The organism is Nostoc sp. DedQUE09, from assembly GCF_034530915.1.
In the GTDB taxonomy this organism is placed as follows: Bacteria; Cyanobacteriota; Cyanobacteriia; order Cyanobacteriales; family Nostocaceae; genus Nostoc.
In genome coordinates this window covers 1-57671 of the sequence record NZ_JAVRCE010000001.1, presented here as the reverse complement: position 1 = coordinate 57671, position 57671 = coordinate 1, and the positions used below count along the sequence as shown (strand labels likewise).

Genomic DNA, 57671 nt, shown 5'->3' with positions numbered 1-57671 from the left:
TTTACGCCAAGGTTGGGATTATCCGCCACTGGTACAAGTTCTCCAAGGTAACATTACTGAAAGGGGGGCTTGGGAAGAAGACGTACCAGATTATGCTGATGATTTGGCATTAATTCGCCTGAAAATTCTCGAACGTCAAGAACGTTATCAAGAATACCTGTATTTAGCAGAAGCGGAAGGGCAAACTCAGCAATATCTGACAATGTTGGGGCGTTTAGGCAGGGTGGAAGAAGCAATTGATGCTGCTCAAACCCAGATGAACTCAATGGAAGAAGCCTTTGCTTTAGCGAAAACACTTAGCGTTCAGGGGGCATTACAGCAAGCATTAGATATAGCCCAGAGTGGATTAAATTTATCAGGTAATTGTCAGTACAAATTGGGAATTTGGACAAGTGATTTAGCTGTTGAGTTGGGTAATAGTGAAGCTGCTTTATTAGCAATTAAGGCGGCTTTTGAAATAAAGCCCTCCTTTGTGGATTACCAAAAGATGGCAGAATTGGCTGGGGCAAACTGGGAAAGTGTCAAAACAGACCTGCTGAGAATTGTCCGTACTTGTAGTGGTTGGGGAACAGAATCAGCCAAGGTAGATATATTCTTGTATGAGGGGCTAATTGATGATGCAATTGCGATCGCTGGTGAACTAAGTTCCGATCGTTCAGAGTTAATTCACCGAGTTATGGATGCTGCTATCCCTCATAATCCTGGTTGGGTGATTGCTAATGCTCGTCGCCGTGCCGAAAAGATTATGGATGCAGGTAAAGCCGAATACTATTATTACGCGGTTGAATGGTTGAAAAAGGCGCGTAATGCCTATTTGGAATCTGGGAAGAAAGCTGAGTGGTTAAGCTATCGGGAAAACTTGATGCAAACTCACGCTCGTAAACGTAAATTGATGGGAATGTTTCAGCAAAGTGGTATGGAGTGAAAAAGGCAGCAAGTAGTTCAATGAGCGGTGTAGGCTTATCTTTCAGAGACGTACAAGGGAAAGACCTACACTGAGTGCAGCATACTAAATCAGAAATTTGGTATCGATTTAAACTGTAAAAAAAGCACGGAGATACTACGCGTAGCTTGCTTCCACGTAGTGGTAGGGAAGCCTTTGACTACATAAATTTTTTTCCCTACCAAGGATTTCGGGCAACGCATAATTAATTTAATTTCACCAGATATCTGATTGATACTTTTAAATCTGCAATCACCAGATGATTTAGCTTTTAAATTGAGATTTGCTCAAGATATTAACTTTAGCGACAAAACATGAAGTAAGATTCACTTCTGAAGCAGTCCCCGTATAATCCCATAGTTACTGACAAGAATAGTCCAGTGCGATGATTGATAAATACCCTCAGAATCTTATACTGTCCTGCTTACCGCTGAGTATGCTTCTATTACTTAGCAGTACATCTTTAAGCCCACTGAAAGCTCAGGCTGTTGATACTACACAATTACCAACTAGTGATTTCACCCTATCACAACAAAATCCACCACCACCACCACCACCACCACAGGATATCCAACCACCTACACCTTCACCACTTCCCTCACCTGAAGTGCCACAGCCACTCCCCCCACCAGCAGAACTACTTCCACCCTCTGCCCCAACTCCCACACCTGATGCACCACTCCCTGGCAACTTTCCTCAAACTATTGTTGTTGAACGCTTTGAAGTTGTTGGTAGCACAGTTTTCAGTGCTGAAGAGTTAGCCAAAGCCACTGCTGAATTTACCAAACGCCCGATCTCACTGACTGAATTGTTTCAAGCACGTTCCAAAATCACTGATTTATATGTCAAAAATGGTTATATTACTTCTGGTGCTTTGATTCCACCCCAAAGAATCCAACCCCAATCCCGTGTTGTCAAAATTCAGGTGGTCGAAGGTAAATTAGAAGATATTCAGGTAACTGGGACTCGGCGGCTGAATCCGAATTATGTCCGCAGCCGACTAGCAATAGCCACATCACCGCCTCTCAATCGCCAGCGTCTATTAGAAGCACTGCAACTTTTGCAACTTAATCCTTTGATTCAAAACGTGACTGCTGAACTCTCAGCAGGATCGCGGACGGGTACGAGTCTATTAGAAGTTAAAATCAGTGAGGCAAAAACCTTTAGTGGGCAAATAGTTCTTGATAATGGGCGATCGCCTAGTGTTGGCAGTTTTCGACGCGGATTACGATTGAATGAAGCCAACTTACTCGGATTGGGAGATGGTCTGAGTGTAGGCTACACCAATACCGATGGTAGCAACTCCTTTGACGCTAGTTACACATTGCCTCTTAATCCCCGTAACGGAACGCTTACCTTGAACTATGGCACTACGTCGAGCAATGTCATTGAGCCTCCTTTCGACATCCTAGATATCGAATCGGCTTCTCGTTACTACGAGTTGACATTCCGTCAGCCAATAATCCAAACTCCTACACAAGAATTCGCTCTGGGGTTAACAGCTTCCCGACGCGAAAGTGATATCTCGTCGAGACTACAGAGAGAAGGGGTTCCCGCCTCTGATCTTTCACCTGGTGCTGATGAACAGGGACGCACCAGGGTATCTGCATTGCGATTTTTTCAAGAATGGACGAGTCGTAATAGTCGTGAAGTCGTTGCCCTACGCTCTCAATTCAGTTTGGGCATAGATGTGTTGAATGCCACAGTTAATCAAAATGCTCCCGATAGCCGTTTTTTTGCTTGGCAAGGGCAAGCACAATGGGCACGGCTTTTAGCTCCTGAAAGCTTATTGTTATTACGTTTAAATACGCAACTAGCATCTACAAAACTTCTGCCTATAGAGCAATTTGGCTTAGGTGGGCAGGATAGCATTCGCGGCTACCGTCAAGATTACCTGCTGACAGATAATGGCGCTTTTGTTTCTGCGGAAATTCAAGTACCGATTCTGCGCTTACCGCAGATAGATAGCATATTACAAGTTGTCCCATTTGTGGATTTTGGGGTTGGCTGGAATACTTCTGGTGAAGACAATCCCGATCGCAATACTTTAGCTGCTGTTGGTCTGGGGTTGCGTTGGGCACAGGGCGATCACTTCACCGTTCGTCTTGACTGGGGTATTCCTTTGGTATCTGTTAACAACTCAAATGAGAGAACATTACAAGAAAACGGTCTGTATTTTAGTTTACTCTATAATCCTTTTTAAGCGCTGTTCATCTCCACCCTAGCAAGAGTTGAGGGTGGGGATAGACAATAGTCAATGATAAAAATATGAAGATGATCTAAGTTTTTATAAAAAAGACCCTGGGTTATGATTCCAGGGTGCATACACGTTTTTCAGGCATTAATAGGTTCAATAATAACTCTGTAAAATAGTTATTTCTACTATCTATAGAATGATACAAAAGTAGTTCTAGTTATTTTGTTCTCTCAATACATCTGCCATTAGGAGTATACAAATATTGGCAGAGGAAAGTTATCCGGCAATATTATGATTGGATTAACCTTCAAATGCTACTGTAATTAATCCATATAATTTAAGCTAATTTAATTTTTGTTGAGCGCATAAAAACACATCAAAAATTAAATATAATAGACCTTTTGCAAAAATATATTTTTGCACTCTTAGGGAAAAGAAAAAAGGTTAAAGGGAAAGGATTTTGAGTTTCTTTACCCTTTTCCCCTGCCCCTTATCCCCAGAGGGGGCCCCACCTTCCCCTTTACCCCGACAAATGCCAAGAAGTCTAATCTATAGGCAAATATCCACAAAATAATCTCTGGTAAAGAAAAATAGCTTAAGTGTTTTTAGGTAGTTGCACAGTAAACAAACTACCTTTACCTAGCTCAGAAGTAACCTTGATAGTTCCTGCGTGCCCTTCTACAATGCGATGGGATAGATGTAATCCTAAGCCACTACCTGAGCGTTTATTTCTGCCTTGGCGAAATCGCTCGAAAATTGTTGCCTGATCTTCTGGTGCAATCCCATATCCTGTATCTTGTACCTCAATTATTACCGAATCTGGATCTTCTGAATTAGATGATGTTTCATAAATACGGATTGTTATGCCTCCCGTATCTGTAAATTTAATGGCATTTGCAATCAGGTTGTTTAATACTCGCCGTAACTCTAAACGATCGCCCATGATAATACCAGCGTTTTGACTCAGTGGATCTAATTCACGGGTATCAACTTCCAGAGTCAAGCCTTTTTCACTAGTTAGAGGACTTAGTTCGCTGACTACTTCTTGAGATATCTCACATAAATTGCATTCCTCCCAATTCAACGTTTTTTTACCCGCCTCGAAGCGATAGACTTCTAACAGCGTGTTCACCATTTCCATCAAATTTTGGTTACTACGAATCATCACTGCGATCGCCTGTTTCATTTCCGGCGAAATTTTGCAGAATGTTTCCATTTCAAACAAATTCAACATGCGATCAGAAGCTACTAGGGGAGTTCGCAAATCATGAGTCAGACGGGAAACAAAATCTTCCCGTTGGCGGGCCATTTTTTGTTGTTCGTCCAGACTGTGCTTGAGACGTAATAGCGATCGCACTCTTGCCAGTAGTTCATCAGTATCAAATGGTTTACGAATAAAATCGTCAGCACCAGCATCCAAACCTTCGACAACGCTGGATTGATGAAAGGCAGTAATCAACAAAATGGGAATATAAGAGATTGCGGGGTTATTCCGAATTCGACGTGTGACTTCATAGCCATCTATCCCTGGCATCATTACATCTAACAGAATCAGATCAGGTGGAGATTGCTCAATTTGCCGCAAAGCTTTTATTCCATCTGAAGCTAAATCAATTTTATATCCTTCACTTTCTAAAATTGCTTGAACCAAAATGAGATTATCTTGAGTGTCGTCAACTGCTAAGATACGATAAATTTTATTATTTTCAACTACAGACATGATTGATTTATATTTATATATTTTATCAGTTTTTGTGGAAGTAATTTTTAAATTTAGGATATTCTATAAGGTGCCTTCCTGGCTTGAGAAGATGACTGATGAGGATTTTTTCCAGGGCAAAAAAAATCGTCGTTATCTAATGAAGCCTGTGAAGCTGGAGCATTGCCTGCTACAGTCGGTAATGTAATTTGACGTGGCAATTCAATTTTAAACCTTGAACCAACCCCCAATTTACTCTCAAGAAATATTTTACCGCCCATCATTCGCACTAGCGAATCTATAATTGCCAAACCCAGACCCGTACCTGGATATTTGCGAGTGATAGTTTGATCGACTTGCCGAAATGCTTCAAAAATATGCTTAAAATCTTTGGACGCTATGCCAATACCTGTATCTTGAACAATAATTACTACTCGATTTGCAGGTAGTTCCTTAACCTCAACCCAAATTTCACCAGACTCTGTGAATTTAATGGCGTTGGAAAGCAGGTTAATCAAAATTTGTTTGACACGAACTGGATCGTTAAATACCAAAGGATTTTGCAAATCGGTTTGTACTAACAATGAAAGATTTTTAGCATCAGCGAGGGAACGCATTTCACTGACAACGAGATTGATTACCTTGGATATATCGAATCTTTCTGCTTTTAAATCTAATCCTCCTCCCTCCAGCTTAGAAAAGTCGAGAACTTCATTCAGCAGCATCAGCAAATGCTTCCCATTATTCAAAATACGCTCAACCATATCTGCTTGCTGGTGCGTTAGTTGACCAAACTTAGGACGCAGCAGGATTTGCGAAAAACCAATAATCGCATTCATTGGTGTTCTAAGTTCATGGGAAATAGTGGCCAAAAAAAGTGATTTTAGACGTGATGCCTCCAATAGCTTGAAGTTTTGCATTTGAATCTGTTGCTGTTGTCTCTCCAATTCTTGGTTCTTACAAATGAGTTGTTCATGACTTTCTCTAAGTTGCTGGTTTGCCAAATCGGCCTGCATTTCCGCTCGATAAATCCGAATCGCACTCCGTAAAACCTGCAACAAAGTTTCTGGGGAGATTCTAGATTTAGAGACATAGTCTGTAGCCCCAGCTTTCAATAATTGGAGAGGAATTTGTTCATCTCCTTGACTAGTTAGGACTACTAAAGGAACTTTAATTTTTGAAGAACGTAGCTGTTGAATCAAGGTTAGTGCATCCCGATCTGGTAAGTGATAGTCGAGGAAAACACAATCGTAAGCAGTAATGCTTAAGACAGAGAGCGCATGATTACCATCACCTACTTCAGACAATTCTATCTGAACACCTGCTTTAGTCAGGGCAGAACGGATTGCTATCCTGTCTACTTGATCGTCGTCTACAACCAAAATTTTCAGCGTCTCTTCCATCGGTTTTAATTTTCGCCGCCAAACATAGGTTGATGTATAATGTTTCTATTTTCAGATTATCCAACTAAAGAATATAAAATTTTCGGACATCTAAAACCTGTAATTTGATTGATTAAGATATTTTGCATAATATCCACTTTAATACCTGCTAAACATTCATTACATCAACTTCCCTATCCTCCATTAGTAGTATGTTAATCACTCTTTCGGACGTTTCCTTGGGTTGAATTCAGTCTGTTATATCTTCAATCTGGTTAATTGACCAGATGGTAACTAAACTCCTAGCAAATAACCAATGTCCTGCAAAAAATCAGTAATTAACAAGCAGACACAGATGATACAAAGTAAAATAAAATACTTTACCAAGCTTAAAACCAATTGTAAATGAGTCAGCAAGCCACCGTCGTCAGTCATTGGTGAGAGTTGCATACTATTAGCGTGTACCATAAGCTTGAATAGTTTTAGCTATCAAGTTAGTTAGAGCAGATAAATAAAAAAGTACTATCTATACCTATTTATGGATCTGAAATAATCCTAGCTCCTAAAATTTCGACAATTTTCTTAGCGATCGCCACATCTGTGTTAGTATTTATCCAGGTATATTGAACTTATAGATGTTCGCAAAATTACCAAGTTTTCATGCTGAAGAAAGGCTCCCGACAAAAGTTAGGCAAAAATTCAAAACCTAAAAGGGGAGAGATTGGCACAGAGGGATTGTATTATATCGTGTGAAGAGTCAGACAAACAAGTTCGCCACCCAGAACTACGAATTACTTTGCTGTTGGTGATTCCACCAAATTTTAACGCTACCTGATTCCCTTCTATGAGGATCTCTATTGGCTCTATCAATCGGATGAATCCAAAGGTTTGATTAAAAATCGCTCGAAACCATCGTTCGCTTTTTCGTAAAGCAACTTTCACCTGCTGTAATTTTTTCATTTTCGTAAGCCTTTTTTAAACTTTGATCCAAAATAATATTAATTAACAAATGGAACATGGCAACTCAAAGCTGAATTATCGGCAAGGAGGAGCAATTTGGCATTCGTTTCAATATTTCATACTTTTTGTGTAAGTATCTATATATCTCAAGCTAGATTTGTCCTCTATCTAAATATGAAAATATTGGATACTTGTTATTTCTATCGGTGGATGCAGACAGGTTCAAATATCATCTATCTTAAGTTTGGGAAAATAAGAGATAGTAGTTACATATAAGGCAATACTTTGAAAGATGCAAACAGCGCAAGAGTGAGTGTAGCGATGAATGAAATTAGTATTATTTTAATTGAAGATCACGACTTAACGCGAATGGGGCTACGAGCAGCATTACAGTCCCATAGTGCATTGAAAGTAATTGGGGAAGCAGCAAATGCTACCCAAGGGTTAAAACTTTTAGAAACGGCAAAGCCAGATGTAGCGGTAGTAGATATCGGCTTGCCTGACATGGATGGCATCGAACTCACTCGTAAATTCAAACGCTCCCAGGCTGAAAATGGGCAATCTACTACGAAGATTCTCATCTTGACAATGGATCATACAGAGGATGCTGTACTTGCAGCCTTCGCAGCTGGCGCTGATTCTTATTATATGAAAGAAACGAGCATCAGTAAATTAACTGAGGCAATTCAAGCAACTCACGGCGGTAACTCTTGGATCGATCCGGCAATTGCCAACGTGGTATTGCGGAAGATGCGCCAAGGTATTCCTGGAGAAAGTCAAGGTTCTGACAAGCCGAAGACTGTAAAAATTGAGGCGTTGGCATCAGAATACGAGCAAGTTTTGGAAACATACCCTCTGACTCAACGGGAACTGGAAATCCTAGAGTTGATTGTAGCTGGATGTAGCAATGGGCAAATTGCCGAGAAACTCTACATTACAGTTGGTACTGTAAAAACACATGTTCGTAATATTCTAAATAAACTATGTGCTGATGACCGTACCCAAGCTGCTGTGAGGGCCTTACGTTCGGGGCTGGTGGCCTAAAGGATCAGGGACAAGGGAGATGAGGGGACAAGGGGACAAGGAGAATAACCTACCACAATGCCCCATACCCACTGCCCCATTATCCAAATTTTTCTCGCAAGCAATTAGCAATACGTAGTGCTGCTCCCGGTTTGCCCATGCGTCGCTCACCATTTTCAGCAATAATTTGCAAATTATCAGGGTTTTTGAATAGGGATTGTACAACCTTCGCTACTTCTGCTGGTTGATCGATTAAAATCAAAGACGATCCGAGAAGACGACTTTGAGATTCAGCAAAGCTAAGGTTGTATTGTGGCCCATTACCGGGAATTGCGATCGCAGGTTTGCCCAAACCGATAAACTGTTCTGTGGCTGTACCTGCCATTGCGATCGCTAAATCTCCCAAATGCAAGCAATCATTATAGGCTTGTTGTGTTAATAGCAGATAAGCATTTCTCTGTTTAAATGTCAAGACATTTGGATCGCGAAGTTTAATAGGAGATGCTGATTCAGCGCGCCAGCCCTGGGATTGTACACTTTGGGATAAAATATTAGAGTCTAAACCAGGAGCGATCGCACCTAAAAACACTACTTTGTTAGAACTATAAAAAATTGAATCTCGCTGTTGAAAACTTGCCATCAATGCAGATACGGCAATCATAATTGTTTCCCAGTTGCTGTATGCTTCTGGCGGACGAGAACCAGGAAGAAGAGTTACTACAAAAGGTCGAACTGTCTCTTGCTGGTGGATATTCTGACTATAAAATTGTTGGCGTGAAAACGTCGGTTCTAGACCATCCATCATGGGATTACCCAAATAGAAAGCTGGAATTGGCCATTGTTTTAATGTTTCCATTGTCAGCGCATCTCTAAGGAACACAGCCTTACAACGGCGACGAGTCATTAACCAACGTTCCCAAGGATGGTAAACTGAACCAGAAAAGTTTTCCCAACCTGCGTCTTTAGATTTTCGTGGTAATAATCCAGCTTCATCTCGTACATGATATTCAGATTTTGCCGTACCGACAAAAGCATAATTAGCGCCACTGAATGTTGCAAATAACAGTGGCAAAATATCTCCCACTGCTAAAATCGCTCTTTTATTACCTAATTTTTTTTGAGAACTTACCCAACGGCGGATAGCTTTAATTTGGCTGAGGGTAAGTTGCAATAAACCACCGCGTACATCCCGCGTCAATTGGCGGCCATCCATATAAATAAAGCCGCCAGAAGGCATATTCAGCACTGAACCGATAAAGGGGATATCCAACTGTTCATAAGCACGTCCTTCACCCACCAAAGGTAAAGCAAATATCTCTGGTGGGTTTGGTTGTTGTTGGAGTTCTTGCAAAATCCGAACTGCAATCACATCTTCCCCATGACCATTACTTAATACAAGTAACCGCAAAGGAGAAGTTGCAGATTGGGAGTTAGAAGCTAGCGATGACCGAGATAAATTACTCATAAGAAACAAAATATCAAAATTAACTGTCTGTTTGGGTAAGAGGTATAAATAGGGAAATCGATCAAGAAGCTGGAAGTTAGTATTATCCCTATTCGCTAGCGTCTCTACAACTAACTCCCAGTTAATTAGGTTAAATATTATGCGAGTTTCTACTACTGCTATTTTTACTTTAGCTACTTTAGCTGCTGGGAATGTTACTGGGCAAGCAACGGCTGCACCTGCTAAAACCGTTACTCCAACTGCAAAAGCTGGTAACTTGGTAGTACCGATAATTGAAGACACTCCCGCACGGGTAGAGACAATTGCTTCCCCAGAAACAATAGTTGCACAACAATTTTCCCAAAATCCTGTCACCGTGCAAACAGGTGCAAACAAAAATTCCCCAATAGTCTTAAAATCAGCAGACAAGGGAAATTCATCAGTAACACTTCCTGCCACTCCCTCTTTTTCCCTTTCATCCCCCAAAACTCCCGCTACTGAAAGCAATTTAGTCGTCACAGCTACAGATGTACAGGTGGTGGGAGCCAATCAAGAATTACAGCAAATCATTCGCCAGGTAATTAAAACCCAAGCTGGTGGAGAAACCAGTCAAAGCCAGCTACAAAAAGATGTAACTGCAATTTTAAATACAGGTTTATTTAGTACTGTCAATGTGAATAGCTTTAGCACACAGGCTGGATTGAATGTAGTATACCAAGTCCAACCGGTGATAGTGCGATCGCTGCAACTATCTGGTGCTAAAGTACTTACCTATCAAGTTGCCCAACAACGTTTGCAATCTCAGATTGGAACCACCATTAGTCCCAGTGGACTGCAACAAGCAGTAGCACAAATTAACAAGTGGTACGCCGACAATGGTTATAACTTAGCACGCGTGTTATCAATTAAACCCAGTTCTCAAGGCATTCTCACTGTAAATGTCGCTGAAGGCTTGGTAAGTGATATCAAATTTCGCTTTGTCAACGATGAAGGTAAAACCGTTGATAGCAAGGGTAATCCCGTCGGAGGACGCACCAAAGCAAATTTCTTACAACAACAACTCAAGTTGAAACCCGGCCAAATTTTCCAAGAAAATGTCGTTAAACAAGACATCCAACAACTATATCGTACTGGTTTATTTGAAACTGTGAATGTTGCCTTAGAAGGGGATGCGACAAAACTTGATTTAGTCTACCAACTCAAAGAAACTGGGGCACGTGGTGTTAACTTGGGTGGTAGTTACAATGCCGATCAGGGATTGGTAGGTACAATCAGCTATCAAGATCAGAATGTCGGTGGTGTTAATGATACTTTAGGTGTGAATGTTGGTGTAAGTAGCCGAGACTTGCAGTTTAATACCAAATTTACCAGTCCTTATCGGATAACTAACCCCGATCGCTTCGGCTACACTGTAAATGGTTTTCGTAGTCAGGAACTTTCAGAAACCTTTGATGACAAGATTAAGTTAGCTAACGGCGACAAAGTGCGAGAAGGTCAAATTGGCGGTGGTGTCAGCTTGCAGCGACCAATTGACGACTGGAATACCTCATTAGGATTAAATTATACCCGAACTAGTATTCGCGATCGCCAAGGTAATATTACCCCAAGCGACGCTCAAGGTAATCCCCTCTCTGCGAGTGGCACTGGTGTTGACGACTTAACTACCGTATCCTTCACCGCCACCAAAGACCAACGGGATAATCCCCTCAATCCAACTCAAGGTTCCGTTTTGAGTCTGAGTACAGAACAATCTGTCCCCATTGGTCAAGGTAATATTTCCCTGAATCGCCTCAAAGCCAATTACAGCCAATATTTACCAGTACAGTTATTTAACAGCAAACAGCCACAAGTCTTTGCGGTGAATGTGCAAGCTGGTACCGTCCTTGGAAATTTACCGCCCTACGAAAGCTTTAACTTGGGTGGTTCCAACTCAGTACGCGGTTACGATTCTGGAGAAGTTGGCAGTGGACGCAGTTATGTATTAGCTTCGGCAGAATACCGTTTTCCCGTTTTACCAATCGTAGGCGGTGTATTGTTTGCCGACTTCGCCTCAGATTTAGGTTCTGGTGATACTGTATTAGGAGATCCGGCAGGTGTACGAGATAAACCAGGTTATGGTTTTGGTTATGGGGCGGGAGTGCGAGTAAATTCACCACTAGGTTTAATTCGGGCTGACTATGGCATTAACGACCAGGGAGAAAGCAAAGTGCATCTGGGAATTGGGCAGCGATTTTAATTTGAGTTCAGGCGTTGCTGAAAAAGTCATATCTAAAAACTAAATATGCGTTATCCAGAACCCTTGTAGAGACACTAGCAGTGCCAATACGGTTCGGATAAGCATTTTTCACTTTCCTTATGATCTGGGGAATGGGTTTGCGGGTAAAGGGGAAAGGATGTATTCAAAACCTTTCCCCTTTCCCCTTTACCCTTTAACCGAACCGTATTGCTAGCATTGCTACGTCTCTACAAGGTTTTTGGCTCATACAGCAGATTTCAAGTTGGTGAGGTACACAAGCAAGCTAAATCTGTTACCCAGGTATAAAGCGTGTTTTATATCATGTCCGCTTGATTGCTTATTAAACCCGAAGAACCCCACCCCGCCAAAGCTACGCCTTGTCTCCCCTCCCTGCAAGCGGGGAGGGGTTGGGGGTGGGGTGTAATGACTGTGGTTAGCATAACTAATTATGCGGACATGATATTACTCCTGAATTCTGAATTCTGCTGTATATGTATTAGCGATCGCCTTTGAAAACGACTTTTATAAATTGGCCAATTTATTACACAATATTTAATAGTATAGAAATTTCAATAATCAAAGGAAAAAAGCTATTGTCACGTTTTCACGAGACATTAATTTTTTAATAGCGCTAGTCATGCAGAATATAAAAAATATTATAAGTAATAGTATGGAAAAAAGTGTTATAAATGCCAGCCTTTCTACTCAGAACCTAACCTTTCGTCCAGGTGATACTCCTGTATCATTTGAGGTAACTGTCAATAATGATAGCGATCGCTTCGTCAATTTTCAAATAGAAATTACCGCAGCTGGAGAAATACGCAACACAGGATATCGCTGGTATAGACTCGAACCAGAGGTAGCGGCAGCCAAGCCACCGGGCAGTAGTACCATCTTCCAAGTTTTCGTATTCAATACACCCATTCCGGGATTTGTTGGTACTGTCAACCTGATGGTAAATATTTTTTCACCGCAATTAGCACAACAGTCCAGACTTGTGCTGCGCTTGAAAATCGAGCGAGACAATAGACCAACACATTTAAGTGTAGAATTACCTGTACGAGAGTTCCAAGTTTATCCCCGCAATTCTGTCGATATACCAGTACGGGTGCGAAACTTGGGGCAACAACCAATTGAGGTAATGCTACGTTTTACAGGCGTCGATCCATCTTGGCTAGCTGGCAGTGCAGAACGCCGATTACCTTTAGATCCAGGTGGTTTAGCAGAAGCTACATTCCAATGCCAACCTCCTTCTGTAGTGCAAGCGCCCAGTCAAAACTATCCTTTTACTATTGAAGCTGTTAGCAATAATGGTTATCCAACTAATGCTGAAGGCAATATTGAAGTTTTGCCAGTAGGTTTTATAGACTTTACTACCACCGAAAAACACCTGAAAATTCCCAATAAATCGGCATGGTTGCCTGACTGGAAATCTGATACAGCTTCCTTTGAATTACTATTTAAAAATGCTAGCAATCTCAACCAGGAAATTAATGTGCAGGTGCAAGGTAGAGACTGGCGAAAATGTAGTTTTAAAAAGCTTCCTGAAACTGCCAATCTTCATCTAGGAGAGACAAGTAAAGTCATCCTCGATGTTAAAACAAAACGTCCTTGGATTGGAATCGGCAAAACTCTATTATTAGAGGCGAAATCGGAATTATCTGACCAACGTTTAGGGAGTACAGACCCAGCCACGCAGACATTAGAAGTAGAGACTCTGCCAATTATACCTTTATGGTTACAATTGGCTGCGATCGCACTTTTAGCTGCACTCTTAGCATTAATCCTGCAACCAAGAGGTGTAATGCATACCCGTTCTGTCAACTCAGTGCGTTTTAGTGGTATTGGTTTATCTGTGGTCAGTGGTTCAGATGATTGCACCTTAAGACTTTGGAGAATTGGTGCAGATAGTTTAGAGCCTGATGATACAGTAAGGTATGCTGGACAACCTCTTGCTTGCGAGCAACTGCAACAGCCCAAAGGATTGATGGCGATTACTGATGATGCAGTACAAGTCTTACGCTTTATGCCATTACAAAATAATCGTGTTGCTGTTGGTTTAGATAATGGTGTAATTGAACTCAGAGATGTTCCTTCAGGTGTAAAGATTAACCAACTTCAAGACCTTAAAGATCCTAAAGCAAAAGGCGATCGCGTTTTTGACTTAGCTTTTACCTCAAACTCACTTAACTTATTCAGTGGGTATGGCAGTGGTAAAGTGAGACTATGGTCAAGACCAGCGCCTAACAGCGATTTTCTGCCAGAACCGCAAGTTATCGACATTCAAAGTAGATTAAAACTATCACGTTTCCAAGTCCGGGCATTAAATCTCAGCCCAGATGCAAAAACTCTAGTAATTGCTGGAAACTTTAAGCGTTTTATATTGTGGCAGTGGAATCAAACTCAATCTGATAAACAATTCCCAAGTTTATCAGTGCAAAATCTAGAAAAACTAGACCCATTAGTTGGGCCTGAAGACTATATTTGGGGATTAGCTTTTGTTCCTGACTCAACAGGAAGAATCCTTGCAACTTCTGATTCTGCGGGATTTATTACGATTTGGGATTTAAATCAGTGTCAAACTATTAAAAATCCGAATCCGCTAGAAAAAATAAATGAGCTTAATTGTTCACAACTAGACCGTTGGTCAGCATCAAAAACATCTGTGCGGACTCTAGCATTTAGTGACGATGGTAGTCTTTTAGTAAGTGGTGGCGATGATGGACGAGTCTTAGTTTGGTACTTAACTCCCGAACATAAACTCGACAAAACAAAAGCAGCAGAAGGTAAACAAATTTACAAAAGCTATAAAAAAATCAATAGTATCGATTTGAAAACTAATCAAGGAACCATGATTGTGAGTGGTGATGAAGATTTTCAGGTCAAATTACACCGCATCAAATAAGGGAATCAATGACATGCAAGCTAAATTCAATCCACTGCAAGTTATTATCAACCCACCTGGAATTCAATTTGGGATGCCAGGAGATACGATTGAACTCTATATTGTTGTAATTAATCAGGGAAATCAAAGTGCGGTTATTGACTTATATTTTGTTTTTGACGAAGTATTTCAAAATTTAACTGGTTGGTCTAGTTCTCCGAGAGAAAGTTTAGCATTAGCTCCAGGGCAAAATAGTGACGAAGTAAGATTTGAGTTTCAAATCGCCGCAAATGCTCTCGTAGAAACCGCAGGAACCTATGACTATACACTAGTCGTAGATTCTCCTCTACATTATCCTCAAGACACTCCCATAACGTTCCGAAACGAAATAAAGGTTCTGCAAAAAGAACAGACCGCAATTCGGGTGAACGACCCGACATTTTTCATTAGACCTAACACCAACCCCAACAAGCAGCTGATTTTCAATTTTAGTGAGCCTTTGCAAGTCGAGGTGATAGTTGATAATCGCTCTAATCGCGTAGATAGATTCCGCTTGAGTTGCACAGATTTAGACGATGATTGGTTCACAATTAAGTATCCTGCAACTGGATTTGAGGGGCCAGGATTAGTGTCTGACGTGACTGCACTAGAACTCAATCCTGGTACGCAAGGTCAAATATTGTTAAAATTTCACCCACCTGGGGATACTCTTGCGGGAAGCTATTCGCCGACAATCCGCTTGTATTCAGAAAACTCTCCAGATTTAGTACTGCTGGATTTGGTGTATATCCAAATTCCGACAAATTATCGCTTAGATGTAGAATTTAATACCATCTTAGGACAAGTTATCCGTAGTCTTGGTAAGTACGAATTATCACTAGCTAACCAGGGCAATATTGTCCGTGAACTGATATTAAACTTAAAAAGTCGAGACGAAGAAGAACTATATACTTACAAATTTGATCCGACTGAAGTTAGATTATTACCTAATAGAAGTGCTGTGACTAATTTGACCGTAAAACCCAAACCTTGGTGGCGACAACCGTGGTTTGGTGCAGGGCTAGTGGTCAACTTTCAACTCGATATCAAAGACCAACAAAATTTACCTCTACCGAACACACTGCCTCAAGGAACTTTGATATGGAAACCCCGTCCTTGGTGGCAATTTCTTCTGTTAATTTTGGCAATTTTGGGATTATTGGGAGGGATAGGATTTATCATTTGGCGAATTTTAAACCCCGAACCTTTGAGATTAGAAAATTTTAGTGCAAATGACTCTCAAATTACTGAAGGTGATGAGGTAGCTTTAAACTGGGAAATTCATCAATATAAACAGTTAAAAAAGTTAGTTTTGACGGCTAAAGGTTCCCAACCTATTCAGCCTATTACTTATGACTTTAGCAATGACATTCCTGAAACACTGGGTAAAGGAAGTGCTAATGAAATTCCTCCCTGCCAGGTACAAGATAAACAAGAGTTAATTTGTAGCAACGTAAAAACTGGAGTGAAAACAAAAGGTAATTACACTTTTGAGTTACAAGCCTTTTATCGCAATGGTATACAAATATTTTCCCGAAATAACCAATTAGCAACGCAAACTACCCAGGTAGAAATTGCGGAAAAACCAATTGCATCAGTAATTGCTTTTCAGCTAGATAAGCCACAGTATACAAAAGGCGAAAATATTCTTTTTAGTTGGACAATTGCACGTCCATTATTGCTGTCACAACTACAGGTTGTTGGCAATGCAGATGATGGTACATCTTATGGTGAACCAGTTACTTACAAATTTAATCAAGGCAATATTACAGACCCTAAACTAAAAAAACTATGTATACAACAAAATCAACAACTGCAATGTAAAAATCTTCCTTTATTAGCCAATAAAGTGGGAAATTTTGCATTTGAAATTAAAGCTGTTTCTAACAATGGAAGCGACAAAACTAGTTCTAAAAAAACTGAATCCAAAATTCAAATATTACCCAAACCATTTAAGATTGTCTATTTCAAAATCAACGGTAGTGAACAACCAAACTTGGTTCTCGATGAAGGAACATCTGCTATTCTGAGTTGGAGAGTAGAGGGAGAAAATATTCAGGTTAAACTTCTACCATACGGCAATGACGTTCCAGCAATTGGTTCAACGAAGTTTCCAGTCAATCAAGCCTTCCCCGCTCAAATCGGACTGCTAGTCAATGATCTATCTGGTAAGCAACAACCCCAGCAAAGAGGATTTGCAATCACAGTCCTCAAAAAAGTAGAGCCTACTCCTATACCTGGCATTAACCCAATTCCACCTACTCTGCCACCTAGCAATAGCCCATTTAAGGCTCCCTTACCTCAGAGGTAACTTTTTGGGCAATATGAAAAGCAGAGATATATGAAAGTTGCAGACTGCCTCCAAAATCATCTTCTATACAACGCCTCAATCCTAAAAATAAAGATTCTTTAGTTTCTAAATCTAATTTTATGTATGGCGAGTAAGTGTTCAAAAGTGTTAAATATTTATCCACAGTGTAGGTTAAATCTGATATAACTTGTCCTGTTCTCAACTTTTGGAATTGCCCCGAATCAATGGCCATATTTCCTAATTGTCTCAAGATATATTCTTGAGTTTTTTGGTCTTCATATCGGTCAAGAGATGGAGTATGTAGTTGATAGACTTGCGATAAACTTTGGTATATTTCGTAGCTGGGTTGAAGTTCCTTATTCCACAATAAAATTAGGTTGCCATTTTCTTTTAGGGCATTTGCTGCTTTTGGATATCCAACTTCTGGTGATATCCAATGAAAAGAACTCGCTGCTAAAACGGCATCAAATTCAAGTGCCTTGAGTTCCCACTCTTCAAAGGATGTGTTCTGTATCTCTACATTGGTATACGGCTGACAATTCTGTTGAGCTAACCGGAAAAAATCTGGATTGGGTTCTAAGCAGATTATAGAGCAACCCAATTGAGCGATGCCTACTGTTGCAGTTCCAGGGCCACATCCCACTTCCAGAATTTTTGAGTTAGTGGAGAGTTGGGCAAGTTCCACAACTTGGTGAATCAAATCTTGAGGATAACGTGGTCTTGCCTGATTGTAAGCTTCTGCTGCCGGAGAATACCAATGTTTACGCTGTTCGAGGTCTGTACTGGAGTAGCTGATTATTGCTTGTTTTAAGTCTTCCATAATCTATTCAATTCCTGCAAAGAGCATAAAACTTTGTCTGTTGTGGCTTTTGCTAGCTCAATTCCTGGTTTTATGAAAAGTTCGGCGTCTGCGCCCATTTTCAAGCAGAGGTTTTCGCAACGGTACTACCTCAGCTTCACTACTCTCGCGTGCTACCCGAACCAACAACCCAGCAGCTATTAAGCTGGCAATCATAGAATTACCACCATAACTAAACATGGGTAAAGGTAAACCAGTAGTCGGTAGAGAACCTGTAGCAACACCGATGTGGAGCAATGATTGTCCCACCATCAAAGTCGTCACACCGATCGCGACTAATCTATGTACTATATTTTTAGCCTTTAGCGCCACAACTAATCCGAGGGTAGCGAATGTAGCTAAAAGTACCAACAACACCATACTGCCAACAAAGCCAAATTCTTCAGCGAACACTGCAAAAATAAAATCGGTATCTTGAATTGGTAAATAAAATAGCTTTTGTTGAGAAAGCCCATATCCAGCTCCCCAAGTTTTACCAGAACCCACAGCTAGTAGACTTTGCACCAACTGGTAGCCATCTCCTGTAGCATCAGCCCAAGGATTGAGGAATGACATCACCCGCTTACGCTGATACTCTTTAATACTAATACTGAGTAATGCCAACATTACTCCACCAATTGCTGTTCCTCCCAGGTACTTGTAAGATAAGCCTGCTGCTAAAGCAATTAGCCAGATAGTCATGCCGCAAAGTGCCGTTGTACTCAAGTTAGGCTGGGCAAGAATTCCTAAAAGTACCAAACCAAAAACGCCCAACCAAGCGAAGCGAACCCGCCAACTAATTCGTTCCCATTGACCAAAAAGCCGCGCACTTTGCAACACCAAAAAGGGTTTAATTAGTTCTGAAGGTTGAATCGGAATTGGCCCGATCGCAATCCAACGCGCTGCATCAAAAGCCTTTTTTCCCAATCCTGGGATCAGTGTGACAAAAATTAACCCCAAAAACAGCAACAAAAACCAATGGGATAATCCCAAAATTTTCTGCAACGGCGAATTAACAATAATATTGAATCCGATTAAGGAAACTAAGACCCAAAGCAGTTGACGCTTAAAGTAGTACAACCCATCATCATAACGACCATCAGCGACAGGATAAGATGCTGAAAATAGCATCACTAAGCCGACGAACAGCCAAATCAACGTTAACCAGCGCAACAACCGCGCTTCTAATGCCCAGTTGGAGACTGAACTATCAAAAATTGGAATCAGGCGGCGTAGATTCACGATTGGTACAGGTAAAAAGTTAGAAATTAGGAGTTAAAAATAAAACTCATAAATCATAACTTATAACTCATAAGTAGGCTTGACAACCATAAATCTTAGAGTTGTTAACTTCAATAGACCACTAGTTCAATACTTCTGACAAATTGTAACCTTGCTACTTAGTAATAAAGTAACTTTTTATACTAAAAAATCAGAATTTCTCTAGTTAAGAGCGATCGCTCAAAAATTGGCTGAAAGTATTTAATTAATTAAACTAAATCATTTCACGCAATTAAGTGCTTGTTTGTTTATAAATAGAGGAATTTCAATCCAGAACTCAGTTTCTTGCCCAGGTTAGCTCTTCCTCAATATCCTAAATACTCTAATGCTTATACTCAACATTTCTTTTGAAACTGCCCTACTGTATTAATAAGGCTCGATGAGGTTGTGAGTCTTGATAGTTCTTTAAAAGATAGCTATCTACTAAAGGACTATCCAATACGGTTCGGTTAAAGGGGAAAGGGGAAAGGGGAAAGGTTTTGAATACATCCTTTACCCTTTACCCGCAAACCCATTCCCCAGACCACAAGGAAAGTGAAAAATGCTTATCCGAACCGTATTGAAGGACTATCAAGTATGCAGGGGGTCAATCTTGTTAGGTACGGAAGTGGCCAAGAACTAGGTTATCAGTACGAAGTTGCCCTAGATGCTGAGTGGAAGAAGTACTTTAGAAACGTTAACAAGCTTGATTAAGATTACCTTGTTTCTATATGACTTAATTAACAGATTTTTTATCCTATCAATTCTCAACAAAAAAGAGGTCTTTACCGACCTCTTACCAATTCCCTAAAATAATATTCTATTTACAGATTACGACAAGCCAGTATTAGCGCCTTGCTTACCAGTTGCCAGTTCCACCTTGATAATTGTGCCACCCGCTTTTTGAATACGTTGCTGTTCGCGGAACCAGTTTTCATAAGGAACTAGCTTAGTGAAGTAAGTATTTTGCAGTTCGCGTTGGGTACGAACTCGGGTTTGGCTGGGAACTAGAGCAGTAATTTTAAACAAACGGGACATATTTTGAAAATCTCCTTTATACCTTGTGAAAACTTTTTTATTTCAAAATTTTGAGTGCAAATCTTTTAATCATTCAAAGGCTGGAAATCAAACATCAATACTAGACCACCAACACTCATCACTGATAATTTACCAAGATAAGCAATATAACGTTCTAGCACTCACGGTTGATTTCCAGACCTTAATAAAGCCGCACCTAAATTCTTAAGCGCAAACTAGTTCTTAGCTTAAGCCAGAGGAGATATAGTCTAAGTAAACGCCCATTTCCTTACCAGCATCAGAACCTACCAAACTGGCGGTTACTTCTTTGATTGCTTGGATAGCTTGTACGGTAGCACCGACGGGAACGCCCAAGGAGTTGTAGGTTTCCTTCAAACCATTGAGCACACGCTCATCTAGGATGGAAGGATCGCCAGCCAACATGGCATAGGTAGCATAGCGGAGGTAGTAGTCCAAATCGCGGATGCAAGCAGCATAGCGGCGAGTGGTGTACATATTGCCGCCTGGACGGGTGATGTCAGAGTATAGCAAAGATTTTGCTACAGCTTCTTTGACGATCGCAGCAGCGTTAGCGCTGATGGTGCTAGCAGCACGTACTCGCAGTTCGCCAGTGGCGAAGTAGCCTTTTAGCTTTTGTAAAGCAGAAGAGTCTAGGTATTTACCTTGAACGTCTGCGGAGTTAATGACAGCGGTAATTGCGTCTTGAGCCATGTTGTTAATTCCTTATTTCCAACCGTATTGCAATATCAGTAGGTAAACAGCTTCACCCTATCCTAGAAGAGCGCCAACTAAGTAGTCGAAGTAGCCACTAGCTTCACTAGCGTCATCACCAGAGAGCAATGCCGAAGCTCCATTCTTCAGCCCACGGATACCTTCAGCAACACCATCGATAGGAGTTCCCAAGGACTTGTACAGTTCACGGGCACCAATAACACCAATTTCTTCGATGGGGGTGACATCACCAGCAACGATACCGTAGGTAACGAGGCGGAGGTAATAATCTAGGTCGCGCAGACAAGTAGCAGTCAGTTCTTGACCGTAAGCGTTACCACCAGGAGACACAACATCAGGACGCTTTTGGAACAGTTGATCGCCAGCTTGCTTAACGAGCCGTTCGCGATTTTCTGACAAAACTTGAGCAATCCGCACACGGCGCTCACCACTTGCAACAAAGGACTTGATCCGATCTAACTCACCAGGGCTGAGGTAGCGGGCTTCTGCATCAGCATTCACGATAGCTTTCGTGACAATACTCATTAATGGATTCCTCCAATACGAATGAAACCAGGATTTAATTAAACTGGTGCGACTTTGAGTTTGGTTTACTGAGTTTGTTTTTTCGTTCTTTTAGACACAACAGTTTCACAACTGCTACGGCTAAAAAATTACGAGTTTGCTTGAGTCAACATAAGTACACAAGCTTTCAAACTCAGTTACCTTCCGCAAAACATTTTCCGGCATTCTGTTGAGCATTTATGACTGCTCTTAATACTTTGTAATATTGCTTTTCAGAATTTACTGTTTTAACTGCAATCTGAGAGCGGTATTACAAAAGGTTAAGAAGGGGACAGGGGAAAGGTTACAGGGGACAGAGAACAGTAAATAATCTGTACCCTATTCCCTAATTCCCTACTCCCTACTCCTTAATCAACCGCGACACTGCCGAGGTAGTTACCTACTGGCAAAGATGGGAAGCGGTTGTAAGGTACAACATCTTCACCAAAGTAGCGGTTATATTCTGGACTTTCGACTATTGCTTCTACAGCAGCTGACAAACCACTATCGACTAGCAGCTTGTTATATTGGTCAATTTCTTCCTGAGTTGCGGGTGTACGCCCCAACAGATGACGGAAGAGGAACTCAATGACCTTGGCATGAGGATAAGGTGATAAGAAGCGCTGGCGATAGATTTGGGAACTAGCTAGTTCACGCACAAACTCCCGGACGGTAATTTCACCATTTTGAAGTTTGCTATCTAAATCAGTGCGACGGAAATTCTCAGGCACTTCACCACTAAATACATCCAATACTTGACGATAAATGGCGTTGATTGCCTGTTGTTTTTCGTCTTGGTTGGTGTTTTCTGTTAGACGGTAAATGCGCGCATGTTTACGCACACCTATTTCCACGGTTTGTCCACTAGCATCGTTGTAGGAACGGCCCAGTTCAGCAAAGGATGGCTGACCATTTGTTTGTGCTGCGATATCTGCGATCGCCTGTAGCACAAGCGGTGTATCGTTACTAACTCCGACACGGGCTTGTACTGGCTTAAAGCTTGGTACAACCACGTCATCGTTTTGCTTGGTAAGCTGGTTGTAAAGCTTCTCCGTATTCGGGAAGTTTGCCGCAGGTAGGGTCGGGAAGCGACGGTAAGGAACCGTATCTTCACCAAATACTTGGTTATATTCCACACTATCTACCAAAGCACCAATAAAGGCACGAATACCTTGAGTAGCCAAAATCTGGTTATACTTGCGGATTTCTGCTTGGTCTAGTGGCGCACGTCCCAAGAAGTGTTTGGTTCCCAACTCAATCACTTTGGTGTTGGGGTAAGGTGTGTAAAACTCTTTCAGGTAGAGGTTAGAGTAACCCAAACCTTCAATAAATTCCTTCACACTAATTTCGCCATTCCCCAGCTTGCTTTCCCATTTGGTAAATTCGTTTTTGGCGATGTAGGGTGCAATATCCCGCTCAAATATCTGACGATAGGCAGCGCTAATCAAAGTTTTGACTGCAACTTTGTCACTGGTATTGGCCACCAGCTTGAAGATTTTGGTCTGTTCCCGTTGCTTGCTGACACCTTGGTTAATGCGGAACTGAATATCTGGTTCTGACCGCTTTTCTGTCACTGTACCCAGTGTCACAAAGCTTGGTGTTACCTCTTTCTGGACTTTCGCGGCAATATCATCACGAATGCTACCAACACGTAATTGTCGCCCGGCTACACCACCAGGAGTCAGATACCGTTCGTAAGGAATTGTATCTTCACCAAAGGCTTCGCTGTATTCTACGCTGTTAATAATGGCATCAACCACCGCGTAAAAGCCCTGTTTCGAAGCAATATCAAAGTACTTGTTGATTTCTTGACGACCATAAGTCGGACGACCCAACAAGCGACGGTGAATATACTCGATCGCTTTACAAACATACAGCGATGACCAGTACAGATTGCGGAATACATCCGACTTAGCTAAAGCACGAATAAATTCCCGTACCGAGATATCGCCGTTTTCCAGCTTGATTTCCAATACCTTCGGGCGCTGACCTTCGTAAAGATCGCGACCGAAAACTTGCAGGTAAGCAGCTTTAATCACTGCTTGCGTGGAGCTTTCGGAGAATCTAACACTAGAACCTTTGGCAGCCTTTCTACCAATAGTACCAGGTAGCTGATCTAGCTTGAACACCTTGGGTCCAAGGGTACCAGGAGCTGCACCTCGCGCTCTGGGATTACTATTTTGGTTATTAATCCCTGCTCCTTGGTGAATCAGGATGCGCTTGGTATCCTTACTAAAAGGAGCCGGATTGGTACTGGGGTTGCGAGTTTCTTTCGGGAAAATCGCCCCAAACTGAATTTCCAAGGGGTCATTACCAGAACCGTAAGGATGTTGATCTGGTAGCGGTTGCTCGTAAGCTGCAAATGTGGTGAGGAACTGAGGTATCTTGCGGAAAGGCGCACTGTAGTTAAACAGGTCTTGCTGCGGTCCCCAGTTGCGACATTCTTGTGCTTCTTGACCCAGACCCCGCAGGTAGGGTACTGTTTCTTCACCAAAATAGTCGCCGTATTCAGCAGAATCTACTAAGGCATCTACTAAGGCTGGTAGACCACCATTAGAAATAATCGAGAAGTATTTTTGTACTTCTTCGCGGCTACTTGGCCCCCGTCCTAAAATGTGACGGAAAGCTAATTCGATGACTCGGCTGTTAATAAAAGGCTGGTAAAACTGTTTTTGGTAAAGAGGAGATTTAGCTAAACGACGGACAAACTCTTTCATAGAGATGTCGCCATTCTTCACCTTGGATTCTAGGTCAGATATGGACAAGCTATAAGCACGGCTAATGTCGCGCTCAAAGATTTGTCGATATGTGGCCTTGATTACCTCATTTTTTTCGCTACTTGATAACCCAGTCTTCATCACAAACTTGGGACGACGTTCTGAGGCATTGAAGTAGATTTGCGGCAGTTGTAACCCTTGCTGGTCGCTAGAGGGGCGTTGGCGCAATTTATTTGAAGGTGTGGCTGCTTTGAATTCTGTTAACAAAACATCCATATACTGAGACACAATTTCTGTCGCCTCAGCATCGTTGCGGAAAAATGAAAGTGCTCCGGCTTTGATTTCCTGTAAAGCTACTAGCGTTGCTTCTCCAGAGCAGGCATTTTCAATGATTTCCCGCAAACCCCTTGTATTCACCGCTATGATGTTGGGGTCGCCAGCAACGATCGCATAAGTAGCGTAGCGCAAGAACCAGGATAAATCCCGCAAGCTCTTGGCCATGTTGCTTGGGCCGTATCGAGCAATGTTAATTGGTCTGAAACCTGGAGGTGTCGGGCCACTGGGGGATGAGTTAAATATTGAGCGTAAATTTTCTAGGAACCCACCACGACTTTCAACGTAGGTTACAGTTCCCAGTTGCATCCCTTGTTGAACATTAGCACCAGCACTAACAGGTACTATTTCTACTTCTCTGGGCTTTTCTAAAAAAGCCATTGGCGAACCACCAACAAAAATGCGGTTGGCAGCGCGAGACACAATAATCTCGGCATTGTCCGTCAGCGTCTGAGAAATTTGTAGACGCTTTGCGCCAGATGCAAAATAGCTTGCTAGTTCGTTTAGTTCACCATTTGCCAAGAAGCGGTCTTGCTGCTCCGCTTGGGTAATTGTGGATACAGTTAGGGTTTGATATAGTTGCGGACGCGCAACCGAGCTTCCACCACTCGCCTTAACACTCATCGGATTTCTAAAACTCCCATCATAAGCGTTTATATGTTAAGTCTGGATTGTTTTGAGGCTTGACACATCGGTGTGTCTATGCTTTATGAGCTTGAGAGTGTTGCCTGCAAAACTGCCAGTAAATTAACCCAGTTAGCTTTTAGATTAGAACGTTTTGCGTTCTCAAGGCGGATTTATTAAGAAGTATGTAGAACCTGTATCTTAAATGTCTCCAGTCTTAAAAGTGTATACTCCAGTTTGTCTGAGATTAAGTCTAAGTTTTGTAACTAAGTAGTAGGTTGGGAAATGCCTACTGATTTCTCTTTTATTTAAACGCAGATGCGCTTCGCCTTGCAGCATGGTAGGGGTGCAGAGACTAAGTGCAAAGACACGCAGAGAATTTGCTACGAATAAATTAAATAATATACTTAGTCGTCGGCTAGTAGTTATTAGTCAATTTTAAGTTATTTTTACTACTGAGAAATTTATATTACCAACTGACACTACACGGGAAGTAATTCTTAATTTGTGGTGGTTTAATCTGCAAATAGTCAGTAGTTACATTCAGGGTAAATACCAAAAATAAAAGTTTTAAATTTAACTATTGTTCAATGCTAACTTATCTGCGATCGCAATTATTTTTGCTGTCACTTCGGCAAATGCGCTTCCAAAGAAAATATCAGCACCGTTGTCAAGTGAGCAAAGACTAGACTTCAAATACCAACTCTGGTATACAACAGTGAAGCCCACCACTACGACGACACTAAAGATAAATTTATAAATTTATACTTTTATATTAATGTCCCTTCTTAAAAAGGGGCAGTGACTAAAGAAAGCATAACTGTTAGTGGTAGGTCGCTTCAAATTCACTACAAAAAATGCTAACGCAGTGAAACTGTTACAAGATATTTAGAATTATAAATATTGCCAATGATTTTCATAGAACCAGCATATATCACCAAAGGTGGACGTGACCAGTTTTATCGCGGACAAACGTTTGCTTACATCGCTACTGAGGGATGAGATAGGTACTCAAACGTCCTTGAATAAGTTGCAATGGTTTATAGATAATACCAAATATTGCCAAATCAATCAATGTGATGTTTAATTAAGCTTGTTCTTAAATTTAATATTTGATAATGATAACGCGACGTAAATTTATAGCTTTAATTCCTGGTTTTGTAGTAGCTAGTACTAGCAGCATACTTGTAAGTTTAAATCCTAATAAATATTTAACTAATCGGAAACGAAGTTTACCCTTTTTCTTAGGATGGTATGACAATATCAATAATATAGATGTACCAATCAAAGTATCTTCTAAAGGAATTGACTTATTAATGCCCTATGTTGAAAAAGAGAGCAATGCAAAAATCCAGGCATTTTTAGATGCTTCTAAAAAAACACCAATAAAAATTCTGCTTGAGATTCCTCGTAATTTAATCAAATCAGAAAATATTTCAGGAGTGAAAGACTTTATTCGTACTTATAAAAACCATCCCTCCGTTTATGCTTGGTATCTTTATGATGAACCAGAAATGAAACAACCTAGACCAATTTCTCCAAATTTGTTAAAAAAGGTATACAAAGCTATTAAGGAAGAAGATAAATCAAAGCCAGTGGCATTAGTTTTTCACAAAATAGAAAAAATTGAACCTTACAGCGATGCAATGGATATACTGATGTGGGATTGTTATCCTTGTAAATACGGTGTTGGAGAATTTCAATGGGTATCATTTTACCGAAAAGCACTCTACGATGTCATTTCCCTTGCTAATGTTAAAAACAAAAAGTTTTGGAACGTAATACAAGCTTATAGCGGAAATCAGACTGATTTTCGATTACCAACAAAGTTAGAATTTCGCTATATGTTTTATTTATCAGTCCTTACAGGGGCTGATGGGTTGCTATTTTGGATACACTATCTCTCTTCACCTTCCTGGAATGAGTCAGTTTTGTATCCTACTATTAAAGAATTCCGAGATTACATTCCTGCAATCGTTGGGGGAGAAGATTTAAGTAATCCAGTACAAGTGAATAACTCAAATATAGAAGTTAAATTATTCCCTATTCCTAATACTACAAAATATTTAATTATAGCTGTTAATCACACTTCGACCCAAATAAATTTCGTAGTAAAACTGGCTCAAAGTTTAGCTGGTAAAGTAGTTACTTTTAATGAAAAAACTATTAATAATCTATTTCCTAATGCAAGTTTTAGTACTCGTTTAAATCCTTATGAAGTAAAGGTGTATAAAATTGTATAAGTTTAGGATGAGTTAGTGATTGCGTAATGCATCTAGATGTAGTCTTTGAGGAGCATCCCACTTTTTTGCTTGTCATTGCGAGCGCAACAAAGTGGAATGTGGCAATCCCATCAACTTGTTAATATTGAAGATTGTGGGATTGCTTCGTCGTTCCTCCTTGCAATGACAATATTATTCTTTTGATGTGAAATAAAAACCGGGATGCTCCCTAGTGGTCTGTCAGCTTTGAATTGACAACCCTGACAGACTACTAGTCTTTGTGTCTCAACCCAATCTACATAGATTGCAATTTAATTAGTCGTTGCTACTAATTGATATTTAATAGCATAATTAAACCTCCTAAATATTAATCACCAATTACTCAATTTCAAAATTTTGTGGCGAAATAATTGATACCCATAGCCAGAAAAATGAGCAAGTGGCATACTCAATAAAGTAATTCCGCACAAAAACCAACGGCTAAAGAATGACGGAACTTTATCTTCCATACCTCGCCAAATTTCCGAATTAAAGCTTTCCCAGTATTGCCAAGTAACTCGTAGACTCTCCAAAAAAGGTAAAATTAAACCTATTATAATTAATAATTCTATCGGCAGACCCAGCTTAGGAAATAGTAAATCAACAATCAGCAGTAAAATTACAGTAGATATAAATATAAAAGGTAGCAAACCTCTCAACTGGAATTGTATGTTGTGTTTTGTACTTGTTAAATAGCGACCTCTACCATAATTTAAATATTGAATAAGCAAGGAATTCCAGCTTTTTCGAGGGTAGTACCAGACGCGAATTTTGCAGTCTATGTAGATTGCTTGTGCATTTTTATCAAGTAGTCTTTCATTTAATCCCGCATCTTGATTAGTAATTTGTCTTGTATCAAATACATTTTTTAATCTCAAATTCAATTCAAAATCTTCATTAGGAGTTGAGTTGACATTATATCCTTGTAACTCTAGTAAAGTCTTTTTCCAGAAACACCCTAAATAAACTGTATCAGCATAACCTGTATAGTTAGAATTTCTATATTTAGCTCCACCATTACCAAGAAAACTTTTTGATGCAAGGGCAACACCAGCTTGGAAAGAAGTTTGTGCAACAAAACGCTGTGCTCCACCCACATTAAGAGCTTTTGATTTCAGCAAAGCCTCTACACATTTTTCAATATAGTCAGGTGCATAATCCGAATGGGCATCAAGTCTAATAAAAACATCACCTATAGATTCAAACAACATTAAATTAAGAGCAGCCGATTGTTTTTTTTCTGGATTGTGTCTTAACTTAACTCGTGCGTCTTCATTTGATAGGTTTTTGACTATTTCTTGAGTGCCATCATTACTCCCACCATCAGCAACAAATATTTCTATTATATTTGGGTAATTACTGGCTAAAATTACACGTACGACTTGTTCTATTTTTGCAGATTCGTTGTAGGCAGGGATAGCGACAGAAACAGTAGGTAATGTATTATACATGGCTGTATTAACTCTTATATAGCAAAAATAAAAATGTATTTTATAGCGTTTCTTGCAAGGTTTTTGAAAGATAAGCTTCTGAATGATTTTCTTGGAAGTATCTTATTGCTTCCCAATAGCGGGTTTCGTAATCATTTATGTCCATACTAAATAAATCATGGATACATTTTGACATTGAGCTTTCGTCATTAAAATCAGTAAAAAAGACAAAACTTAGACCTTTTAGATATGAAAATGTAGGAATATCATTAAGAATTAAAAGCTTTCCATAACTCAAAGCCTCTGCCACCACACCACTTTGAGTTGAAAATGAGTAGGGAATTACAACAAAGTGGCTCAAACCAAGTAAGAAGCTTTTTGAGCTATTTGAAATGAAACCAGGAAATCTAATTATTAGTTTTTCATCATAGTTTACTTGTACGTTTCTCTCACTTCCAGCTCGAATAAATCTGGTTTGTTTTGGATAATCTTTATTAATAATGTTTGCTAAAGATAAAAATCCTTGAGGATTTTTATCTTTAGCAACTCGACCTAACAATAAAAAAGTTTTTTCATCACCCCAACTAAACTTAAGTTGCGCTAATTTTTTTTGTAAAATATCTTCTGAGATAGAAATAAATGATAAGTTTACCTTGTAAAGTTTATCGTTATTAACGAAGTCTTTTGCTTTTAAAAACGCTTCATTGCTAGGCAATAGTATCTTATCTGCAATATAGCCAAATAATAAATGATACAAAAACACAAAATATGCTTTTACAGGGTTAATTCTTCCTTTTTCATATTTAGGCTCATGCATTAAATAAGAAATTTCTAAGTTTTTATTTAAAATTTTACTAGTTGTCTTTAAAATGAAAGCTAGTATTAAATAATCTAACTGAATTAAAAAGAAAAATATTGATATTTTTTCTTCATTATTTAGGCTAACTAACTGTTTTATTAACAACCAGCTTTCTGGATAATTGAGGTAATACACGTAATTAACAGAATAACTATTTACATCAGAACCAGTATTTAGTGTCATTGCTTTGTAAAAAGATTCTGAACAATGATGCACTCTAGGATTTTTAGGTCTAAAAAGATATATTAAATGCATAATTCACAACTTGATAAAAATGTGGTTACTTCTAGAAGAACTATTGAATGTGACTAACGTATTAAGAAGTACTCGTTGCCGTAACAAGTAGAACGGCTTCAGTAATTCACATTATGTCATTGCGAATGAAACGAAGTGTAATGTAGGCAAAGCGTTACGGAAGGGTAGCAATTGCAAGGGCTTTACCTTGATTTTACTCTCTCTAGAGTGATTGAAGAGGGTTATTTAATTGATTCACTTTTTTAATGCAAAAGGTGAGTCAATTTTTAGATAACCCTTTAGCATGATTAATGTATTCAAAATGCCAATTATCAATTTTTCATGTATTTTATTAGCGTAAATCAAACGTATTTGTGAATGTTCACTAATTCTCTTTTGAGTTTGGCTAGAAATACCTCCAGGTTCGCGTATTGATATTACTGTAGGTAAATAAAAGATTGTTATATTTTTGAGCATTCGCAGAAATAACTCGTAATCCATAGAAATTTTGAGAGATTCATTGTATTTGTAATTCTTATGTAGAGAAGTTTCACAGAAAAAACCCTGGTGTGGTAAAAACATAAAGTATTTTAAAAACTTCGATGACAGTTGCGGTGGACGATAAAATATGGTTTCTCCAGCAAAACTTGTAGTGACTGTGACACCAATAGCACATTTCCATTTATGTTGCATATAGCTTTGCACAACTTCAGAAATCACTGTTTTGGAAAAGAATACATCTCCAGAGTTTAAGAAGAAAATTAAATCCCCCTTACTTTTTTGCAAACCTTTATTAAATGCGCTAGATATACCATTATCTAATTCTGACAAATAAATGTAATTTTTAGAATGGGTATATGAATCTAAAAACTCTTTACTTCCATCATCAGAATCTCCATCAATAACAATATGCTCTATTATTTTATAGTCTTGTTCTTTGACTGATTGTAAGGTTTTTTGTAATCCTTGGTAATTATTTTTGGATATCGTCACTATCGATACTTGGCAATTATTCATATTAGTTATGATTAAGTAGGTTTAATACAAACTGATAAAAAAGGTAAAAATATTCACTGATTGGTGTAGTTAGCGGTTCACCATTCCAAAAAGTTAGGTAACTTTGAGGAACTGTGATACTAACAAAAAAGTAAATCATCCTGAAAAGAATTGCCAATAGAAATATAAAAGTATCATAGCTATAGGCACCATTAAGTTTGTCTGAAGAGAGAGCGATAATATAAAAAAAACCAGGTATGCAAAAAAAGATACTGGTAATTCTCAAATTAAATCCATACGTTAAAGACCCGAAATAAAGTAAAAAAAGTAAAAAGAATGTTGTAATCCATCTTATATATCTTCTATTTGTTTTGCCATATACTCTATTTATTTTGCTTAGATCGGTTCTCAAGATAAATATAGAGATAATAGTATAATCAAGAATAGGGCGTATTTGATTTTTAATCTTATCTCCAAAACTGTAATTATCACCGCCACCGCCATAAATATCGATTCTCTGAGATACAGAACCATCAAAAGATGACAATGAACTTGTCAAATCTAGCAGTGATTTCATTATTACTGATGAAAATAAAAGTATCGAGACAAAACAAATAATAATACTAAATCTATTATTAAAATATTTAGAAAACGATTTGAATAGATTTAATGCATTAATAAATTTATACTTGAATAGTCCAGGTAATATGCCAAAAATATATATTAAAGAAGATTTGTGTGTCCAATAGCCGACATATATACAAAGACAAGCAATCACAAAATTATCAACATAGATAGCAGGTATTATAAATATCCATGAATAAATTTGTCTCATCCAAAATAGTTGAAAATAGTATCCTTGAGTCGTTACATTAATTAATATGATTAAGGGATAAAAATCAGGCATAAAGAGCATAGAAAAAACGGTGAAAGCCGTATTCATGCTCAAAGATTGAAGGAATAAAAAACTTAGTTGACTAGGCCCTATCAATACACTCAAATATTTAGGCAAAATGAAAGAGACTGGTTCTAGTTCGATATCTGGAATAGTCAACCCTGTTTCTTTCTGAAGCGAAGAATAAATATCAAGATATACAATTGTATCTCGAAATGGCTCAAAGCTGGCTATATATGTAGTAATTGTAAATAAAACTAGTAAAATGGGAAATATATTAAGTACACGTTTTTGGTTTCCTACTATTTGATTTTGGGAAATATTAATTTGGCAATATGCAAGTATAAAAACTACACCTAATAACGGAATAATAGCCCAAATAGCTAGACCAAATATCACAATAAAATTTTTAAAATTGCCAAACAAAGAAAAACAATTATGTATTGAATGGATCTTATTTTTTTCTAAAATAACTTTTAGAAGCATAATTTTTAGATATTTATTACTTATTATGCTAAATTCGTCTGTAAAACAGTTTGAGAGCTTTGCTGTGCAATAGTAACAGCTATTATTTTTAGCGTTTTATTTATGACTCACCTTTTTTTGTATATTCATCGCTTCCTTATAAACCGCAACGTACTGCTGTGCGATCCGAACTGGGTCAAACATATATTCTGCATGACGACGAGCTGCTAAACTAACAGATTTACTTTCCTTTTGTTGTTGTAAAACCCATTGAATTCCTGTTGCTAAATCTTCTGCTTCGTATGGTTGTGCCAAATAGCCTGACACCCTATGCTGAATTAAATCAGGCATTCCCCCAATTTTGAAGGCAACAGTAGGAGTACCACAGGCTATTGCTTCAACAACTGTATTCGGTAAGTTATCTTGTCTAGAAGGTGCAACAAAAACATCAGCAGCAGAATAGAGTAAAGCGAGAGAAATATCATCAGCAAGATGTCCTGTGTATCGAACTGGGAAACCCAATTTAGGAACTTGTCGCGGACGTGACTGCCCAAAAATTACTATTTCAATTTCTATATCTTTTGACTTTTGATTTTCCAGAAAACTGGTAGCTTGTAGTAATAAATCAATACCTTTACGAGGATCATTTGTTCCGCCTAAGGCACCAAATAAAATTAACGATCGCTGTTGAGGTAAATTCAAAAGCTGTCGTGCTAATGTTTTTTCAATCGGACGAAAGCTATCTAAATCTAAGGGATTTGGTATTACTGAGACAGGACAATCTGCCATCAATGCACTATTGCGAACGCAATCTGCTAGCCAGTTACTAGGACAAACAATATGGAAAGGATATTTCCAGTTACGTTGCTTGCGTTCCCAAGTCCAACGATTTAAATCGAAACCAGACTCGTCCTGTGGACGATTGTTTGCTCGATAACCCTCACGCCAGCGGGCATTAAGTCCATCATTTGTATAGTGTTCTGCTCCACAAAATGCCCACATATCGTGAAACGTCCACACTATCGGTTTACGAATCTGACCAATTTCACTAATGGATAAAGTCTCTGCACCAACCCAATGAAGATTTATCACATCTGCATCAGAGGCATGAAAAGATTTTACCCAATTAGAAGGAAGAAGTCCAGCCGAATAACGCGTTGGATCAGAACTTTTGATAGTTTTTTTGGCTAATAAACCAATACCTGTGCGAATTTCTGTTGTTATTCGTCCGATTTTTAATGAATTACCTCTAACTGTTGGATCGTCAGAAATTTTTGACAAAACTTGCATCCGAGAGTCTATTTCTGTCTGTAACAGACAACGGTGAATCCGGTAAGCTGCACGAGCTGCACCTCCAGATAAATCAGAATAACTAGTATGAATAATTTGCATAAGTAGATTCAATGGTTAAACATTAACAGTTCGACAAATTATTTTAAATTTTTGAATGTTTTTCTGAGTTTTCTCTGGACACGTTTCAAGAGACTTGGCATATAAACATTTTCTCTTGTGAAACGATCGGCTTGGCGATCTGGGATAATAAAGGGCGGATGTTGTAATGGAAATTGCACGGCTTGTGTCGGAACATTGGAGCGTGGATCGCCTCGATCTGTTGTATTGGTTCCATCCAGATCGAATCCCAGATTGCTAATCAAATTAACTGTGGGGATAATGCTCAAGGCATTTTGTAACCAGGAACAGAGCATCCATTGATAGTCCCAAGTGTCAAAACCATCATAGGTAGATTGGAATTGGTTTTGCCAAAATTGGACTTCTCTGGAATCTCTGAGAATGTCTTGCAGCCAACCCTCGTCACGAATGGTTAACCACTTTTTCATTTCTAGATCGTAATGTTGCCATGCCCTACGCCAGGTTGCCCATCCCCATGTTCGGGCATAAATCGAAAAGTAATAGCTATCCTGAGTCTGCCGATTTCTAGGATTGCCCAAGGGGGTATTATCTCCAGAAATTGTCATAACCCGCTCATCATGACGGTAATACCTCAATAATTCTTCGCAATAGGGAAAAAATGTCGGATGAGGTAAACAGTCGTCTTCCAGAAGAATAGCTTCTTCAACGATGTCAAATACCCAAGAAAAAGCAGTAGCTTCCCGCTGCTTCATTCCCATATTGATGTCAGAATAATTGGTTAAGACTTCGCAGGGCCAGTCTACGCGATCGATTATCGATCGCGTTTCAGCACATTTTTCGGACTCTCCTATTCGATTTACACGAGGCCCATCCGCTGCAACTAAGAGCATAGGTGGACGCGCTTGGCGAATTGCCTCAAACACTTTTGCGGTTCTATCTGGGCGATTGAAAATGATGAACGCAACTGGAGTTTGCATTTTGACAATACCTTTCTTCCTGAAAAATGTTAATAATAACTTGTGCTGTATAGCCTTTACCGCTTGAGTGAGGTAAAATAATCACATTAAAATTGAGGTTTTACAATCGCACCGCTTTGAGCTTGTAATATCTCAGAAAAGTATCGCCAGTGCCTTGTCTCATCCATAAAGATGTGACGACCGAAAGCGGCTCCTATTTCTGGCCGGGTATCAAATTCTTGTTGCATTTTGCGATAAAAATAGTTATTCAGAAAAGCCGATTGGTCTATCTCACAGCTTTACTAATTTGGCAAATCTTGGTTTAGTAGAAAGCTTCGCATTTGCTGTCCAATTGATTCAAGGGAAAAGTACCGCTCTACCCGTTCTCTAGCTCGTCTGCCTAATTCTTTAGCCCAAACCTCATTATCTAAAATGGACTCTAGAGCAGCAGCCAAAGCTTCAACATTATCAATCGGAACAATTAACCCGCCTGACATTTCACCTGATTCAAAAATTTCTGGAATACCCTGAACATTTGTAGCAACTACAGGTAGGCTGCTTGCCATTGCTTCAAGGGGAGCAACTGGAAAGCCTTCATGCCGAGAAGGTAAAGTGTAAACATCCGCAGCTGAGAGATAACGTTGAATTGCATTGCGATCGCGAATATACTCATTGATCCAAACAATATCTCTCAAGTTTTCACGAACAATCTTTTGTTGCAAACTTGGAGCATCTGTGCCAGTGCCTACCAGTAAAAGACGCAATGTTTGGTCAGGTCGTCTGTGACATATTTTTTTCCATGCATCTAGTAAAACATCAAGCCCTTTTTTCTTGATTTCAATTCTCCCATGATAAATTATTACCTTTGCCTCTAAAGGAATACCTAATTCAGTTTTGATTGTCTCACAGTCAAATCTTCGCCAGTTCGTGGTATCTATCGGATTGAAAATGCGTGATACCTTTTTGAGGGTAACCCAGTACTTGTTATGGACAATTTGAGCCTCAGTTTGTGACGCAATAATTAAGCCTTGGCATAAATGCAATGCAACCAAACGTGTAGGCAGTTCTAGAAAACTGCTTGGTTCAATTCCCCCTTGAAAAGTTGCAAAGACAGGTAATTGCATCATGCGCCCTAAAAAAACACAAACATCGAAACTGGGATTATGATAATCCTGAAACAGGATAGCACAGCAGTTTTCCTGCTTTAGTTCCTGCTTTATTAAAGCGACTGGCAAAACAAAATAGGAATCCAAACTCTTGATTAGCCGATTAGCTATTTTGTTAAGTAGTTTGAATTTAGGGAACACAAACCGGGCAGCAATTTTGCGAAAGGCTTGATGTAACCTCGGTGCAGGTAAAATGCAAACAGTCGCACCTGTAGGTTCATGTCTGAATTTTAATACCTCATTTACACGACCGGAAACGAAGAACAGAACTGTTTGCACCTCTACAAGCTTTAAAGCGTCAATGTAATTGAACATCCAAGTACCTGTTTGTTCTGTACGAAGTGTTTCAAAGGATACGTTTATGGTGTCATAATAGTCTTCAAATAGAGCGCCACAAGGCATTAGAGCAATAGTCGCTGATTGTTGAAGAGTATGTGTCATAAAGAAACAATATAATTGTAGAATAATCAATCAGATTAGAAGCCCGTTCGAGTACCGAGTACACCGTTTTCTAATAGCCCAACTTTATTTCATTTCAAGTCAATACACTTTCTTCTGTAAGAACTTCATTACTACTGCCAGACTTAATAATGTAGCCCTGATTCATCAAATAGATTCGGTCACAGTTTTTAATTGTACTTAGACGATGAGCAATAATGATAATTGTTTTTTCCCCAGCTAAGGCGTTAATTGCATCAGTTACCTGACTTTCGGTTTCAGTATCTAAAGCTGCAGTCGCTTCATCTAGAACCAAAATATCTCTTTCATGGTAGAGAACTCTAGCAATGCAAATTCTCTGACGTTGTCCCCCGGATAAACGTATTCCTCTTTCTCCAACTGCGGTTTTAACCCCATCAGGTAACTGCTCAATTAATTCTGCAAGTTGAGCAGAGTGAATTGCTCGTTTCAACTTCTCATAGTTAATTTCATTCTCAGGTACACCAAATGCAATATTTTTCTCAATTGTGTCATCAACTAGAAAAACAGATTGAGGAATATAGCCAATTATGTTTTGCCAAGCACGGATATTTTTACATATAGATATTCCATCAACTAAAATTTCACCTTTTGTTGCTTCTAAAAGCCCTAAAATAACATCAACTAGAGTTGTTTTACCTGAACCTGATTTACCGATAAAGGCAACTGACTCTCCACGTTTGATCGTTAGGGAAATCTTTTCTATTGCCAAGTTATCAGAATTTGGATAGGAGTATGAAACATTTTTTAACTCTATTGATTCAGTAAAAGACATTGGTTCTTGAATTAACTGAGCCGGAGTCTGTAGGTTTCCTGATAGCATCTGATATGGTCTATCTGACTTTATTTTATAGCTTGAAACATTCTTTAAATCTGAATACAACATATCTAATGCGTAACTACCCTTTTGAAGCTGACCAATAGCAGCCAAAGTCTGACTCATTGCTGGCATCAAACGAATTGAGGCAACTGCAAAGATGCTCAACACTGAAATAAGATTCTGAGAATTTTCCTTTAAAAATATTTGATAAACCAGAATAATTAGAACCAGAAAGACTACTAAAAGTGTCTCTAAAATAATTCTTGGTAGTATCCCCAAGTTGGAAAACTTTGATTTTGCAACTAAGTGTTGTTTAGCCTGCATATCCATGTAGTTAATAAAATAGGGCTGACAGCCGATCATATAGGTCTCTTTTATTCCACCTAAGCTGTGATTGATAGTACGAATCATATTATGATAGGCTTCTGATTCCTCCTGTCCCCATTTTCTTGCTTTACTTCTCAATTGATAAAACAATAAAAATGTTGGCAGAATAATGCTAAATATAATTACCAATAGAAGTATATCTGTTTTTGCAAGTAATAAAAGTAAAATGATTATTGAAATTGAATTGGAAGTTGATTCTAAAATCGGAAGCATTGACATATAGCAAAAGTTCTGAGTCTCCAAAATAATATTCTTTATTAAACCTGCAGTATCCCTACTCAGATAAAAAGTGTAAGGAACAGACAAGTATGCCCTCAATAGTCTTGATATTAATCTACCATAGCTAGTAAAACTAAACCGATTGATATACGATTGAGCTTGGAAATACAAAAGAGACTTTAAACAGAAAAATGAAATGAGTGCTAGCCCACAAAAAACAATAAAATAGTCCTTAGATGAAAAATTTAAGGTTATATAGATCCAGTTAAGTAAGGGTGATTGATGCAAGGAACTTGAGTTGGAAGCAAGCCAAAGAAACGGAGCAATAAAACTGATACCAATAGCCTCCAATATTGAGGCTGAAGTAAAGACTAATATTAACAAAACGAATTTCTTTTTATCTTCTCCAAGAACGAAAAAAAACTTTGATAAGTATTTGAGCATTTATTTCAGTACCTAAAAACTAAATATTTGCAGACATTTTAATCGTGACATAAATCAGATTGAAAATATGCCATATTTTTTGAAATGAAACCCCATATCTGTAATGAACAGGTTAAATCTCAGTTTGTGACGGAATAATTAAAGCCTCGCATAAATGACACATTTTTTGTGTCAAAAAAATCTTCAAATAGACCACCACAAGGCATTAGAGCAATAGTCCTTGGGTGTTGATGAGTATTTGTCATATGGAAAAGATTGACTGGGTAACTATGTGAGGAATCTCAAAACAATCTGTGTCTAGGTAGGTGCAGGTAAGGCTTGGCACGCGATTTGACGAATTTGATCAGTGAGTTCTTCCCAGACTGAGTCAATGTCATTGGATTCTTCCAGGACTGAGTGAAATTTCTGAATGAGATATGCTGTTTAGATTTGCCTGCTCTCTAACCCATTGGTGATACTTTTCTGACGCGACTAAAAAGTGGTTATCCAATAAATCGTTAATGCTTTTCAATTGGCAAGCTGTAGTTGTTTTCAACTTCAAATTGGGATTCTGTTGCAAGCTTTCCCAGTATTTCTTGTATTGGTCGCTCGCAGAAAGCTGATATCGATCGTGCTGCACTGCATCTAAAACTTTCTCATAGAATGTGCTGATGAAGGGGTAATGCAAAAGAACACAGCTGAAATCTGCAATTCGGGAGTTTCTAGTATGATGACCCATGACAAAGAGCTTGATATTTCGATCCACAAATGTCAAGGATGCTTTGCTTAAGTTGTTCTCAGTTCCAAATAAAGATTTCCGAATACCACCGTGAATCTTCTTTATGTTTGGATTAGATGGTTTGCCATGACCATACCGACTTTTTTGGATGTTAGAAATATCGTAATAGGTATAGAGTTCTCTAATATAATCCTCTTTATTACTTTTTATTTCATTTAAAGGATATTCTGAAAATAAATCTAGCATTTGTGTGACTACAGCCGTGTAGGAGTTTTGATTCAGATAGGTCAGCAATGAACTTAAACTCATCACATCAGAACCAGGATAGTCAAATAATTCGTCAATGTCTGCAAACAAATTCCAACGATTTTTGGAAAACCGCTTAACCAAGTACTCTTTCATGACATTTTCGTACTTTCCATACAGACAGGTTGCTTGTAAAACTGTGACGTTAGGATAGCGTTGAGCAATGGCGATTGTATCATCGGTGGAACCATTATCAAGGAAGACAATGTGTTTCGCTCCTAACTTCAGATAATGTTCTATGAACGATTTAATATAGTATTCTCCGTTTCTAACGAGACACAAGACGATCAACTCATCGAGTGCATAGTAGACTTGCTGGGGACCATAGATGTGTTGAGTAATAAAGGGAAGCTTTAACAGCATTGCCTTTTCTCTTGGCCATGTTGCTACATTAAATGCTCCCCTCTGCAAACGCCATCTGATGCCCAAAAAAAGCCATCTCAGGGTGGAAATGATTAAGTTAATGTTGGATTTCATGAAATTAGGGTATGTGGATAAGGTTTATCTGAAGTGTTCAAACTAAGGCTTTAATCTGGTCAATTTAGGTACAGACAATATTTGTCTCACGATGGGCTTAAGCAATTGCTTTGCCCACTTCCTAGCTGAATGCGACATTTGTCGATAGGGTTCCAACAAATTGAATAGTTTCTTATGTTTATAGGGCCATAGTGCTTCATTTAATGCCCGCCATATCTCAGCATCCCTGATTGCTTGTTGAGACAAATACTGCTCTACCCAGGTCAAGAAAGTAAAATGAGCAGGATTTATTTTGCCAAAGCGGAATTGACCTAGTGTATCTGCGATATGACAACTGCTATTTGAATGTTGTCGATATCTATCCCAGCACCGACTTTCGATAAAAACAGGTGACTTAAGGCAGGCTTTGAAAAAGAAAGCTTGATCCTCGAACATGCCTCGGAAAGATTCCTCAAACCCACCAGCATTTTTGACTAATTCCTTTCGCATAAGGACACTACAACTAGCCGGTGTTAATGCTTTACCTTTTAGAAATAGCTTGGAAAGGGTTGGGTGGTTTACGAGTGTATCAACTTTAACACCTAGATGTCGCCCGCGATCGCGCTTCGCATCTTCAGGATTACCCGTCCAGCTAAACCACATTAGAGTGGAGCCATAAACCATACCTGCTTCGGGGTGAGCTTCTAATATTGCTACCTGCTTCTCCAGTTTTTGTGGCAACCAGATATCATCTGCATCTAATAAGGCAATATATTCACCTTTAGCATCGCAAATACCCAGATTGCGCGTTGCGCTCATGCCGCGATTTTGATGTCCTTCATGTTCTAAATAGCGCACTTTATCAGGATATTGTTGAACATATCGCAAAGCAATGGCTGTACTTTCGTCGCTTGAGCCGTCGTCTGCTAACAACAGTTCCCAGTTATCGTAAGTTTGGGCAAAAACGCTTTCTATGGCTTCTTCAAAGAAGTTTTCTTTTTTAGCATTAAAGAAGATGATGATGCAGGAAACTAATGGTTTACTATTTATCTGTTCAACCATGAAACCACCTCAATAATTGCTTGGCAAATTCTTCTCCATTCCAATTTTCGACCCCAAACCGAGGTAAATCAAAACGGTTGCTCTGTTGCCAGACAATATCTTGAACAGTAGAGCAAGCGCAGCTAAATCCAGATGCTTTAGCTAGTTCAATGGTTTCTGCGGTGCGATCGCCAAATGGATATGAGAAACTCGTCACTGGACGATTGATCGTCTCTTCTAAATCAACTTTGCTTTGCTTTATTTCATGCCGTTGCAATGTTGTAGACTGTGCTGACAGGAAGGGATGGGTGACTGTATGAGCACCAATTTCCACCAATTCCCCTTGTCCCAAAGCAGATAATTCTTCAGGTAAAAGGGAACGGTGAGTGGAGCGTGGTTTAGGTTCGGCTGTAGCCCAAGTGAGGATCTCATCTAGTGCGTTTTGGCGTTGTGCTTCTGGCAAAGGTCGCAATATTTGCCAAATTGAGTAATAGAAATACATTCGAGAACCGGGTTTAGCTTTCCAGGCTTGAGAAGTGCGATCGCACTGATAATTTTCTGGACTGTAATCTACTGCTGCACCCAACTCCCAATGATGAATGTTAGCGCTAATATTTAGAATCAGCTTTTCTGGTAATTTCCCTGGTTGTAAAAGTACCCTTTCTAATTCATCCCACCAAAACTCGCGCTTCTTTCCTATGTAGTCGGTACTGATAAAGACGGTTGCTGGGATCCCGTAGCGCTCTAGCAAGGGTTTGGCATGATGAAGATTATCGGCATAACCATCGTCAAAAGTGATAGCTACTGCTCGGTGGGGAATGTTGCCATCCCGGTGAGCTTGAGCTAATTGCAGGAGGCTAATGGGGTAAGCATATTTTTGCAACACTTCGAGATGCTCGGCGAAGTGTTGTGGTGTAACACATAAAGACCACGGATCTAATTCGATCTCAGCGACGCGATGGTACATCAAGATGAGACTTTTGGATGCAAACCGTTTCTGGAACTGCTTCAGTTTCCGGTGCAATTTGCCAGTAAAGGAGATTTTCATGAGATCGCTTCTGGTTTTACGGCTCTAACAGCAATGATTACTTCATAGTTTGGGTCACGAAAATCTAATTCTTTCGGTGTGAGTTCTTGAACTGCTAAACCTTGCAAAAAAGCGGTTGCTGACAGGACATTTCCATAGGTCTCGACCTTAACGTGAGTTGGCGGAAAAACCTCTTCAAAGAGCCGTTGCGCAGATAGCGTTGTGTAATTCCAATACCAAGTCTTGCTCCACTGGTCATCGCAAAGGGAGGTAATCCCCGGAATGGTAACCAATACAACTCCCCCTGGTTTGAGGATACGATAGATGGTTTTTATCGCTAATGGGACTTCGTAAATCAGTTGCAGTGTCTGAGTCAGGATCAGGCAATCGAAGCTATCCGATGGAATATGCTCAGCATTGGTTAAGTCACCCACGAATGTTGCTGCTGGATTCCCTTCTACCGCGTGGAAAATATTGCTTTGGGTAACTCGATCACCGCCAAATTGTCGCGTATAGGAATTATCGCCAATTTCTAAGACTCGTCCCCGAATGTCGTTAGATTGCCGAGTCAGAAAATTCTCAATGTAGTAGCGGTCAACAGGGACTCCGCGATCAAAACCGAAGTTAGGACTCATGGGTTTGATGCGGCGCAGGTCACCGAAGTTGACTTGTCCTACCGGGGAAATACCGTGGATTTGAACTCGCAGCCAATTTTGCACAAAAGATGGGATAATCTGTCTAGTGATTGATTTCATTGGTGCTTGTATGGTGATGTTAGTTTGCTATATGAGAGATAATGTTTGAAAAATTATTACGCATTCCAAAATCTCATCCCTTTAATTTTGTTAGCATCTTGCCGACTTGTTGATCGAAAATGTTCTCCCATTGTTTAATTGCTATTTCAGCTAGACTTTCCAAACATCCTCTAAGACGTAGTCCCCCTTATTAAGTTGGATTTAGGGGGATCTGAAAATATTTAATACACCATGAGGGACTTTTAAAACATTCTCTAAGAACGTCAAATTATTTCGTTCTCTTTTTTCTCAATTCAAACGTGAGATACTGGTTAATCCATACTCGGCGTGTGATATCGAAATTGTATCCAGCCCAATCTTTAATTTCTGATCCCAGGATACAAATATGGTCATTTTGCAAAGGCCATTGTTCATATGTAAGGAGTTTAATAAACATGTGAAATCTAGGAAATATTTTCTGTGCTAACTTTGGATGCAAGAGATAAAAGAAACTATTGAAGACTTTTTTAGCTGGAAACATTGGATTAAGTAAATCTAACCATTGGGGTATCATATCCTCCAAAACAATTAGGAATTTACCATTTGGTCTTAGCACTCTAGCAACTTCACTAAACACCAGTTTTGGATCACTAGCATGATTTAGACTCCAGAAGGATAGCACAGCATCAAATGACTGTGATGGAAATGGTAAATATTCACCAATACCCTGAATAAAATCAGGTTTTTTCTCCAAACATGGAAAACTATCTATCAGCGAAGACCAATCAGTTTTGAGCCATTCGAGGCTTGGGTCAATAACAATATAGTTAGTATTAGGTGGAAGATAATGTCGGGGGAGACCAATACCTCCGCCAATGTCCAGAACATCTCCAGATATTGTTGCTAATAAAGGTGCGTAAGGACTGTAGTCTGACAAGAAGCAATTATTTAAAGATTCAGTATTTAAACTTAAATCTTGATACCAACCTTCCATTTCTATGAGACGTTCTTGCCATTGGTTTACCTCATTATTTTTTACTAGCTGATTTGGCATTAAATTTAACCAATCATCTCCTACTTGAGTAAATTTAGCAGCACATGATGTACATTTAATCAAATGTGGTAAAAAATCAAGTTTTACTGCTTTACATTGGGGACAGACAAGTAAATGTTTTTGTTGAAATAGCCGCATATTTTTAGTCCTTAAATTCTTTATTTTTAGGGTTGACTAAATAATTTGTATGGCTGTTATTGTAGAGTGTAAGTAAAACATAAGAAATATTTTAAAACCTGAAGTAATTAATAGCAATTTAACTTTTCAAACCATAACTTTTCAGTTCTAACGGAATTTCTACAGAACCATAACCCCAAGACTGTAACATCACACAATTAGTGCCATCTTTTGCAGGTCTAACGACTTCAAACAAAAGACAGTTTTCAAGGCGATCGTAAATTTCTAACCAAGGTAAAGCTAAATCTAAACTTATAAAGTAAGAACCAACAGCAAGTTGAGATATTGAAAGAGTAAATGAAACAAAATTTAATCCAGCTTTTAATTCTATTACCTCATGAGATCGATATATCCCAAAATTACCAAAACCGATGGTAATTCCGGTATTATCGGACAATCTAAGTTCTAAACTTATATTGCGCTGTTCATTTGTATGAATATTTAAATTGATTAGGATTTTAGTATCTTCAAATTGAGGTTGTGATATAACTTCACCTGACACTATACTTGGCTTTCCACTCTTTTGTGGAAGGCGTGTAAAATTGTTAGATACAGAAGAATTTTCTAGGTAAAGCTGGACAATAGAAGCAGGTATATCATCTGCTATCACTAGACCTGAATTTAGCAAAATACAACGGGAACATAACGACTGAATAGTACCCATGTTATGACTCACAAAAATGACTGTTCTTCCCTCTTTCCCTACATCCTGCATCTTCCCCAAACATTTCTTCTGAAACTGCACATCCCCCACTGCCAGAACTTCATCCACAATCAAAATTTCCGGTTCCAAATGCGCCGCTACTGCAAATGCTAAACGTACATACATCCCCGAAGAATAACGCTTCACTGGTGTATCCAAAAACTTTTCAATTTCAGCAAAGTTAACAATTTCATCAAATTTGCGTGTAATCTCCTTCTTACTCATCCCCAAAATTGCACCATTAAGAAAAATATTCTCCCTTCCTGTCAATTCTGGATGAAAACCTGTCCCTACCTCCAACAAACTTGCTACCCGTCCCTGAATTTCAATACTTCCCTTTGTTGGTTCTACTATTCGACTTAATATCTTCAACAGTGTCGATTTTCCTGCCCCATTCCGCCCAATAATTCCTATCCGATCGCCCTGCTTAATCTCAAATGACACATCCTTCAGTGCCCAAAACTCCTCACAAGAAGAATTTTGAATTTTGGATTTTGGATTTTGGATTTTGCTGAATAAAGACTTTGCCCTATCCGCTATCACATCGCGCAACGCCTTATAGCGATATCCCTCCTGCTGATGGCTCAACACATAGCTCTTACTTAAGTTCTCAACCTTAACCACCGTATCTGCCATATATCCTCCAACCTCTGCTAACAACTCCTGAAACGCTGTACCTAAATAATGTCCGCAAACTTGCGCTCCATCCGGCGGAAATAGTAAATTCCGGTAATCAGCACTAATATCACTAACGCCACCGACAAGAGAAATCCTGGTAGATAAATGTCAAAATTTTTACCCAAAATTGCCCACCGAAACCCATCAATTACACCCACCATTGGATTTAACGAGTAAAGCAGTCGCCACTGTTGCGGCACCACACTACTACTAAAACCCACCGGCGAAATATAGAGTCCAAACTGCACAATAAACGGCACAATATACCGGAAATCCCGATATTCCACGTTTAATGCCGCCAGCCATAACCCCGATCCCATCGCCGCCGCAAATGCGATCGCAATAAACAACGGCAGCGTTAAAATTCGCCAATCCGGCACAAAGTTATACCACGCCATAAATCCCAATAGGATGATTGCAGAAATCATAAAATCGACAAAACTCACAATCACCGCACTCGTTGGCACAATCAAACGCGGAAAATAAACCTTAGAAATTAAATTAGAATTACTAATTAAGCTATTACTACACTCACTCAAGGCATTGGAAAAGAACTGCCAAGGTAGCATCGCGGAAAACACCACAATCGGGTAAGGTGCTCCTGCCGACGGAGCCTTGAGTAAAACACCAAATACAACAGTAAACACAACTGTCGTTAAAAAAGGTCGTAGCAATGCCCAAGACAGCCCGATCGCCGTTTGTTTATAGCGCACCAAGATGTCTCGCCAAGCCAAGAAGTAAAACAACTCCCGATACTTCCAGATATCCTGCCAGTACTGCTGCTCAGTTTGCCCTGCCTTAATCACTAATTTCTGCCGAGGCTCGAGCGTCTGTTTTCTAATCATGAAAATACACCTATCCCACCCAGAGTTAACTTATAGTCAAGTCAATAAATAAACTTCATCAAGCTCTTAATCCCAGGCAAATTTATCTGACTCAAAGCAGACCTTTTTCCACCATTAGATCCCCTAGAGTGATAGTAATCAGACCCCTTTTCAGCAGTAACCCCATTTACCACCATTCCTAAAACATGCGATCGCGCTTGCTCTAGCATGATTTTCGTACTCTTAGCAACAGCACGGTCAAGCACTTCAGGATGTACAACTAGCAATATCCCATCTGCCATTTTGCCCAGCATGAGTGCATCACCAAACAAACTCAAGGCAGGAGTATCAATAATCACACAATCATACTCTTTGATTGCCTCTTGAATTAACAAAGCCATGCGCTGCGAATCTAGCAATGCTGCGGGGTTAGATGGGATTGTCCCAGCCGTTAATAAATCCAAGTTAACTAATACTTCTTGAGTGGCGTTGCGAAACTCTGCTTGACCAACTAAAACATTACTTAGTCCGACTGGATTAGATAATTTCCAGATTTCCTGTTGGGAGGAGTGACGCATATCCGCATCTATTAATAGGATTCTGCGCCCCATATGTGCTTTAGCTACTGCCAAATTTGCAGCTACAAATGATTTACCTTCACCTGGAGCTGAACTAACTACGGCAATTACTTTTAGTGGTCGATCGGAGATAGTAAAATCCAGGTTCGTCTGAAGCATCTCAAAGGCTGAACTTGCTCCCGGATATGGATTATCTTTGACTGCTAGTTCAACTAAACCTTCCCCACTGTTTTTAGCTTTTTGAGCCAAATGAGGAATCGTACCGAGTAAAGAATAACCTAATAACTGCTGGGCTTGCTCAAGAGTTTTGAGGGATTGATCCATAGCTTCTAAGATCAAAGCTACCCCTACACCCAGCAAAATTCCCAAAAATCCACCCAGCGCTAGGTGAAAGGCAATTTTGGAAGGAACAGCATTTTTAGGAAGTAAAGCCGCAGATATTACTCTGGCATTACCGACATTCTGATTTACTACTACATCGACTTCTTGTGATCGCTTTAGCAGTTCTTCATAAGTAGATGTAGCAACTTGCAACTGTCGCTCTAGCTGTTGTTGTTTTTCTTGCAGTTGGGGTAAAACACTTAATCGTCTTTGGGAAAGTGTGTATGCATTTTGCAAAATTGTAATTCGGTTAGCTAATGCTGAACGTTCTACATCCGACTGTACCAGCTGGGCCAGTAGGGTCTGCTTGAGTTCTCCCATCCCTAAATTCTGGGCTGGTACAGATTTTTCTCTATCTGCATTCTCAAAAATTCGCCTTTCTAGCTGCTTTTTGAGGGCTGCTTCTTTTGCTAACAAATTAGCGATCGTAGGATGTTTGTCTGTATAGCGAGTCTTTTCTACTGCTAACTGGTTTTGCACCTGTTGGTATTGTGTTAATACTTCCTGCACAGCTTTTGATTGACTTAAATTCCCCATATCCACAGCTTGCTGCGAATTCAATCTCAATTGACGTTGCAAAAGTTGTGAGCGAGTCTCAGCATCCGTTAAATTTGCCTGGGCTTGGGTAATCTGGTCTGATAAGTTTGCGAGTTTGTCCACTCCTTTTGTTGCTTCTTGATCTAAAGCAATTACCCGATTTCCTTCTTTAAATCGACGCAAAGCTGCTTCCGATCTGACTACCCTTGCTTCAAGTTCAGGCAATTGCTTGCGTAAAAACTTCTTTGCCACTGTCGCTTGGGCTTGGTTAATGTGAATATTGTTCTCTAGGTAATATCTCATCAGCGAATTCACAACATCTGCGGCTTCTTTTGGATTGCTGCTGCTATACGAAATCGCCAAAATATCTGTACCCCGGACACTTTTAATTTTGACTTTTTCGAGAAACTCATTTATTTCCAAGGGTGTTCCTTGCTTATCTACCAACCTAAGACTAGCAATAGTTTTCTTAACTATTGGATTAGAACGAATGACCTCTGCTTCTGTATCCAACGGACTGTTGATTTCAGTTACACTTCTCAACTCCCCAACTTGTGCCGAGGGACTTGTCAGTGAAGAAACGCGGTCAGTTTTACTGAAAAGCAACTTACCTTCTGCTTCATAAATTGGTTTTTGCTTGATAGCACTCAAAGCTGACAGTCCAAAAATAGAGGCAGTCACCGCAGCTATAATTAGCCAACGCCTTTTCAGAAGTAGGGAGTATTGCTGCAAATCTAAGGAGTTTTGGTCTTCTTGGTTAGAGGGCATGGAGTATGTTACGAATACCTGAAATTGTTTTTACTAATTTTGCTTCACAATTTTGGTAGTCCAAGATAGTCATTTGGACATAATTAGGATTAATTACTAATTATCTGTATAAAAAATCATAATACAAGTGCCCGTATTCTCTAAAGTGTTTGCTTTTTATTATATTTCTTTAGATTTATCCCAGAAATATTATCTGAATGTCAAGGTGTTTTTAATTTTTTTTCTAGAATTTTAGATTAGATTGAAAAGCATTTATTTCAACTCATTAAGCAGAAAAACGTAAATATTTGTAGTTGAGTTCGGGCAGGAGTAGAAGGCAAAATATAGGAAGGAAGAAGCTTTTAGCCTCGTTTATTTTTGTTAACATGATTATGTTTTTTTTCACCCACTTACTTTTTTTATATTGATTTAATAACAGCATTTCAACAGCTTGTATAATATTTTTACTTATTTTGTTACTCTGTGAACACCTACTTTAGCAGCAAATATACGCTAATCAAAAAATTAAATATAAAGTTCAGATTGACTACACTCATGGCATAATGCAAATGTCAAAAGAAGAACCTTGAAGTCGTAGTGTAGTTCGTACAGCCAATGCAAGTTAGGATGTATATCCTACAGATATGCTATACCGACACACAAATAGTTCCCTTCCTAGCTTGTAATACCTAATCTCCAATTTCTTTGAAAAACAGAGTATACAAAATTTTTTATTTTTGTATGTTTTGGCACAATACGGCTAGTCTTTAATATTCCCTTCTTTGAATCTGTTGCTGGTTTTAACAAAGAAATCGAGTTCAGGATACTGAAGAATAAGAAAAACCAATGACTTCCACAAGTTATGTTAGTTTACCTACCAATACTAGGCTGCCAAATATAGTCCGTAGCCTACCGATATTGCTTTTGTTAGGGGATATTTTTGGATTGCTAATTTGTTTAGCGATCGCACAATGGTTGCGTTTAGATGAACCATTACATTGGCTAAATCCGTTACCTTATACATTTGTCTGCATGATACTTGCAGCATTTTATTTAGCAGATGCTTACCATCCAGATCGACAAATTTCAGGTTTAAGAGCGCCTGCTCGAATTATTATTTGTAGCATTGCGATCGCATTCTTTATTTCTGCCCTAATTTACTTATCAGGTATTGCCCAACAGAATCCGGTAACGTGGCGGAGTGTCTTTTTACCTAGCTTGGGAATCTTTACTATCTGGGCAATAATATTGCGCGTAATGGCGGTGAGATGGGTGCGATCGCACGCTCTAAAAAGTCGTTGGTTAATACTAGGATTGGGGGATAATGCTATCAAATTTACACAAAAATTGTTAGAACTTAATCCTTTAGGGAAGTTGACTGTTCTAGCAGAGGAAAACCAAAAAGCTATAGACTTACCAAAAAGAAATCTGAGTTATCAGGGAAGCCTGAGCGATTTGTCGCAATGGAGTCAAGAATCCTGGTCTGGGGTAATAGTTACAGCCCAGATAAACTTGTCTAAGTCTCAAGCACAACAGTTGATGCAGATGCGATTGCGAGGCATTCCGGTTTACACATTGCCGGATGTTTACGAAACATTTTGGTATAAACTACCTTCGTCGCTGTTACAAGATAAATGGTTGGCCTTTAGCGATGGTTTTAACCTAATGCCTGGTTACTTCAGTATGAAACTGAAGCGAGTTATCGATATCATATTGATACTATTTTTACTAGTATTAGTTGCACCACTTCTGTTGTTGGTTGCATTACTAATTAGACTAGATAGCCCTGGCCCAATATTGTACAGTCAGCAGCGAAGTGGGTTACATGGTAAACCATTTAGAGTTTATAAATTTCGCTCCATGTATCAGGATGCAGAAAAATTGGGGGCGCAGTGGGCTAGTCAACGCGATCCACGAATCACCAGAGTCGGATACTGGCTGCGTTTGTTGCGTATTGATGAATTACCTCAAATATGGAACGTCTTACGAGGTGAAATGAGTCTGATTGGGCCTCGTCCAGAACGACCAGAATTTGATGTCAAACTCAAAGAAGCGATTCCTTACTATGAAGTTCGCTATTTGGTCAAACCTGGAATTACAGGCTGGGCACAGGTTATGTATCCCTATGGAGCATCTATAGAGGATGCTTACGAAAAGCTGTCATACGATCTGTACTACATCAAAAATTATTCCATTTGGTTGGATTTAGCGATCGCCTTCAAAACCATCCGAGTTGTTTTGTTAGGTAAAGGTAGATAAGGAAAAAGAAATGAAAAAGAAAATATTGGTAACTGGCGGTGCTGGTTACATTGGCTCCCATGTAGTTCGCCAACTAGGGGAAGCTGGTTATGATGTCGTAGTTTACGACAACTGCTCTACAAGTTCACCAGCATCAGTACTACACGGGAAACTAATTATTGGCGATTTAGTAGACAGTGGACATCTTTATCAAGTTTTTGCCCAGCATAAATTCAGCGCAGTCTTACACTTTGCCGCTAGTCTGATTGTTCCAGAATCAGTAGCTCATCCCCTCGACTACTACGCCAACAATACCCGCAACACCTTAAATTTGCTGCGCTGCTGTAGCGTTATGGGTGTTAACAAGTTCATTTTTTCCAGCACAGCCGCAGTCTATGGAGAAGTAGAACAAAATCCTGTTACTGAGTCGAATCCTACACAGCCCATTAATCCTTACGGACGTTCAAAGTTGATGAGTGAGTGGCTGATCCAGGATTATGCAGCAGTATCTGCGCTAGACTACGTAATTTTACGTTACTTTAATGTAGCAGGTTCTGAACCAAGTGGACTATTGGGGCAAATGTCACCGAATGCCACACACTTGATTCGAGCTGCTTGTGATGCAGCACTCAAGCGCAGGCCAGAAGTCCGAATTTTTGGTACTGATTTTCCTACGCCCGACGGAACCGCAATTCGAGACTATATCCATGTTGAAGATTTGGCGACTGCTCACTTAGATGCTTTGGATTACTTAGAAAAAGGAGGTGAAAGCCAAATTTTCAACTGCGGTTATGGGCAAGGATACAGCGTGCGACAAGTTATTGAAAGAGTCAAGGCTATTTCTGGTGTAGATTTTCCCGTTATTGCCGCACCACGTCGTCCAGGCGATCCTGCCTGTGTTGCAGCTTGTGCTGATAAAATCCATAGGGTTTTGGGTTGGCAACCAAAACACAATGATTTAGACGAGATTATCAACACAACCATTGCTTGGGAAAAACACAAGAGTAGCTTGGCAAGGCAAAGGTATTTAAATATGGCATATGCATAATTAAAACTTGGCACCTAATTAACCTTGTTTTTGGAATTTAGATAACGTGAATTCGACGGCTCATTTAGTGTCCCTATAATTGACTCAATCAAAAAAATTTTTAGAGGTTTGACTACACAAAACCGTCCCTCTTGGAATCGGATAAGCACAGACTTGAACTTTAGTTTAAGGCAGAGAGAGGTTCGTCGAACTTACGTTGGCATAGGCATTATCTTTAAATAAAGGCACGCAATTACTAATGTTAAAAACGGCGGATAGTTCAACATCTAACTCAAAACCTTTTTCAATCAACTCTTTACCAGAACTGCATTTTTTCAAGTATCCCAATAAATCTTGCCGGAAAGCTTGAAATGTTGCCGCAGCAACTTCCGCCTCTGGTGATAGACTGCCATTTAAATAACTGAGAATTGCCCCAGCACCAATTAAATCTTCAAATGCAGGGCGGAGGCTACCATCTTCTTTCCACCTCTCACCAGCAGGAATCACAGCGATTTTATCGCCATACTTTTGAGCAAACTGCGCCACAGCTTGGCAATTTCGCAAACAGCCAGCCAAAGTTGGCGTAGTTCCAGTATGTAAAGTCAGGAAAGAACCGTTAGGTGATGGTAAAACTAATTTGGTTCCAGCAGAAATCTGAATCACCGATTTTGGCGAGAGAGAATATCCGGTTGTAGTCCAACGTTGTCTCTGACTTGCCAACTCTGCTTGCACTGATTTGGCATAATCTATGGCTGATTCATCTTTATATGCGTAGGGAAAAATTATCGCGCCGTTGTTAGTGGCAATTTCTACGCAAGTAGAAAAAGAGAGAACATCAACTATCACAACTACATCACTGATAGGAGCTAGTTCAGCAACTCCTTGCGGCCCCCATTCACAGCGTAAATTAAACTCTGATTGGTTGTAAATCATTGGTGCGATCGCAAAAGACAATATGATAAAAATCAAACCATAGATAAGTAAACCAGTGTAAATTCTTAAAGGTTTGTAGTCATCTACGAAACGCTACGCTAACACGTACAAACTTTCAAGTTAGCAGTAAGTAGGTCAGCAGTTATAATCAATATAAAACTTCAAGGTTCAAAATATTATGAATTTAACTGTAAAAACTTATCCTAACAATACTGTACCCAAGTTAAATTATGATGTGCTGATTGAAAATCAACCAGATGGCGGAGTTAGTGCGACAGTGCTAGGCTTACCAGATTTTAAAGGCTCTGGTGTAACTAAAGAAGAAGCACTAGAAAAACTAATTCAACTTTTACAAGAGCGAAAACCAGAAATAGTGACTTTGGAAATTGAACCTCCCCAAACCGAACATCCTTGGATGAAATTTGCGGGTATGTTCAAGGATGATCCTCAATTTGACGAGGTGCTAGCATATATAGAAGCTGATCGTCGTGAACTTGACGCACAAATGGAGGAATATTATCGGCAACTTGATGCGGAGAATGAAACTAAGTGACTTTATGGATACTTGATACGGATCACGTCTCACTTTTTCAACAGATGCATCCAGTTATTACACAGCGTATTAATGCAGTAAATTCTGAAGACATTGCCATAACGATAATTACAGTTGAAGAACAACTGCGTGGAAGGTTTAATGTAATCAGAAAGGCTTCTTCATCTGATGCATTGCTATTAGCTTACGCCAAGTTACAGGCTACTTTAGAATTTTTCAAAAATGTGCGATCGCTAGCATTTGAAAAGTATGCTATTAATTGTTACGAAGACTTGATTCGCCAAAGAATCCGCATTGGCACACAAGATTTGCGAATTGCTGCAATTACGTTGTCGGTGAATGGCATTTTAGTAACTCGCAACCGTAAGGATTTTGAGAAAGTTCCTAATTTGCGTTTAAAAGATTGGACTATATCTTAATTTCTCTCAAGGCTAAACTGACCTATTTGTTTATAGGTAAAAATTTCAGAGTTATATTATTAACTTCCCAGTACTCTTTGGCTGAATTTAAAATATCCAATGCTATTTGGTACTGTGTCGGTTCAGCTTGAGCAAATATATCAACTTGATATCAAAGACAAAAAATTTGGATACAAAGAGATGGTACAGAAATCGGTATCGCTAATGAATTAATTGCTGCTGGTGTACCGAAAGAAGATATTGTATTAGGATTTCATGCTCCTTATAAACGCCAATTTACTGACTTTGCTATTGGATAAGTAGCAGGAAATAAGCAATAGTAATCTTTGCTCTAACCAGCCACTATCCGCTAAACTCAGAAATACTGCGTTATTCCTCATCATGTCCGATTCTCAAACTGTTAGTGCTGCTGTTGCCAAACTCTACAATACCTACCCCTTTCCGCCAGAAGCCCTGTTAGATGAACCACCTCCAGGGTACAACTGGCGCTGGAATTGGCTAGCCGCTCATAACTTCTGCACAGGTCAAAAACCCCAAAGACAAGATATTCGGATTTTAGATGCAGGTTGCGGTACTGGTGTAGGTACAGAGTACCTAGTTCACCTCAATCCTCAAGCTTCTGTTGTGGGAATTGACCTCAGTACTGGTGCTTTAGCTGTAGCAAAAGAACGTTGTCAGCGTTCAGGGGCTAACCGGGTTGAATTTCATCACCTCAGTTTGTTTGATGTGGAACAGTTACCGGGTGAGTTTGATTTAATTAACTGTGTTGGCGTTTTGCATCATACCCCCGATCCCATTCGCGGGATTCAAGCTTTGGCGAAGAAGTTAGCCCCAGGCGGCTTAATGCACATTTTTGTGTACGGAGAGTTGGGACGTTGGGAAATTCAACTCATGCAAAAAGCGATCGCACTTATTCAAGGTGACAAAAAAGGCGACTACCGCGATGGTGTCCAAGTCGGGCGACAAATATTCGCTTCTTTACCAGAAAATAACCGAATTGTCAAATACGATAAACAACGTTGGTCGCTAGAAAACAACAAGGATGAATACTTTGCTGATATGTACGTTCATCCTCAAGAAATTGACTACAACATTGAGACGCTGTTTGAATTAATTGATGCTTCGGGATTGGAATTTATTGGTTTCTCGAATCCGAGCTTTTGGGATTTGGAGAGACTTTTAGGCAAAGCACCAGAGTTAGTGGAACGGGCAAAAGAATTGAGCGATCGCCAGCTTTATCGCCTGATAGAATTATTAGACCCAGAAGTAACTCATTACGAGTTTTTCCTCGGTCGTCCTCCCTTAATTAAAGCCGACTGGTCAGAAGATAACGCTCTACTAGCAGCGATTCCCGAACTGAATCCTTGTCTTGAGGGATTTCCCAGTCAATGTTTCTTTAATTACGATTACCAAATTGTTAATTTATCTGTAGCAGAGTTTGAGTTTATGCAAAGATGTGATGCTAATGCCACAGTTGCAGAGATATTGACAAATGTAGAACTGGGATTGGATGAGGTAAGAAGCCTTTTGCAACAGCAGTTGATTTTATTGACACCTGCTTAGGGAATTCAAGTAAAAAATATCCAATTATTAATTGTGGGATGGGCCTTTCGGTTATCCCACAATTAGATATTTACCCTACAACAGCCGAACTTGCTACTTTCTCCTGTCTTTGGGAAGGCGGACGCATTCCCAAACCAAGTAAATTCAGCATTTCTCGGTCAGTATCGTAATCTGGACAGGGAGTTGTCACCGTCAACATCTTGTTGTCGTCGCTAGAAAAGATAGAATTGGCTCCTGCCATAAAGCAGAAAGCTTGCTCAACTTGAGAAAGTCTCGCCCTGCCGGCGCTAAGACGCACATCGGAAGCTGGCATTAAAATTCTGGCTGTGGCAATCATCCGCACAATATCCCAAATGGGGACATCAGGCTGATTTTCTAAAGGTGTTCCCGGTACTTGTGAAAGAATATTAATTGGCACAGACTCTGGATGGGGATGTAAGTTTGCCAGAGTTTGTAACATCCCAATCCGGTCATCGACTGTTTCGCCTAAACCCAGGATACCGCCAGAACAGACAGTAACATTTGTCTGACGGACATTCTCAATTGTGTTCAAGCGATCGCTATATGTCCTTGTGGTAATAATTGTGCTGTAATATTCCTGTGAAGTATCTAAGTTATGGTTGTAGGCATAAAGTCCCGCTTCTTCCAATTTCCTGGCCTGATTTGCGGTCAACATCCCCAGAGTGCAGCACACTTCTAAACCCATTGCAGTCACATCCTTGACCATTTCCAGGACTTCCTCAAATTGTGAGTTATCCCGGACTTCGCGCCAAGCTGCACCCATGCAGATGCGACTAACACCAGTTTCTTTAGCTTTCTGGGCGATGTTAACTACCGTTTCCTTTTCTAGAAGTGCTTGCGCCTTTACCTCTGTTTTATAGCGGGAAGATTGGGCGCAGTAGCTACAATCTTCTGGACAACCTCCCGTTTTGATAGATATGAGCTTACAAACTTGTATTTTTGTTGGGTCATGATATTGGCGATGCACGCTAGCAGCTTGATAAATAAGCTCTAGCAATGGCGTGTTGTATATCGCCCGAATCTCTAATTCCTGCCAATCGTAGCGTATTCCCACCACATCACTATCCTTCTTGTAGACTGGGTTAAATCTTGAGCTGTCTTTTGCTTAAATCTGCTGCGGTACAGCCTTTGGGCAAAGCTATTTTATCGAAGTTGTACCCTGGAATGTGCTTTATCACCCATTGGCTCTCAATCCTTCCGCTCTAGATATTAGACATCAGCTTATCAAGATTTTGGTTGAATGGCAGATTAAGAGCAAAAATACTCACCCTATCTTTTGTAAAGGGCATTGGGCATAGATATATCTTTTGTCATGCTGGTCAAGAGTTCAAAGTCTATATAAAATCAGTTAATTGACCCCTGACTCTTGACAAACTTTATGAAAAAATTATAAAACTTGCGTCAGTGCTGATAATAAGACTGCTAATCTAACTGCTGCTAAACCGCAGACTATGAGAGAATTTATAACATTTAGAGAATATTCTGAGAAGAGATCCCGCCGATTAAGTAATTTATGATATCAGAACTGCCAATAATTGCAAGCGATCGCCTATTATTACGAGCAGCGATCCATGAAGATATACCTCAAATTCTCAAATACTTCATTGATAACAAAACTTATCTCACTCCATTCTATCCTCTTTGGGCTGATGGCTTTTTCACTGAAGAATATTGGCAATATCAGATAGAGAATAGTTTTCTGGAATTTATCAATGGTCAATCGTTAAAACTATTTGTTTTTACCAAAAAAAATCCTACCGTAGTTATTGGAACGGTCAATTTTAGTAATTTTGTCCGAGGAGTAGCTCATTTTTGCTATGTGGGATATAGCCTTGCTGAAAATAAACAAGGTAAAGGCTATATGACAGAGGGTTTAAAATCTGCAACTCAATATCTATTTCAAGAGCTAAATTTTCACCGAGTTATGGCTAACTATATGCCTCACAATCGGCGTAGTGGTAATGTCCTCAAAAGACTCGGTTTTGTCGTTGAAGGATACGCTAGAGACTATTTGTTAATTAATGGGCAATGGGAAGATCATATTTTGACAAGTCTTACAAATCCTCATTGGAAAGAACCTACAATTTAAAAAATTGAGAATTATTGTCAATATCATTTATTGCAACTATCTATTGAAAGGCTTTTAAATCAGTTTATTTATAATTCCTAATTAGCAACTTTGTTTAGTCAATATATCCAAATAAGTCATTTTTAAATTGCACTCAAGTACTCATTTGTCACTTAAAAGAGGATAAACATAAAAAACCCTGGATAGATGCCAATCGGTTAAAATCAATTAACTTACTTCTAAAATTGATTTGACTTTTTTGACAAATACATCAAGTTGAACTGGCTTGAAAAGAAATCCAGCTACTTCATTGTTGAGAAAATCTTCTTCATTATTGGCTGATACAATCAAAATCGGGAGAGTATTTAGTTTTAAATTTTGCCGAACATAATTAATTAGATCCCAACCACTCATATCTGGCATCATTAAATTTGTAATTAGTAAATGAGGTTTTTTTATCTGAATTTTGTCAATTGCATCCAAACCTCTATTTGCAGTTGACACCTCATAACCTTCTGATTCTAAGACGAGTTTCATCATTTGAACCATTTGTTCAATATCATCACAAACTAAAATATGTTTAGTATAATTCTCTTGATTTATCTTGCTCATTATTTACTTTAAGTTAGAAAAAAGCCTGTAATTTACGAACTTATATCAATTTACATTGAAGCTGCATAGAAAAGAGCTTCAAGAATAAAGTCA

Annotated in this window: 41 protein-coding genes and 2 pseudogenes (1 of these 43 running past the window's edge); 14 read left to right on the top strand and 29 right to left on the bottom strand. The window is 39.4% G+C overall.

What is annotated here, in order from left to right:
- Both RMY27_RS00215 and RMY27_RS00210 read left to right on the top strand, forming a co-directional pair.
- On the top strand, nucleotides 1–925 hold the 3' portion of the coding sequence (locus tag RMY27_RS00215; RefSeq protein ID WP_322659780.1) for an SWIM zinc finger family protein. Its footprint begins 851 nt before the window's first position; the window shows 925 of its 1776 coding nt (coding positions 852–1776); its start codon lies beyond the left edge, outside the window; its stop codon occupies nucleotides 923–925.
- 454 nt (nucleotides 926–1379) lie between these two features.
- Nucleotides 1380–3146, top strand: a complete 1767-nt coding sequence (locus RMY27_RS00210) for a ShlB/FhaC/HecB family hemolysin secretion/activation protein (RefSeq protein ID WP_416212301.1) — start codon at nucleotides 1380–1382, stop codon at nucleotides 3144–3146.
- A 589-nt stretch (nucleotides 3147–3735) separates the two neighbouring features.
- On the opposite strand, the gene RMY27_RS00205 is transcribed toward RMY27_RS00210, so the two are convergent.
- The 3 genes from RMY27_RS00205 to RMY27_RS00195 all read right to left on the bottom strand — a co-directional run bounded on the left by RMY27_RS00205 (nucleotide 3736) and on the right by RMY27_RS00195 (nucleotide 7181).
- Entirely contained in the window at nucleotides 3736–4860 is a 1125-nt protein-coding gene (locus RMY27_RS00205) for a hybrid sensor histidine kinase/response regulator (protein WP_322659359.1), read from the bottom strand.
- Nucleotides 4861–4913: 53 nt separating this feature from the next.
- The gene (locus RMY27_RS00200) at nucleotides 4914–6242 is read right to left on the bottom strand and encodes an ATP-binding protein (protein ID WP_322659358.1); all 1329 of its coding nucleotides are present in this window, start codon (nucleotides 6240–6242) and stop codon (nucleotides 4914–4916) included.
- Between the two features lie 678 nt (nucleotides 6243–6920).
- On the bottom strand, nucleotides 6921–7181 hold the full coding sequence (locus tag RMY27_RS00195) for a hypothetical protein (protein WP_322659356.1): 261 nt from the start codon (nucleotides 7179–7181) through the stop codon (nucleotides 6921–6923).
- Between the two features lie 321 nt (nucleotides 7182–7502).
- Between RMY27_RS00195 and RMY27_RS00190 the strand changes: the two genes are divergently transcribed.
- Nucleotides 7503–8225 carry a response regulator transcription factor gene (locus tag RMY27_RS00190; RefSeq protein WP_289794814.1) on the top strand — a complete coding sequence of 241 codons (723 nt, stop codon included), beginning with the start codon at nucleotides 7503–7505 and terminating at the stop codon, nucleotides 8223–8225.
- 79 nt (nucleotides 8226–8304) lie between these two features.
- Here the strand turns inward: RMY27_RS00190 and RMY27_RS00185 are convergent, their stop codons facing one another.
- Complete coding sequence (locus tag RMY27_RS00185) at nucleotides 8305–9669, bottom strand: lipid-A-disaccharide synthase-related protein (RefSeq protein ID WP_322659354.1); 1365 nt, start codon at nucleotides 9667–9669, stop codon at nucleotides 8305–8307.
- Nucleotides 9670–9808: 139 nt separating this feature from the next.
- Here RMY27_RS00185 and RMY27_RS00180 point away from each other — a divergent pair, with 139 nt between their 5' ends.
- From RMY27_RS00180 to RMY27_RS00170, 3 genes are all read left to right on the top strand, one after another.
- Nucleotides 9809–11884 (top strand): outer membrane protein assembly factor, encoded by a 2076-nt coding sequence (locus RMY27_RS00180; RefSeq protein WP_322659352.1) that lies wholly within the window; start codon nucleotides 9809–9811, stop codon nucleotides 11882–11884.
- Between the two features lie 670 nt (nucleotides 11885–12554).
- A complete protein-coding gene (locus RMY27_RS00175; protein ID WP_322659350.1) occupies nucleotides 12555–14789 on the top strand; it encodes a hypothetical protein in 2235 nt (744 codons plus the stop codon).
- A 13-nt stretch (nucleotides 14790–14802) separates the two neighbouring features.
- Entirely contained in the window at nucleotides 14803–17118 is a 2316-nt protein-coding gene (locus tag RMY27_RS00170; protein WP_322659348.1) for a hypothetical protein, read from the top strand.
- Here the strand turns inward: RMY27_RS00170 and RMY27_RS00165 are convergent.
- From RMY27_RS00165 to RMY27_RS00140, 6 genes and pseudogenes are all read right to left on the bottom strand, one after another.
- Nucleotides 17093–17938, bottom strand: a complete 846-nt coding sequence (locus tag RMY27_RS00165; RefSeq protein ID WP_322659346.1) for a class I SAM-dependent methyltransferase — start codon at nucleotides 17936–17938, stop codon at nucleotides 17093–17095. The genes RMY27_RS00170 and RMY27_RS00165 overlap by 26 nt on opposite strands.
- Nucleotides 17939–17995: 57 nt before the next feature.
- The gene (locus tag RMY27_RS00160; RefSeq protein WP_322659345.1) at nucleotides 17996–19198 is read right to left on the bottom strand and encodes an FtsW/RodA/SpoVE family cell cycle protein; all 1203 of its coding nucleotides are present in this window, start codon (nucleotides 19196–19198) and stop codon (nucleotides 17996–17998) included.
- Between the two features lie 849 nt (nucleotides 19199–20047).
- Nucleotides 20048–20254, bottom strand: coding sequence for a phycobilisome linker polypeptide (locus RMY27_RS00155; protein WP_322659343.1), 207 nt, complete (start codon nucleotides 20252–20254; stop codon nucleotides 20048–20050).
- A gap of 222 nt (nucleotides 20255–20476) precedes the next feature.
- On the bottom strand, nucleotides 20477–20965 hold the full coding sequence (gene apcB, locus RMY27_RS00150) for an allophycocyanin subunit beta (RefSeq protein WP_100899351.1): 489 nt from the start codon (nucleotides 20963–20965) through the stop codon (nucleotides 20477–20479).
- A 57-nt stretch (nucleotides 20966–21022) separates the two neighbouring features.
- A complete protein-coding gene (apcA, locus tag RMY27_RS00145) occupies nucleotides 21023–21511 on the bottom strand; it encodes an allophycocyanin subunit alpha (RefSeq protein ID WP_322659342.1) in 489 nt (162 codons plus the stop codon).
- Between the two features lie 398 nt (nucleotides 21512–21909).
- Nucleotides 21910–25203, bottom strand: a pseudogene (locus RMY27_RS00140) (phycobilisome rod-core linker polypeptide); the annotation flags it as partial.
- Between the two features lie 1118 nt (nucleotides 25204–26321).
- Here RMY27_RS00140 and RMY27_RS00135 point away from each other — a divergent pair.
- On the top strand, nucleotides 26322–27446 hold the full coding sequence (locus tag RMY27_RS00135) for a glycoside hydrolase family 2 TIM barrel-domain containing protein (RefSeq protein WP_322659338.1): 1125 nt from the start codon (nucleotides 26322–26324) through the stop codon (nucleotides 27444–27446).
- Nucleotides 27447–27796: 350 nt separating this feature from the next.
- Here RMY27_RS00135 and RMY27_RS00130 read toward each other — a convergent pair whose 3' ends face one another.
- The 16 genes from RMY27_RS00130 to RMY27_RS00055 form a co-directional block, all read right to left on the bottom strand.
- Entirely contained in the window at nucleotides 27797–28915 is a 1119-nt protein-coding gene (locus tag RMY27_RS00130; protein ID WP_322659336.1) for a glycosyltransferase family 2 protein, read from the bottom strand.
- A 40-nt stretch (nucleotides 28916–28955) separates the two neighbouring features.
- Nucleotides 28956–30008, bottom strand: a complete 1053-nt coding sequence (locus RMY27_RS00125) for a glycosyltransferase (RefSeq protein ID WP_322659334.1) — start codon at nucleotides 30006–30008, stop codon at nucleotides 28956–28958.
- A 234-nt stretch (nucleotides 30009–30242) separates the two neighbouring features.
- Nucleotides 30243–30980 carry a glycosyltransferase family 2 protein gene (locus RMY27_RS00120; RefSeq protein ID WP_322659332.1) on the bottom strand — a complete coding sequence of 246 codons (738 nt, stop codon included), beginning with the start codon at nucleotides 30978–30980 and terminating at the stop codon, nucleotides 30243–30245.
- A 25-nt stretch (nucleotides 30981–31005) separates the two neighbouring features.
- Nucleotides 31006–32364, bottom strand: coding sequence for a hypothetical protein (locus RMY27_RS00115; RefSeq protein ID WP_322659330.1), 1359 nt, complete (start codon nucleotides 32362–32364; stop codon nucleotides 31006–31008).
- Between the two features lie 96 nt (nucleotides 32365–32460).
- The gene (locus RMY27_RS00110) at nucleotides 32461–33735 is read right to left on the bottom strand and encodes a glycosyltransferase family 4 protein (RefSeq protein WP_322659327.1); all 1275 of its coding nucleotides are present in this window, start codon (nucleotides 33733–33735) and stop codon (nucleotides 32461–32463) included.
- A gap of 38 nt (nucleotides 33736–33773) precedes the next feature.
- Nucleotides 33774–34691: a glycosyltransferase family 2 protein gene (locus RMY27_RS00105; protein WP_322659326.1), complete on the bottom strand. Its 918-nt coding sequence runs from the start codon at nucleotides 34689–34691 to the stop codon at nucleotides 33774–33776.
- A 281-nt stretch (nucleotides 34692–34972) separates the two neighbouring features.
- Nucleotides 34973–36277, bottom strand: a complete 1305-nt coding sequence (locus tag RMY27_RS00100; RefSeq protein ID WP_322659323.1) for a glycosyltransferase family 4 protein — start codon at nucleotides 36275–36277, stop codon at nucleotides 34973–34975.
- A 94-nt stretch (nucleotides 36278–36371) separates the two neighbouring features.
- A complete protein-coding gene (locus RMY27_RS00095; protein ID WP_322659321.1) occupies nucleotides 36372–38183 on the bottom strand; it encodes an ABC transporter ATP-binding protein in 1812 nt (603 codons plus the stop codon).
- 373 nt (nucleotides 38184–38556) lie between these two features.
- Nucleotides 38557–39684 (bottom strand): glycosyltransferase family 2 protein, encoded by a 1128-nt coding sequence (locus RMY27_RS00090; protein ID WP_322659319.1) that lies wholly within the window; start codon nucleotides 39682–39684, stop codon nucleotides 38557–38559.
- A 42-nt stretch (nucleotides 39685–39726) separates the two neighbouring features.
- Nucleotides 39727–40725, bottom strand: coding sequence for a glycosyltransferase family A protein (locus tag RMY27_RS00085; protein WP_322659317.1), 999 nt, complete (start codon nucleotides 40723–40725; stop codon nucleotides 39727–39729).
- Complete coding sequence (locus RMY27_RS00080; protein ID WP_322659315.1) at nucleotides 40718–41752, bottom strand: polysaccharide deacetylase family protein; 1035 nt, start codon at nucleotides 41750–41752, stop codon at nucleotides 40718–40720. Before RMY27_RS00080 ends, RMY27_RS00085 begins: the two co-directional genes overlap by 8 nt.
- Nucleotides 41749–42486, bottom strand: a complete 738-nt coding sequence (locus tag RMY27_RS00075) for a methyltransferase domain-containing protein (RefSeq protein WP_322659313.1) — start codon at nucleotides 42484–42486, stop codon at nucleotides 41749–41751. The genes RMY27_RS00080 and RMY27_RS00075 overlap by 4 nt, the downstream gene beginning before the upstream one ends.
- Nucleotides 42487–42754: 268 nt before the next feature.
- Nucleotides 42755–43657, bottom strand: a complete 903-nt coding sequence (locus RMY27_RS00070) for a class I SAM-dependent methyltransferase (protein ID WP_322659311.1) — start codon at nucleotides 43655–43657, stop codon at nucleotides 42755–42757.
- A gap of 118 nt (nucleotides 43658–43775) precedes the next feature.
- The gene (locus RMY27_RS00065; RefSeq protein ID WP_322659309.1) at nucleotides 43776–45035 is read right to left on the bottom strand and encodes an ABC transporter ATP-binding protein; all 1260 of its coding nucleotides are present in this window, start codon (nucleotides 45033–45035) and stop codon (nucleotides 43776–43778) included.
- A gap of 41 nt (nucleotides 45036–45076) precedes the next feature.
- The gene (locus RMY27_RS00060) at nucleotides 45077–45922 is read right to left on the bottom strand and encodes an ABC transporter permease (protein ID WP_322659307.1); all 846 of its coding nucleotides are present in this window, start codon (nucleotides 45920–45922) and stop codon (nucleotides 45077–45079) included.
- Between the two features lie 41 nt (nucleotides 45923–45963).
- The gene (locus RMY27_RS00055; RefSeq protein WP_322659305.1) at nucleotides 45964–48165 is read right to left on the bottom strand and encodes a GumC family protein; all 2202 of its coding nucleotides are present in this window, start codon (nucleotides 48163–48165) and stop codon (nucleotides 45964–45966) included.
- Between the two features lie 825 nt (nucleotides 48166–48990).
- Between RMY27_RS00055 and RMY27_RS00050 the strand changes: the two genes are divergently transcribed.
- Nucleotides 48991–50403 (top strand): sugar transferase, encoded by a 1413-nt coding sequence (locus RMY27_RS00050; RefSeq protein WP_322659303.1) that lies wholly within the window; start codon nucleotides 48991–48993, stop codon nucleotides 50401–50403.
- A gap of 10 nt (nucleotides 50404–50413) precedes the next feature.
- Entirely contained in the window at nucleotides 50414–51430 is a 1017-nt protein-coding gene (gene galE / locus RMY27_RS00045) for a UDP-glucose 4-epimerase GalE (RefSeq protein WP_322659302.1), read from the top strand.
- 165 nt (nucleotides 51431–51595) lie between these two features.
- Here galE and RMY27_RS00040 read toward each other — a convergent pair whose 3' ends face one another.
- Nucleotides 51596–52378, bottom strand: a complete 783-nt coding sequence (locus RMY27_RS00040) for a 2-phosphosulfolactate phosphatase (RefSeq protein WP_322659300.1) — start codon at nucleotides 52376–52378, stop codon at nucleotides 51596–51598.
- A gap of 142 nt (nucleotides 52379–52520) precedes the next feature.
- Here RMY27_RS00040 and RMY27_RS00035 point away from each other — a divergent pair, with 142 nt between their 5' ends.
- From RMY27_RS00035 to RMY27_RS00020, 4 genes and pseudogenes are all read left to right on the top strand, one after another.
- A complete protein-coding gene (locus tag RMY27_RS00035) occupies nucleotides 52521–52895 on the top strand; it encodes a hypothetical protein (RefSeq protein WP_322659298.1) in 375 nt (124 codons plus the stop codon).
- Complete coding sequence (locus RMY27_RS00030; RefSeq protein WP_322659296.1) at nucleotides 52892–53314, top strand: type II toxin-antitoxin system VapC family toxin; 423 nt, start codon at nucleotides 52892–52894, stop codon at nucleotides 53312–53314. The genes RMY27_RS00035 and RMY27_RS00030 overlap by 4 nt, the downstream gene beginning before the upstream one ends.
- A gap of 152 nt (nucleotides 53315–53466) precedes the next feature.
- Nucleotides 53467–53613: pseudogene (locus RMY27_RS00025) on the top strand (element excision factor XisI family protein); the annotation flags it as partial.
- An 82-nt stretch (nucleotides 53614–53695) separates the two neighbouring features.
- A complete protein-coding gene (locus RMY27_RS00020) occupies nucleotides 53696–54877 on the top strand; it encodes a class I SAM-dependent methyltransferase (RefSeq protein WP_322659294.1) in 1182 nt (393 codons plus the stop codon).
- A gap of 70 nt (nucleotides 54878–54947) precedes the next feature.
- Here RMY27_RS00020 and bioB read toward each other — a convergent pair whose 3' ends face one another.
- Nucleotides 54948–55955: a biotin synthase BioB gene (gene bioB, locus RMY27_RS00015; protein ID WP_322659292.1), complete on the bottom strand. Its 1008-nt coding sequence runs from the start codon at nucleotides 55953–55955 to the stop codon at nucleotides 54948–54950.
- A 456-nt stretch (nucleotides 55956–56411) separates the two neighbouring features.
- Between bioB and RMY27_RS00010 the strand changes: the two genes are divergently transcribed.
- The gene (locus tag RMY27_RS00010; RefSeq protein ID WP_322659290.1) at nucleotides 56412–56987 is read left to right on the top strand and encodes a GNAT family N-acetyltransferase; all 576 of its coding nucleotides are present in this window, start codon (nucleotides 56412–56414) and stop codon (nucleotides 56985–56987) included.
- 207 nt (nucleotides 56988–57194) lie between these two features.
- Here the strand turns inward: RMY27_RS00010 and RMY27_RS00005 are convergent, their stop codons facing one another.
- Nucleotides 57195–57578 carry a response regulator gene (locus tag RMY27_RS00005; protein WP_322659288.1) on the bottom strand — a complete coding sequence of 128 codons (384 nt, stop codon included), beginning with the start codon at nucleotides 57576–57578 and terminating at the stop codon, nucleotides 57195–57197.
- Nucleotides 57579–57671: the final 93 nt, after the last annotated feature.

Coding starts and splice junctions, on each gene's coding strand:
- RMY27_RS00210 (WP_416212301.1), top strand. CDS start 1,380: ATGCTTCTATTACTTAGCAGTACATCTTTAAGCCCACTGAAAGCTCAG.
- RMY27_RS00205 (WP_322659359.1), bottom strand. CDS start 4,860: ATGTCTGTAGTTGAAAATAATAAAATTTATCGTATCTTAGCAGTTGAC.
- RMY27_RS00200 (WP_322659358.1), bottom strand. CDS start 6,242: ATGGAAGAGACGCTGAAAATTTTGGTTGTAGACGACGATCAAGTAGAC.
- RMY27_RS00195 (WP_322659356.1), bottom strand. CDS start 7,181: ATGAAAAAATTACAGCAGGTGAAAGTTGCTTTACGAAAAAGCGAACGA.
- RMY27_RS00190 (WP_289794814.1), top strand. CDS start 7,503: ATGAATGAAATTAGTATTATTTTAATTGAAGATCACGACTTAACGCGA.
- RMY27_RS00185 (WP_322659354.1), bottom strand. CDS start 9,669: ATGAGTAATTTATCTCGGTCATCGCTAGCTTCTAACTCCCAATCTGCA.
- RMY27_RS00180 (WP_322659352.1), top strand. CDS start 9,809: ATGCGAGTTTCTACTACTGCTATTTTTACTTTAGCTACTTTAGCTGCT.
- RMY27_RS00175 (WP_322659350.1), top strand. CDS start 12,555: ATGGAAAAAAGTGTTATAAATGCCAGCCTTTCTACTCAGAACCTAACC.
- RMY27_RS00170 (WP_322659348.1), top strand. CDS start 14,803: ATGCAAGCTAAATTCAATCCACTGCAAGTTATTATCAACCCACCTGGA.
- RMY27_RS00165 (WP_322659346.1), bottom strand. CDS start 17,938: ATGGAAGACTTAAAACAAGCAATAATCAGCTACTCCAGTACAGACCTC.
- RMY27_RS00155 (WP_322659343.1), bottom strand. CDS start 20,254: ATGTCCCGTTTGTTTAAAATTACTGCTCTAGTTCCCAGCCAAACCCGA.
- apcB (WP_100899351.1), bottom strand. CDS start 20,965: ATGGCTCAAGACGCAATTACCGCTGTCATTAACTCCGCAGACGTTCAA.
- apcA (WP_322659342.1), bottom strand. CDS start 21,511: ATGAGTATTGTCACGAAAGCTATCGTGAATGCTGATGCAGAAGCCCGC.
- RMY27_RS00135 (WP_322659338.1), top strand. CDS start 26,322: ATGATAACGCGACGTAAATTTATAGCTTTAATTCCTGGTTTTGTAGTA.
- RMY27_RS00130 (WP_322659336.1), bottom strand. CDS start 28,915: ATGTATAATACATTACCTACTGTTTCTGTCGCTATCCCTGCCTACAAC.
- RMY27_RS00125 (WP_322659334.1), bottom strand. CDS start 30,008: ATGCATTTAATATATCTTTTTAGACCTAAAAATCCTAGAGTGCATCAT.
- RMY27_RS00115 (WP_322659330.1), bottom strand. CDS start 32,364: ATGCTTCTAAAAGTTATTTTAGAAAAAAATAAGATCCATTCAATACAT.
- RMY27_RS00110 (WP_322659327.1), bottom strand. CDS start 33,735: ATGCAAATTATTCATACTAGTTATTCTGATTTATCTGGAGGTGCAGCT.
- RMY27_RS00105 (WP_322659326.1), bottom strand. CDS start 34,691: ATGCAAACTCCAGTTGCGTTCATCATTTTCAATCGCCCAGATAGAACC.
- RMY27_RS00100 (WP_322659323.1), bottom strand. CDS start 36,277: ATGACACATACTCTTCAACAATCAGCGACTATTGCTCTAATGCCTTGT.
- RMY27_RS00095 (WP_322659321.1), bottom strand. CDS start 38,183: ATGCTCAAATACTTATCAAAGTTTTTTTTCGTTCTTGGAGAAGATAAA.
- RMY27_RS00090 (WP_322659319.1), bottom strand. CDS start 39,684: ATGAAATCCAACATTAACTTAATCATTTCCACCCTGAGATGGCTTTTT.
- RMY27_RS00085 (WP_322659317.1), bottom strand. CDS start 40,725: ATGGTTGAACAGATAAATAGTAAACCATTAGTTTCCTGCATCATCATC.
- RMY27_RS00080 (WP_322659315.1), bottom strand. CDS start 41,752: ATGAAAATCTCCTTTACTGGCAAATTGCACCGGAAACTGAAGCAGTTC.
- RMY27_RS00075 (WP_322659313.1), bottom strand. CDS start 42,486: ATGAAATCAATCACTAGACAGATTATCCCATCTTTTGTGCAAAATTGG.
- RMY27_RS00070 (WP_322659311.1), bottom strand. CDS start 43,657: ATGCGGCTATTTCAACAAAAACATTTACTTGTCTGTCCCCAATGTAAA.
- RMY27_RS00065 (WP_322659309.1), bottom strand. CDS start 45,035: ATGGCAGATACGGTGGTTAAGGTTGAGAACTTAAGTAAGAGCTATGTG.
- RMY27_RS00060 (WP_322659307.1), bottom strand. CDS start 45,922: ATGATTAGAAAACAGACGCTCGAGCCTCGGCAGAAATTAGTGATTAAG.
- RMY27_RS00055 (WP_322659305.1), bottom strand. CDS start 48,165: ATGCCCTCTAACCAAGAAGACCAAAACTCCTTAGATTTGCAGCAATAC.
- RMY27_RS00050 (WP_322659303.1), top strand. CDS start 48,991: ATGACTTCCACAAGTTATGTTAGTTTACCTACCAATACTAGGCTGCCA.
- galE (WP_322659302.1), top strand. CDS start 50,414: ATGAAAAAGAAAATATTGGTAACTGGCGGTGCTGGTTACATTGGCTCC.
- RMY27_RS00035 (WP_322659298.1), top strand. CDS start 52,521: ATGAATTTAACTGTAAAAACTTATCCTAACAATACTGTACCCAAGTTA.
- RMY27_RS00020 (WP_322659294.1), top strand. CDS start 53,696: ATGTCCGATTCTCAAACTGTTAGTGCTGCTGTTGCCAAACTCTACAAT.
- RMY27_RS00010 (WP_322659290.1), top strand. CDS start 56,412: ATGATATCAGAACTGCCAATAATTGCAAGCGATCGCCTATTATTACGA.
- RMY27_RS00005 (WP_322659288.1), bottom strand. CDS start 57,578: ATGAGCAAGATAAATCAAGAGAATTATACTAAACATATTTTAGTTTGT.